This is a genomic window from Rhodobacter sp. Har01 (assembly GCF_020564565.1).
In the GTDB taxonomy this organism is placed as follows: Bacteria; Pseudomonadota; Alphaproteobacteria; order Rhodobacterales; family Rhodobacteraceae; genus Pseudogemmobacter.
This window is the reverse complement of record NZ_JAJCTD010000008.1, coordinates 1-54185: the sequence shown is the minus strand read 5'-3', so window position 1 is coordinate 54185 and position 54185 is coordinate 1. Positions and strand designations below refer to the sequence as shown.

Annotated in this window: 56 protein-coding genes and 1 pseudogene (1 of these 57 running past the window's edge); 26 read left to right on the top strand and 31 right to left on the bottom strand. The window is 68.3% G+C overall.

What is annotated here, in order from left to right; all coding sequences use genetic code 11:
- From LHP98_RS16930 to LHP98_RS16905, 6 genes are all read left to right on the top strand, one after another.
- Positions 1-1328, top strand: the 3' portion of a protein-coding gene (locus LHP98_RS16930) for a S41 family peptidase (RefSeq protein ID WP_227253740.1). It extends 25 nt beyond the left edge of the window; 1328 of the gene's 1353 nt are visible here — the last part of the coding sequence; the start codon falls outside the window, past its left edge; it ends in the stop codon at positions 1326-1328.
- Positions 1329-1338: 10 nt separating this feature from the next.
- A complete protein-coding gene (locus LHP98_RS16925; RefSeq protein WP_227253739.1) occupies positions 1339-1812 on the top strand; it encodes an RNA pyrophosphohydrolase in 474 nt (157 codons plus the stop codon).
- 78 nt (positions 1813-1890) lie between these two features.
- Positions 1891-2661: an SDR family NAD(P)-dependent oxidoreductase gene (locus tag LHP98_RS16920; RefSeq protein ID WP_227253738.1), complete on the top strand. Its 771-nt coding sequence runs from the start codon at positions 1891-1893 to the stop codon at positions 2659-2661.
- Positions 2658-3554: a 2-dehydro-3-deoxygalactonokinase gene (locus LHP98_RS16915; protein WP_227253737.1), complete on the top strand. Its 897-nt coding sequence runs from the start codon at positions 2658-2660 to the stop codon at positions 3552-3554. Before LHP98_RS16920 ends, LHP98_RS16915 begins: the two co-directional genes overlap by 4 nt.
- Positions 3551-4159: a 2-dehydro-3-deoxy-6-phosphogalactonate aldolase gene (locus LHP98_RS16910; RefSeq protein WP_227253736.1), complete on the top strand. Its 609-nt coding sequence runs from the start codon at positions 3551-3553 to the stop codon at positions 4157-4159. Before LHP98_RS16915 ends, LHP98_RS16910 begins: the two co-directional genes overlap by 4 nt.
- Entirely contained in the window at positions 4156-5013 is an 858-nt protein-coding gene (locus tag LHP98_RS16905) for an SMP-30/gluconolactonase/LRE family protein (protein ID WP_227253735.1), read from the top strand. The genes LHP98_RS16910 and LHP98_RS16905 overlap by 4 nt, the downstream gene beginning before the upstream one ends.
- A 3-nt stretch (positions 5014-5016) precedes the next feature.
- Here the strand turns inward: LHP98_RS16905 and LHP98_RS16900 are convergent, their stop codons facing one another.
- Positions 5017-6606, bottom strand: coding sequence for an alpha-amylase family glycosyl hydrolase (locus tag LHP98_RS16900; protein WP_227253734.1), 1590 nt, complete (start codon positions 6604-6606; stop codon positions 5017-5019).
- 189 nt (positions 6607-6795) lie between these two features.
- On the opposite strand from LHP98_RS16900, the gene LHP98_RS16895 reads away from it, so the two are divergent.
- A complete protein-coding gene (locus LHP98_RS16895) occupies positions 6796-8034 on the top strand; it encodes an MFS transporter (RefSeq protein ID WP_227253733.1) in 1239 nt (412 codons plus the stop codon).
- 4 nt (positions 8035-8038) lie between these two features.
- Here LHP98_RS16895 and LHP98_RS16890 read toward each other — a convergent pair whose 3' ends face one another.
- A complete protein-coding gene (locus LHP98_RS16890; RefSeq protein WP_227253732.1) occupies positions 8039-9097 on the bottom strand; it encodes a DUF4424 family protein in 1059 nt (352 codons plus the stop codon).
- 138 nt (positions 9098-9235) lie between these two features.
- Here LHP98_RS16890 and LHP98_RS16885 point away from each other — a divergent pair, with 138 nt between their 5' ends.
- From LHP98_RS16885 to LHP98_RS16870, 4 genes are all read left to right on the top strand, one after another.
- Positions 9236-10414, top strand: coding sequence for an MFS transporter (locus LHP98_RS16885; RefSeq protein ID WP_227253731.1), 1179 nt, complete (start codon positions 9236-9238; stop codon positions 10412-10414).
- Between the two features lie 89 nt (positions 10415-10503).
- Positions 10504-11526, top strand: a complete 1023-nt coding sequence (locus LHP98_RS16880; RefSeq protein WP_227253730.1) for an aspartate-semialdehyde dehydrogenase — start codon at positions 10504-10506, stop codon at positions 11524-11526.
- A gap of 119 nt (positions 11527-11645) precedes the next feature.
- Positions 11646-12470, top strand: coding sequence for an aldo/keto reductase (locus LHP98_RS16875; RefSeq protein ID WP_227253729.1), 825 nt, complete (start codon positions 11646-11648; stop codon positions 12468-12470).
- Positions 12471-12588: 118 nt separating this feature from the next.
- The gene (locus LHP98_RS16870; RefSeq protein WP_227253728.1) at positions 12589-14223 is read left to right on the top strand and encodes a DUF4139 domain-containing protein; all 1635 of its coding nucleotides are present in this window, start codon (positions 12589-12591) and stop codon (positions 14221-14223) included.
- On the opposite strand, the gene mnmD is transcribed toward LHP98_RS16870, so the two are convergent.
- Entirely contained in the window at positions 14180-14917 is a 738-nt protein-coding gene (gene mnmD, locus LHP98_RS16865; RefSeq protein ID WP_227253727.1) for a tRNA (5-methylaminomethyl-2-thiouridine)(34)-methyltransferase MnmD, read from the bottom strand. The genes LHP98_RS16870 and mnmD overlap by 44 nt on opposite strands.
- Before the next feature lie 43 nt (positions 14918-14960).
- Here mnmD and LHP98_RS16860 point away from each other — a divergent pair, with 43 nt between their 5' ends.
- Positions 14961-16001, top strand: a complete 1041-nt coding sequence (locus LHP98_RS16860) for an NAD(P)/FAD-dependent oxidoreductase (RefSeq protein ID WP_227253726.1) — start codon at positions 14961-14963, stop codon at positions 15999-16001.
- On the opposite strand, the gene LHP98_RS16855 is transcribed toward LHP98_RS16860, so the two are convergent.
- Positions 15998-17977: an FAD-dependent oxidoreductase gene (locus LHP98_RS16855; RefSeq protein ID WP_227253725.1), complete on the bottom strand. Its 1980-nt coding sequence runs from the start codon at positions 17975-17977 to the stop codon at positions 15998-16000. The two genes, LHP98_RS16860 and LHP98_RS16855, sit on opposite strands and share 4 nt — an antisense overlap.
- Positions 17978-18050: 73 nt before the next feature.
- A complete protein-coding gene (locus LHP98_RS16850; RefSeq protein ID WP_227253724.1) occupies positions 18051-19520 on the bottom strand; it encodes an aldehyde dehydrogenase family protein in 1470 nt (489 codons plus the stop codon).
- Positions 19521-19724: 204 nt separating this feature from the next.
- Here LHP98_RS16850 and LHP98_RS16845 point away from each other — a divergent pair, with 204 nt between their 5' ends.
- The gene (locus LHP98_RS16845) at positions 19725-19919 is read left to right on the top strand and encodes a hypothetical protein (RefSeq protein ID WP_227253723.1); all 195 of its coding nucleotides are present in this window, start codon (positions 19725-19727) and stop codon (positions 19917-19919) included.
- A gap of 184 nt (positions 19920-20103) precedes the next feature.
- Here LHP98_RS16845 and pnp read toward each other — a convergent pair whose 3' ends face one another.
- On the bottom strand, positions 20104-22245 hold the full coding sequence (gene pnp, locus LHP98_RS16840; protein WP_227253722.1) for a polyribonucleotide nucleotidyltransferase: 2142 nt from the start codon (positions 22243-22245) through the stop codon (positions 20104-20106).
- Between the two features lie 570 nt (positions 22246-22815).
- On the opposite strand from pnp, the gene LHP98_RS16835 reads away from it, so the two are divergent.
- The 4 genes from LHP98_RS16835 to LHP98_RS16820 are packed head-to-tail and all read left to right on the top strand — an operon-like array spanning position 22816 to position 25928.
- Positions 22816-23610 (top strand): UDP-2,3-diacylglucosamine diphosphatase, encoded by a 795-nt coding sequence (locus LHP98_RS16835; protein ID WP_227253721.1) that lies wholly within the window; start codon positions 22816-22818, stop codon positions 23608-23610.
- The gene (locus LHP98_RS16830) at positions 23607-24701 is read left to right on the top strand and encodes a ceramide glucosyltransferase (RefSeq protein ID WP_227253720.1); all 1095 of its coding nucleotides are present in this window, start codon (positions 23607-23609) and stop codon (positions 24699-24701) included. The genes LHP98_RS16835 and LHP98_RS16830 overlap by 4 nt, the downstream gene beginning before the upstream one ends.
- The gene (locus LHP98_RS16825; RefSeq protein ID WP_227253719.1) at positions 24688-25266 is read left to right on the top strand and encodes a DedA family protein; all 579 of its coding nucleotides are present in this window, start codon (positions 24688-24690) and stop codon (positions 25264-25266) included. Before LHP98_RS16830 ends, LHP98_RS16825 begins: the two co-directional genes overlap by 14 nt.
- Positions 25251-25928 (top strand): glycosyltransferase, encoded by a 678-nt coding sequence (locus LHP98_RS16820; protein WP_227253718.1) that lies wholly within the window; start codon positions 25251-25253, stop codon positions 25926-25928. The genes LHP98_RS16825 and LHP98_RS16820 overlap by 16 nt, the downstream gene beginning before the upstream one ends.
- A 5-nt stretch (positions 25929-25933) precedes the next feature.
- Here the strand turns inward: LHP98_RS16820 and LHP98_RS16815 are convergent, their stop codons facing one another.
- The 3 genes from LHP98_RS16815 to LHP98_RS16805 all read right to left on the bottom strand — a co-directional run bounded on the left by LHP98_RS16815 (position 25934) and on the right by LHP98_RS16805 (position 29065).
- Entirely contained in the window at positions 25934-27415 is a 1482-nt protein-coding gene (locus LHP98_RS16815) for a pyruvate kinase (RefSeq protein WP_227253717.1), read from the bottom strand.
- Positions 27416-27509: 94 nt separating this feature from the next.
- Entirely contained in the window at positions 27510-27710 is a 201-nt protein-coding gene (locus LHP98_RS16810) for a hypothetical protein (protein ID WP_227253716.1), read from the bottom strand.
- A 212-nt stretch (positions 27711-27922) separates the two neighbouring features.
- Complete coding sequence (locus LHP98_RS16805) at positions 27923-29065, bottom strand: alpha-D-ribose 1-methylphosphonate 5-triphosphate diphosphatase (RefSeq protein WP_227253715.1); 1143 nt, start codon at positions 29063-29065, stop codon at positions 27923-27925.
- A 95-nt stretch (positions 29066-29160) separates the two neighbouring features.
- On the opposite strand from LHP98_RS16805, the gene LHP98_RS16800 reads away from it, so the two are divergent.
- Positions 29161-29850 (top strand): DUF1045 domain-containing protein, encoded by a 690-nt coding sequence (locus LHP98_RS16800; protein ID WP_227253714.1) that lies wholly within the window; start codon positions 29161-29163, stop codon positions 29848-29850.
- Here LHP98_RS16800 and phnN read toward each other — a convergent pair.
- The 7 genes from phnN to phnG all read right to left on the bottom strand — a co-directional run bounded on the left by phnN (position 29832) and on the right by phnG (position 34925).
- Entirely contained in the window at positions 29832-30356 is a 525-nt protein-coding gene (phnN, locus tag LHP98_RS16795; RefSeq protein WP_227253713.1) for a phosphonate metabolism protein/1,5-bisphosphokinase (PRPP-forming) PhnN, read from the bottom strand. The two genes, LHP98_RS16800 and phnN, sit on opposite strands and share 19 nt — an antisense overlap.
- Positions 30353-31036, bottom strand: coding sequence for a phosphonate C-P lyase system protein PhnL (gene phnL, locus LHP98_RS16790; RefSeq protein WP_227253712.1), 684 nt, complete (start codon positions 31034-31036; stop codon positions 30353-30355). The genes phnN and phnL overlap by 4 nt, the downstream gene beginning before the upstream one ends.
- Before the next feature lie 4 nt (positions 31037-31040).
- Positions 31041-31823, bottom strand: coding sequence for a phosphonate C-P lyase system protein PhnK (gene phnK, locus LHP98_RS16785; protein ID WP_227253711.1), 783 nt, complete (start codon positions 31821-31823; stop codon positions 31041-31043).
- Positions 31823-32716: an alpha-D-ribose 1-methylphosphonate 5-phosphate C-P-lyase PhnJ gene (locus LHP98_RS16780; protein ID WP_227253710.1), complete on the bottom strand. Its 894-nt coding sequence runs from the start codon at positions 32714-32716 to the stop codon at positions 31823-31825. Before LHP98_RS16780 ends, phnK begins: the two co-directional genes overlap by 1 nt.
- Positions 32717-32830: 114 nt before the next feature.
- A complete protein-coding gene (locus LHP98_RS16775; RefSeq protein ID WP_227253709.1) occupies positions 32831-33916 on the bottom strand; it encodes a carbon-phosphorus lyase complex subunit PhnI in 1086 nt (361 codons plus the stop codon).
- Positions 33916-34485, bottom strand: coding sequence for a phosphonate C-P lyase system protein PhnH (gene phnH, locus LHP98_RS16770; protein ID WP_227253708.1), 570 nt, complete (start codon positions 34483-34485; stop codon positions 33916-33918). The genes LHP98_RS16775 and phnH overlap by 1 nt, the downstream gene beginning before the upstream one ends.
- On the bottom strand, positions 34482-34925 hold the full coding sequence (gene phnG / locus LHP98_RS16765; RefSeq protein ID WP_227253707.1) for a phosphonate C-P lyase system protein PhnG: 444 nt from the start codon (positions 34923-34925) through the stop codon (positions 34482-34484). Before phnG ends, phnH begins: the two co-directional genes overlap by 4 nt.
- Before the next feature lie 109 nt (positions 34926-35034).
- On the opposite strand from phnG, the gene phnF reads away from it, so the two are divergent.
- Positions 35035-35751, top strand: a complete 717-nt coding sequence (phnF, locus tag LHP98_RS16760) for a phosphonate metabolism transcriptional regulator PhnF (RefSeq protein ID WP_227253706.1) — start codon at positions 35035-35037, stop codon at positions 35749-35751.
- Here phnF and LHP98_RS16755 read toward each other — a convergent pair.
- The 12 genes from LHP98_RS16755 to dapB form a co-directional block, all read right to left on the bottom strand.
- Positions 35742-36383, bottom strand: a complete 642-nt coding sequence (locus LHP98_RS16755) for a chloramphenicol acetyltransferase (protein WP_227253784.1) — start codon at positions 36381-36383, stop codon at positions 35742-35744. The genes phnF and LHP98_RS16755 overlap by 10 nt on opposite strands.
- A gap of 39 nt (positions 36384-36422) precedes the next feature.
- Complete coding sequence (gene phnE / locus LHP98_RS16750) at positions 36423-37760, bottom strand: phosphonate ABC transporter, permease protein PhnE (RefSeq protein WP_227253705.1); 1338 nt, start codon at positions 37758-37760, stop codon at positions 36423-36425.
- The gene (phnE, locus tag LHP98_RS16745; protein WP_227253704.1) at positions 37757-38641 is read right to left on the bottom strand and encodes a phosphonate ABC transporter, permease protein PhnE; all 885 of its coding nucleotides are present in this window, start codon (positions 38639-38641) and stop codon (positions 37757-37759) included. The genes phnE (LHP98_RS16750) and phnE (LHP98_RS16745) overlap by 4 nt, the downstream gene beginning before the upstream one ends.
- Positions 38642-38704: 63 nt before the next feature.
- A complete protein-coding gene (phnD, locus tag LHP98_RS16740; protein ID WP_227253703.1) occupies positions 38705-39601 on the bottom strand; it encodes a phosphonate ABC transporter substrate-binding protein in 897 nt (298 codons plus the stop codon).
- 28 nt (positions 39602-39629) lie between these two features.
- Complete coding sequence (gene phnC / locus LHP98_RS16735) at positions 39630-40448, bottom strand: phosphonate ABC transporter ATP-binding protein (protein ID WP_227253702.1); 819 nt, start codon at positions 40446-40448, stop codon at positions 39630-39632.
- A gap of 104 nt (positions 40449-40552) precedes the next feature.
- Positions 40553-41458 (bottom strand): lysophospholipid acyltransferase family protein, encoded by a 906-nt coding sequence (locus tag LHP98_RS16730; protein WP_227253701.1) that lies wholly within the window; start codon positions 41456-41458, stop codon positions 40553-40555.
- A 25-nt stretch (positions 41459-41483) separates the two neighbouring features.
- Positions 41484-42731, bottom strand: coding sequence for an alpha-D-ribose 1-methylphosphonate 5-triphosphate diphosphatase (locus LHP98_RS16725; protein WP_227253700.1), 1248 nt, complete (start codon positions 42729-42731; stop codon positions 41484-41486).
- Positions 42728-43399, bottom strand: a complete 672-nt coding sequence (locus LHP98_RS16720; protein ID WP_227253699.1) for a class I SAM-dependent methyltransferase — start codon at positions 43397-43399, stop codon at positions 42728-42730. Before LHP98_RS16720 ends, LHP98_RS16725 begins: the two co-directional genes overlap by 4 nt.
- Positions 43396-44193 carry a phosphonate ABC transporter, permease protein PhnE gene (gene phnE / locus LHP98_RS16715; protein WP_227253698.1) on the bottom strand — a complete coding sequence of 266 codons (798 nt, stop codon included), beginning with the start codon at positions 44191-44193 and terminating at the stop codon, positions 43396-43398. Before phnE (LHP98_RS16715) ends, LHP98_RS16720 begins: the two co-directional genes overlap by 4 nt.
- Complete coding sequence (locus LHP98_RS16710; RefSeq protein WP_227253697.1) at positions 44190-44996, bottom strand: phosphonate ABC transporter ATP-binding protein; 807 nt, start codon at positions 44994-44996, stop codon at positions 44190-44192. Before LHP98_RS16710 ends, phnE (LHP98_RS16715) begins: the two co-directional genes overlap by 4 nt.
- Positions 44997-45003: 7 nt before the next feature.
- Positions 45004-45870 (bottom strand): PhnD/SsuA/transferrin family substrate-binding protein, encoded by an 867-nt coding sequence (locus LHP98_RS16705; protein WP_227253696.1) that lies wholly within the window; start codon positions 45868-45870, stop codon positions 45004-45006.
- Between the two features lie 165 nt (positions 45871-46035).
- Positions 46036-46845 (bottom strand): 4-hydroxy-tetrahydrodipicolinate reductase, encoded by an 810-nt coding sequence (dapB, locus tag LHP98_RS16700; RefSeq protein ID WP_227253695.1) that lies wholly within the window; start codon positions 46843-46845, stop codon positions 46036-46038.
- Between the two features lie 102 nt (positions 46846-46947).
- On the opposite strand from dapB, the gene rbfA reads away from it, so the two are divergent.
- The 4 genes from rbfA to LHP98_RS16680 all read left to right on the top strand — a co-directional run bounded on the left by rbfA (position 46948) and on the right by LHP98_RS16680 (position 50090).
- Entirely contained in the window at positions 46948-47364 is a 417-nt protein-coding gene (rbfA, locus tag LHP98_RS16695; RefSeq protein ID WP_227253694.1) for a 30S ribosome-binding factor RbfA, read from the top strand.
- Positions 47365-47367: 3 nt separating this feature from the next.
- On the top strand, positions 47368-48105 hold the full coding sequence (locus LHP98_RS16690) for a phosphodiester glycosidase family protein (RefSeq protein ID WP_227253693.1): 738 nt from the start codon (positions 47368-47370) through the stop codon (positions 48103-48105).
- A 3-nt stretch (positions 48106-48108) separates the two neighbouring features.
- Positions 48109-49011 carry a tRNA pseudouridine(55) synthase TruB gene (gene truB, locus LHP98_RS16685; protein WP_227253692.1) on the top strand — a complete coding sequence of 301 codons (903 nt, stop codon included), beginning with the start codon at positions 48109-48111 and terminating at the stop codon, positions 49009-49011.
- A gap of 155 nt (positions 49012-49166) precedes the next feature.
- Positions 49167-50090 carry an alpha/beta fold hydrolase gene (locus LHP98_RS16680; RefSeq protein WP_227253691.1) on the top strand — a complete coding sequence of 308 codons (924 nt, stop codon included), beginning with the start codon at positions 49167-49169 and terminating at the stop codon, positions 50088-50090.
- Here LHP98_RS16680 and LHP98_RS16675 read toward each other — a convergent pair.
- Positions 50072-51070 (bottom strand): calcium-binding protein, encoded by a 999-nt coding sequence (locus LHP98_RS16675; protein WP_227253690.1) that lies wholly within the window; start codon positions 51068-51070, stop codon positions 50072-50074. The genes LHP98_RS16680 and LHP98_RS16675 overlap by 19 nt on opposite strands.
- A gap of 312 nt (positions 51071-51382) precedes the next feature.
- On the opposite strand from LHP98_RS16675, the gene rpsO reads away from it, so the two are divergent.
- From rpsO to LHP98_RS16660, 3 genes are all read left to right on the top strand, one after another.
- Positions 51383-51652 carry a 30S ribosomal protein S15 gene (rpsO, locus tag LHP98_RS16670; RefSeq protein WP_227253689.1) on the top strand — a complete coding sequence of 90 codons (270 nt, stop codon included), beginning with the start codon at positions 51383-51385 and terminating at the stop codon, positions 51650-51652.
- A gap of 238 nt (positions 51653-51890) precedes the next feature.
- Positions 51891-52307 carry a CopG family transcriptional regulator gene (locus tag LHP98_RS16665; RefSeq protein WP_227253688.1) on the top strand — a complete coding sequence of 139 codons (417 nt, stop codon included), beginning with the start codon at positions 51891-51893 and terminating at the stop codon, positions 52305-52307.
- A 22-nt stretch (positions 52308-52329) separates the two neighbouring features.
- Positions 52330-53409 (top strand): alpha/beta hydrolase family esterase, encoded by a 1080-nt coding sequence (locus tag LHP98_RS16660; RefSeq protein ID WP_227253687.1) that lies wholly within the window; start codon positions 52330-52332, stop codon positions 53407-53409.
- 35 nt (positions 53410-53444) lie between these two features.
- On the opposite strand, the pseudogene LHP98_RS19715 reads toward LHP98_RS16660, so the two are convergent.
- A pseudogene (locus LHP98_RS19715) lies at positions 53445-53741 on the bottom strand (DUF892 family protein); the annotation flags it as partial.
- Positions 53742-54078: 337 nt separating this feature from the next.
- The coding region (locus tag LHP98_RS16650) for a transposase domain-containing protein (protein ID WP_227253783.1) at positions 54079-54185 on the bottom strand (107 nt) is incomplete at its 5' end.

Here is a 54185-nt window from a genome sequence, read left to right as displayed (position 1 = left end):
CAGGCGGGACGTTGGCCGGTGTTCTTCTGACCAGCCAGGTCGGTCCACTGATCGCCCAGGAAGCCAGCAAGGAAAGCTCGGTCTATGAACAGCTTGACCTGTTCGGCGACATCTTCGAACGCATCCGCGCCCAGTATGTCGAGCCGGTCGAGACCGAAAAACTGGTCGAAGCGGCGATCAACGGCATGCTCACCTCGCTGGACCCGCATTCAAGCTATCTGTCCGCGAAGGACTTCGAGGACATGCAGGTGCAGACCAAGGGCGAATTCGGTGGCCTGGGCATCGAGGTCACCCAGGAAGAGGGCTTCGTCAAGGTGATCTCGCCGATGGACGGCACCCCGGCAGCGAAGGCCGGCATCCAGGCCGGCGACTTCATCACCCATGTGAACAGCGAATCGATCCTGGGCCTGACGCTGGATCAGGCCGTCGACCTGATGCGCGGGCCGGTGGGAAGCGAGATCATCATCACCGTGGTGCGCGAAGGCGTGCCCGATCCGTTCGACGTGTCGATCCTGCGCGACACCATCAAGCTGACCGCCGTCAAGGGCCGCGTCGTCGGCAAAGCCGTGGTGCTGCGCATCACCACCTTCAACGACCAGACCACCCCCGGCGTGGTCGAAGCCCTGAAGAAAGGCATTGAAGAGCTGGGCGGGATCGACAACCTGGAAGGCGTGGTGATCGACCTGCGCAACAACCCCGGCGGGTTGCTGAACGAGGCGATCAGCGTTTCGGACGCCTTCCTGGAAACCGGCGAGATCGTCTCGACCCGCGGCCGCAACCCGCAGGACGGAGAGCGCTACAATGCCAAGCCGGGCGACCTGATCAGCGGCAAGCCGATCGTGGTGCTGATCAACGGCGGCTCTGCCTCGGCCTCGGAAATCGTCACCGGCGCCTTGCAGGACCACCACCGCGCCATCGTCGTGGGCACCAAGAGTTTCGGCAAGGGCTCGGTCCAGACGCTGATCCCGCTCAAGGCCGATGGCGCCATGCGGCTGACCACGGCGCGCTATTACACGCCCTCGGGCCGGTCGATCCAGGCCCTGGGAATTTCACCCGACATCGTGGTGCAGCAGCCCGCGCCGCCGCCTCCGGGCACCACCGAGACCGAAGCCGAAAAAGAGGAATCGGCCGCGATGAAAGAGCGGTCCGAGGCCGACCTGCGCGGCGCGATCAGCAATGACTCGATGACCGAGGACGAAAAGCGCGTCTACCAGGAAGAACAGGCCCGCGCCGAGGAATCGGCCAAGCTGCGCGACGAGGATTACCAGTTGGCCTATGCCGTCGACATCCTGAAGGGCCTGTCAACGATCACTCTGGTCGAACCCTGAGGGCCGACAGATGGCTGACGACCTGCCCTACCGCCCTTGCGTGGGCGTCATGCTGGTGAACCGCGACGGCCTGGTCTTTGCGGGCCAGCGCTTCGACAGCACCCTGCCCGCCTGGCAGATGCCGCAAGGCGGGATCGACGGGGACGAAAAGCCGAAGGAAGCCGCCTACCGCGAGTTGTGGGAGGAAACCGGCGTGACCCGCGACCTCGTGGAATTCGTTGCCAAGTCGCACGGCTGGGTGACCTACGACCTGCCGCCCGAGCTTTTGGGCAAGGTCTGGGGCGGCAAGTTTCGCGGCCAGCGGCAGAAGTGGTTCCTGTTCCGCTTTCTCGGCACCGACGACCAGATCCGCATCGACAGCGAGCACCCCGAATTCTCACGCTGGGCCTGGGTGGATGTGGACGAAATGATCGCCGGCATCGTGCCCTTCAAGCGCGCGGTCTATGAAGACGTGGTGAAAAGCTTCCGCGCCTATCTGGCCTGACCGCGCCCGCCGCCGCTTGACGCCCAGGCGGGCTTCGGCCAACCCTTCTGGCCTGCAGGCCGCCAGGAGGAAAGCCCCGTGCCCGACTACCCCGTGTTCCCCGACCTCAAGGGGCAGTCCGTCTTCATCACCGGCGGCGGGTCGGGCATTGGCGCGGCCCTGACCGAGGGGTTCCTGCGCCAGGGCGCCAAGGTCGCCTTCTGCCAGCGCAGCGATGCCACGGCGTTCTGCGATGCAATGGAGCAGGCCACCGGCGCGCGGCCGCTGTTCCTGCCTTGTGACATCACCGTGATGGACCAGCTTGAACTGACGCTGTCGACTGCCGCGCGGGTGCATGGGCCTGTCACCGTGCTGGTGAACAACGCCGCCAACGACCAGCGGCACGCCACCCTGACCACGGATGAGGCGTTCTGGGACTGGTCGATGGCGATCAACCTCAAGGCCTATTTCTTTGCCGCCAAGGCGGTGATCCCCGGCATGCAGGCGGCCGGCGGCGGCGCCATCGTGAACTTCACCTCGATCAGCTACATGATGGGGAACGCGGGCTATCCGGTCTATACGACCGCGAATTCCGGCATCAACGGCCTGACCCGCAGCCTGGCGCGCGAATTCGGCCCCGACCGCATCCGGGTGAACGCCCTGGCGCCGGGCTGGGTGCTGACCGACAAGCAAAAATCACTGTGGGTCACCCCTGAGGGCCTGGCCGCGCACATCGACCGACAATGCCTGAAGGACACCATCCAGCCCGAAGACATCGTCGGCGGTTGCCTGTTCCTGGCCTCGTCGGCCAGCCGGATGATGACAGGGCAGGCGCTGGTGATCGACGCCGGCGTGGTGGTCACCGGATGACGCCCGACTGGATCGCCGCCGACTGGGGCACGACCAACCTGCGGGTCTGGGCGATGGGGCCGGGCGGCGTGCTGGCGACGGCCGCGTCCGAAGACGGCATGGGCCGGCTGTCGCGCGACGATTTCGAACCGGCGCTGTTGCGGCTGATCGGGCCTTGGCTGGGCGCCGGGGTGACCCCGGTGCTGGCCTGCGGCATGGTCGGCGCGCGGCAGGGCTGGTTCGAGGCGCCCTATCGCGCCGTGCCCTGTGCGCCGCTGGAGCACTTGGGTCTGATTGCCGCCCCGGTGCGCGATGGGCGAATGACCGTTCACATTGCGCCGGGCCTATCGCAGGCCCGCCCCGCCGACGTGATGCGCGGCGAGGAAACCCAGATCGCGGGGGTGCTGGCGGGGACGCCCGATTTCGACGGCGTTCTGTGCCTGCCGGGAACCCATTCCAAATGGGCGCAGGTCAGTGCGGGTGAGGTGGTCAGCTTCCAGACCTATCTGACCGGAGAGCTGTTCAACTTGCTGTCGACCGCCTCCGTGTTGCGGCACGGGATGGGTTTGGGCTGGGACGACGCCGCCTTCGATGAGGCGGTGTCCGACACGCTGTCCCGGCCGCAGAGGATTGCCGCACAACTGTTCGGTATCCGGGCCGAAGGGCTGTTGCACGGGCTTTCCCCGGACGCCGCCCGGTCGCGCCTGTCCGGCCTGCTGATCGGCGCCGAGCTTGCCGCCGCGCGGCCCTACTGGCTGGGCCAGCAGGTGGCGCTGGTCGGCAATGACCGCCTGTCCGCCGCTTATGCCCGTGCGCTGGCGGCGCAGGGCGTGCCGGCCAAGACCCTGGACGCCACCGACTGCACGCTTGCCGGCCTCAGGACCTTGCGCCGCCAAATGGAGACCCGGACATGACCCAGCACCTGCCCTTGATTGCCATCCTGCGCGGGCTGACCCCGGCCGAGGCCCTGCCGGTGGCCGAGGCGCTGATCGGCGCCGGCATCACCCGGATCGAGGTCCCGCTGAACTCGCCGCACCCGATGACCTCGATCGCCGCCATGGCGGGTGCCTTTGGCAGCGGCGTGCAGATCGGCGCCGGCACCGTGCTGACGGTGCAGGACGTGCGCGAGGTGCGCGATGCCGGCGGGCGGCTGGTGGTGTCACCCAACACCGACCCCGAGGTGATCGCCGAGACGCGCCGCCTGGGCATGGACAGTTGGCCCGGGGTGATGACGCCTACCGAATGCTTTGCGGCCCTGAAGGCCGGCGCCAGCGGGTTGAAGCTGTTTCCCGGCTCTCTGATCGGCCCCGAGGGGCTGAAGGCGATCCGCGCGGTGCTTCCGAAGGGCACGCAGGTCTATGCCGTGGGCGGCGCCGGGCCGCAGAATTTCGCCCAGTGGATTGCCGCCGGGGCGAATGGTTTCGGCATCGGCACGGCGCTCTACACGCCGGGCCTGACGGCGGCCGAGGTTGGCGCGCAGGCCACCGCGATCGTTGCCGCCTGGAAGGCCGCGCAATGATCTGGGACGACCGCCCCTGCGATCTGGGCGAGGGCGCCTTCTGGCACCCGCTGCGACGCCAGTTCTACTGGTTCGACATCCTGCACGGCCGCCTGCTGACGCGCGATGCGGGCGGGCCGCAAGAATTCCGGTTCCCCGAAATGGTCTCGACCATGGGCTGGATCAATGCCGACGAGGCGCTTGTCGCAGCGGAATCCGGGTTGCTGCGGGTGAACCTGAACGATGGCTCATATAGACAGTTGGCACGGATCGAGGCCGGTCAGCCGGCGACCCGCTCAAACGACGGCCGGGCCGACCGGCAGGGCGGATTCTGGTGGGGCACCATGGGCACGCGGGGCGGAGATGACCCCGGGCTGGGGGCGATCTGGCGCTTTTACCGGGGCGAGGTGCGCCGCCTGTTCCCCGGGCTGACCATCCCGAACGCGATCTGCTTCACGCCCGACGGGACGACGGCGCAGTTCACCGACACGCTGAGCCACAAGGTCATGCGCGTCGCGCTGGATGTTGACGGCTGGCCGGTGGGCGAACCCCGTGTCTGGCTGGACCTGACGGCCGAGGGCCTGCTGCCCGATGGCTGCACGATCGACGCCGAGGGCTACTCTTGGCTGGCGCAATGGGGCGCGGGCCGGGTGGCCTGCTACGGCCCGGACGGCACCTTCCTGCGCGCCGTCGAAGTGGCCGCGCCGCATTCTTCATGCCCCGCCTTCGGGGGTGTGGGGATGGACACGCTGTTCATCACCTCCGCGCGCGAGGGCATGTCGGCCGAGGCGCTGGCCGCCTGCCCGGACGCCGGCCGCACCTTTGCCACCGCCGGGGTAGCGCGCGGTCTGCCGGAACCGCAGGTGATTGCCTGACCGTCAGGGCAGCGGCAGGAACACCGCCGCGTTCGGGCCCAGCGTCAGCACGCCCTTGGCCAGCGTCGCAGCCAGCACCGGCCCCGCCGGGGTGAGCGGCGCGTCGAAGGCAAGAGCCACCGCCTTGGGCGACAGGTTGAACAGGCACAGCACCGCGCCCGGACCCTGCCCACGCTGGAAGGCCAGAACCGGCTCGGGTGTGTCCAGGACCTGCGTCCGGCCGTGCCGCAGGGCCGGGGTGGCGCGGCGGAAGGCCAGCATGGCGCGGTAGAATTCCAGCACCGACCCGGCCCGCCCAGCCTGCCCGGCGACGTTGCGCGCCAGTTGCGGCGGCTTGACCGGCAGCCAGGGCGTGCCGGCGGTGAACCCGCCTTGCGGGCCATCCTCCCAGACCATCGGCGTGCGGGTGTTGTCGCGCCCCACCGGGGCGGGCCAGAAGGCGATACCCTGCGGATCGGTCAACTCTTCGAACGACAGTTCGGTATCGGTCTGGCCCAGTTCCTCGCCCTGCCACAGGCAGACCGAGCCTTCGAAGGACAACAGCAGCGCCGCCGCCTGTTTCGCCAGCGCCTCCGGGTCGGCCCCGAAGGCCGCCCAGCGGGACACATGGCGCGAGACGTCGTGATTGGAAAACGCCCACATCGGCCAACCCTTGGGCGCGCCCTTGAAGAACCCCTCGATCCGGTCGCGGAACACGGCGGCCGAGAACTTCTTCCCCAGCATCTCGAAGCTGTAACACTGGTGCAGGCGGCCGGGGGCGGAATAGTCGCCCATCATTTCAATGGCATGGTGGCTTTCGCCGACCTCGCCCACCGAGGCCGCGCCGTATTCGTCCAGCAGGCCGCGCAGGCGGACCAGCCAAGCCAGATTCTCGGGCCGGTTCTTGTCGTAGAGGTGGTATTGCATGCCGTAGGGACTGGTTTCGGGTTCGTCCTTCACCCGGTGATCAGCCGGGTTGTCGCGAAACTGCGGGTCATGGAAGAAATAGTTGACCGTGTCGAAGCGAAAGCCGTCGACGCCGCGGTCCAGCCAGAACCGCAGCACCGACAGCGCCCAGTCCTGCACCGCCGGATTGTGATAGTTGAAGTCCGGCTGGCTGGTCAGGAAGTTGTGCAGGTAGAACTGCCGGCGGCGGCCGTCCCAGGTAAAGGCGGGGCCACCAAAGACCGACAGCCAGTTGCAGGGCGGGGTGCCATCGGGGCGTGGGTCGGCCCAGACGTACCAGTCGGCGCGCGGTCCGGTCCGGCTGGCGCGGCTTTCGGCAAAGAACGGGTGCTGGTCTGACGAATGCGACAGCACCTGGTCGATGACGATCTTCAGCCCCAGCCCGTGCGCCCGGGCCACCAGGGCATCGAAATCCTTGAGCGTGCCGAAGACCGGATCGACGTCGGTGTAGTCGGAGACGTCATAGCCCATGTCGCGCATCGGGCTGCGAAAGAACGGCGACAGCCAGACCGCATCGACGCCCAGGTCGGCCAGATAGGGCAGGCGGGCGGTGATGCCCTTCAGGTCACCCACCCCGTCGCCGTTCGAATCCTGGAACGACCGGGGGTAGACCTGATAGGTCACCGCGCCCTTCCACCACATGTCCATGCTGCCCGCCCCTTGCACCGTTTCAACCTGCATACCGCGGCTTTGCAGTCTGTCCAGCGCACAGGGCGGATTTCGCGGAACTGAACCCGCCCTGCATCAAGGCGGAAAGTTGTGCGCATCACAAATCGGCATTTGACCTAGCGGCCCGCCGGGCGCACCTTCCGCGCCGCGCGAAAACCGGAGTCTCCGATGCAGGCCAAGGCCCCGCTGATCACCCCCGTGCTGATTGCCGGGTCGATCATCCTGATGATCGGCTTTGCCGTGCGCGCCAGCTTTGGCGTGTTCCAGATCCCCATCGCGGCAGAATTCGGCTGGGCGCGGTCGGAATTCAGCCTGGCCATCGCCATCCAGAACCTGGCCTGGGGCATTGGCCAGCCGCTGTTCGGGATGCTGGCCGAAAAGTTCGGCGACCGGAAGGCCATCGTCACGGGCGCGCTGATGTATGCCCTGGGCCTGGTGCTTTCGGCCTTTGCGGTGACGCCGGGGCAGCACCAGTGGCTGGAGATCCTGGTCGGTTTCGGCATCGCCGGCACCGGCTTTGGCGTGATCCTGGCCATCGTCGGCCGCGCCGCGGCGCCGGAACATCGCAGCATGGCGCTGGGGATCGGCACCGCCGCCGGCTCGGCCGGGCAGGTGATCGGCGCGCCGACGGCCGAGTTCCTGATGCAGTTCATGGCCTGGCAGACGGTGTTCCTGGTCTTTGCCGGCGTGATCCTGGCCACGCTGCTGGCACTGCCCTTCATCCGCTCGCCCCGGGTGGCAACCAGGGCCGAGCTTGAGGAATCGCTGGGTCAAGTTCTGGTCCGGGCCTTCCGCGACCCGTCCTATGTGCTGATCTTCCTGGGCTTCTTCAGTTGCGGCTATCAGCTCGCCTTCATCACCGCCCACTTCCCCGCCTTCGTGACCGAGCTGTGCGGGCCAATCGACCCCGGCGGGATGCTGTCGATGATCGGCATCAACTCGACCTCGGCGCTGGGGGCCCTGTCGATTGCCACCATCGGCCTTTTCAACATCGGCGGCACCATCACGGCGGGCTGGCTGGGCAAGCGGTACACCAAGAAATATCTGCTGGCCGGCATCTACACCGCCCGCACCATTGCCGCGGCGGCGTTCATCCTGCTGCCGATTACGCCGACCTCGGTGCTGGTCTTCTCGGCGGTGATGGGCGCCCTGTGGCTGGCCACGGTGCCGCTGACCAGCGGGCTGGTCGCGCATATCTACGGCATCCGCTACATGGGCACGCTGTATGGCTTCGTGTTCCTCAGCCACCAGATCGGCGGTTTCCTGGGCGTCTGGCTGGGCGGCAAGATGTATGACCTGAACGGCGATTACACCCTGGTCTGGTGGATCGGCGTGGGCGTCGGGGCCTTCTCGGCGCTGGTCCACCTGCCGGTGCGCGAACGGCCGATGCAGGCGCTGCCAGCCTGAGCGGCTATTCCCGTGCCATCGGCAGGGCGACCAGGATGTCCAAGTCCCGGTCGGGGGTGTAGTTGGTCTTCTCGATCATGAAGGTGGTCGGCCCGACCTTCTTCACGCCATCGGCACAAAGCGAGATCACGTTCTTCGGGTCGCCCTTGTCCAGCGTCAGGCGGAACTTGCCGATCGGCCCGGCCCAGCTGTTCGCCGTGCGCAGAACGTATTCGATATTGTAGGAGGTGCCATAGGCATTGGTCTGGCCGGTCTCGTCGGTATAGGCCAGCGCCTTCATCAGCGCCTTCGAGGTTCCGGCGTCGATGCAATAGCGGTCGACCAGGTAGGTCTGATAGTCCTCGGGCGGATCGGCCCAGTAGAACAGGCCCCCGGGCGGGCGGTTGACATAGTCGTGGTGGACCTTGACCTCGGCCCCGGCCGGGAAGGTCTGGGTCCAGTGGTAGCGGGTGACAATGGACCAGGTCGCATAGACATCCGGCGGGACGTTCTGCGCCGGGTCGCCGGCGTAATACTGCGCCAGGCCCGCCGCCTCGGCCGCCGCTTTCTGGTTGGGCGACAACGCCAGCAGCGCCGAGCGCACCTGTTCGGCATCCAGCGTCAGCGGCAGGCCCAGGCGCGCCACCTCGGCCGTCACGTCGCGGCCGGGGGTGTCGTACTGCTGGGCCGGGGGGCGGTTCTCGTCGTAGGGCGGTTCCAGCACGGCGATGCGGTCGATCTGCACCGCAACGGGCCGGCCGTCCACCGTGACCTTGAAATCCACCAGGTCTTCGGCCGACAGGTCCTGCGGCAGGTTCATCGAGGATTCGTAGGTGGCCCAGACCGAGACGGGCGACAGCGGAAAGATCACCTCTCCGGTGACATCGGCGCCACTGGTGTTCTTGAACAGGTAGTCGACCGACACCCTGTCGATGCCGATGAACAGGTCTTCTTCCAGCATCGCCACCGCTTCGGTCTGGTCGAAGGTCAGGCCGGTGGCCGAAAGGCCGCCCCAGCCGTCATTGGCTGCGGCAGGCAGGGCAACGGTCGAGGCAAGGATGGCAAGCGAAAGGCGCAGGCACATGGGAAACCTCCGGGGCCGAAATCGCGCTCATCTGACGCCCGCGCCTGCATTTCCGCAAGACGGGTATTGCCGCACCCACAGCCCCTTGCGGCTGCCCGCCGGCCTTGCGACAAACCCGCGTCGTTCCAGGAGACCCTCATGCGCCTTGGCATCGCCTGTCTAGTCGTCGGCTATGTGCTGTCGCAGTTCTACCGCGCCTTCCTGGCGGTGCTGGCGCCGGTGCTGGAATCCGACCTTGGTGCGAGCAAGGCCGACCTCGCCGCGGCCTCGGGCTACTGGTTTCTGGCCTTTGCCGCGATGCAACTGCCGGTCGGCAGCGCGCTTGACCGGATCGGGCCGCGGCTGACCACCGCCTTTTGCCTGATGATCGGCGCAGGCGGTGCCGCGGTGTTCGCCACCGCCGGATCGCCCCTGTCGATCAAGGTCGCGATGACGTTGATCGGCATGGGCTGTGCGCCGGTGCTGATGGCCAGCTACTACATCTTCGCCCGACAGTTCTCGCCCGCGGCCTTTGGCACGCTGGCCGGGATCACCATCGGTATCGGCAGCCTTGGCAACATCGCCGCCTCGGCGCCGCTGACCGCCGCGGCCGAGGCGTTCGGCTGGCGTGAAACCGTCTGGGCGCTGGCCATGATCACCGCGGTGATGGCTGTCGCGGTGGCGGTGCTGGTGCGCGATCCGGCGAAGGTGACGGCGCCCGAAGGGCCGAAGGGTTCGGTGCTGACCTTGCTCGCCATGCCGGCGATCTGGCCGATCCTGGCGATGATGCTGGTCTGCTATGCCCCGCCCGGTGGGCTGCGGGGCCTGTGGCTGGGACCGTATTTCACCGACGTCTGGGGCTATTCGCGGCCCGAGGTCGGCATGGCGGGCCTGTGGATGGGCATCGCCATGGTGATCGGCAGCTTTGCCATCGGCCCGATGGACCGTTGGCTGGGCACCCGCAAATGGGTGATCTTCGGCGGAAATGCAGCGATGCTGGGCTTTACCGCGGCGCTGTGGCTGGCCCCTGCGGCCTCGCCGGTCTACGCCACGCTGATGTTCGTCGGGCTGGGGTTCTTCGGGTCCACCTTCCCCATCGTCATCGCCCATGCCCGGGCGTTCTTTCCGGCGCATCTGGTGGGGCGCGGGGTGACACTGGTCAACCTGTTCGGCATCGCCTCGGTGGGCATCGCCCAGCAGGTGACGGGCGGCCTGTTCTCGGCCATTCCCGCCGCCCCTGACCCTTCGGCCCCCTATGCCGCCGTCTTCGCCTTTTTCGCCCTGACCACGGCTGTGGGACTTTTGCTCTACCTGTTCTCGAAAGACCGCACCGACTGAGCCGGGCCGCCGAATCCGCTTTCTCCGCGGCCCCTCATGCGCTAACAGCCGCCCGTCCCCGCCTTGGGGACGGTGAATGGAGAACCCCGATGGGCTACAAGGTCGTCGTCGCGGGTGCCACGGGCAACGTGGGCCGCGAAATGCTGAACATCCTCGCCGAGCGCGAGTTCCCGGTGGACGAGATCGCCGTTCTGGCGTCGCGCAAATCCTTGGGCACCGAAGTCAGCTTTGGCGACAAGACCTTGAAGACCAAGGACCTGGCCACCTTCGACTTCACCGGCTGGGACATTGCGCTGTTCGCGGTGGGGTCCGGCCCGACCAAGGAATTCGCCCCCAAGGCCGCTGCCGCCGGCTGCATCGTGATCGACAACTCGTCGCTCTACCGCTACGACCACGACGTGCCGCTGATCGTGCCGGAAGTGAACGCCGATGCGATCCACGGCTATGCCAAGCGCAACATCATCGCCAACCCCAATTGTTCCACCGCGCAGATGGTGGTGGCGCTGAAGCCGCTGCATGACCGGGCGCGCATCAAGCGCGTGGTGGTGGCGACCTACCAGTCGGTCAGCGGTGCCGGCAAGGAAGGCATGGATGAGCTGTGGGACCAGACCAAGGCGGTCTACAACCCGGTTCAGGACGTGCCGCCGAGAAAGTTCACCAAGCAGATCGCCTTCAACGTCATCCCGCACATCGACGTGTTCCTTGATTCCGGCGAGACCAAGGAAGAATGGAAGATGGTGGCCGAGACGAAGAAGATCCTCGACCCCAAGATCAAGGTTACCGCGACCTGCGTCCGCGTGCCGGTCTTCGTCGGCCATTCGGAAGCGATCAACATCGAGTTCGAGGAACCGCTCGACTGGCAAGAGGCGCAGGACATCCTGCGTGAAGCCCCCGGCATCATGCTGATCGACAAGCGCGAGAACGGTGGCTACATCACCCCCATCGAATGCGTGGGCGATTATGCCACCTATGTCAGCCGGGTGCGCCAGGACAGCACCGTCGAGAACGGCCTGTCGCTGTGGTGTGTCTCCGACAACCTGCGCAAGGGCGCGGCCCTGAACGCGGTTCAGATCGCCGAGGTTCTGGGCCAGCGGGTTCTGAAAAAGGGCTGATCTTTCAACATCTTCCGTTCTGCGCTGCCCGCCCCGGAAACGCGGCGGGCAGTTTTGCCTTGCGCCTCCGCGCGCGGGGGGGTTTTCTGCGCAGCGCGAAAGAACCGAAGGTAGACCCGATGACCGCCCGCCTGCGCCTGAATGACGGCCACAGCATCCCGCAGATCGGCCTGGGCCTGTGGCAGGTGCCCGCCGTGATCACGGCGCAGACGGTTGCCACCGGATTGCGGCTTGGCTATCGGCTGATCGACGGCGCCGCGGTCTATGGCAACGAGGAAGGCCAGGGCCAGGGCGTGCGCTGTTCCGAGGTGCCGCGCGACCAGATTTTCGTCACCACCAAGATCTGGAACGACGCCCAGGGCCACGACACCACCCTGCGTGCCGCCGAGGCCGGATTGGCCCGCCTGGGGCTGGATTACGTTGATCTGCTGCTGATTCACTGGCCCTGCCCGGCGCGCGGGCTTTACATCGACACCTGGCGCGCCCTGATCCGTCTGCGCGAAGATGGGCGCTGCCGCTCGATCGGGGTGTCGAACTTCAACGCCCCGCATCTGGAACGGCTGATCGGCGAGACCGGCGTGGTGCCGGTCCTGAACCAGATCGAGGTGAACCCGCGCTTGCAACAGGCCGAACTGCGCGCCCTGCATGACCAGTTGGGCATCGTCACCCAAAGCTGGACACCGCTGGGCCAGGGCAAGAGCTTTGACGCCCCGGCAATCGCCAAGGCCGCGCAACGCAGCGGCAAGACGCCCGCCCAGGTGATTCTGCGCTGGCACGTCCAGATCGGTGCCTCGGTCATTCCACGCTCGACGCGCGAAGCCGGGTTGGCCGAGAACCTGGACATCTTCGATTTCGCGCTGACGCCCGAAGAGATGGCGGACATCGCCACCCTCGACGAGGGCACCCGCTGCGGCCCCGATCCGGCCCGCTTCGAGATGCTGTAATCCCCTTGGACGCAGGCCCCCGCGGCATCCTTGGTTCCGGTATTCCGCCCTTGCCGCTGCGCCCGCCCTGGGCCTAACCTTCCGGTCAGCGCCCCTTCTTGCAGCAAAGGCCCCTGCCATGCGTGCCGTTTTCGCCGCCCTGCTTGCCACCACCGCCCTGCCGGCCTGGGCCGATACCATCCTGGCCACCAGCACGATCACCGCCGTCACCGTCTACCCAGATGGCGCCAGGATCACCCGCGAGGTCAGCTTCACCGCCCCCTCGGCCGGGCCGCATGATCTGCTGGTCACCGACCTGCCGGCATCAACCCAGCCGGGCCTGCTGCGCCTGCAGGGCGATCAGGGACTGGTGTTCGGTGCATTCTCGTTGCGCGCCGACCGCCTGCCGCCGCGCGAAGACCCGCTGACCCCCGAGCAAGAGGCCGCCAAGGCCGAGGTCGAGCGCCTTGAGGCCGCCGAGCGTGATGCCTTTGCGGCGGTCGAGGCGGTGCAGGCCCGGGTCGATGCCGCCAATGCGCGGGCGACCTTCCTTGCCTCGTTCACCGGCGCGTTGCCTGACACCGCCACGCCCGAAGGCCTGAAGGCGATGGCCGACATGATCGAGACCGAGACCCGCGCCGCGCGCGAGGCCGCGGCGCTGGCCCGCAAGAATCTTTGGCCCGCCCAGCAGGCGCTGACACGGGTGCAGGAAGACCTGGCCCAGGCCCAGGCCGCCCTTGACGCCCTGCCCGCCCGTGACGCCGACTACACCGCGCTGTCGGTGGCCGTCGAAGCCGCAGCGGCGGGCGAGTCCAGGCTGACCGTCACCCACTACATCGAAGGCGCCAGCTGGCGCCCGTTCTACGACCTGTATCTCGCCCGCGAAGGCGGCGCCCGGCTGACCATCGACCGCAGCGTGCTGGTCACCCAATACACCGGCGAAGACTGGTCCGGCGTCGACCTGACGCTGTCCACCTCGCGCCCCGCCGAGCAGGCCGCGCCCAGCACGCTGTGGCCCGAACCGCGCCGGATCGTGCCCGAGGGGCAAGACAGCGAAGGCTACGACAGCGCCAAGTCGGGCGGATACGAGGACGCCATGGCTGCCGCTCCGGTCGCCGAAGCGATGCCCGCGCCCGTGGTGGCCGCGGCCGGGATGGAGGGCGACACGGTGGTCTACCACTACCCCCGCGCCGTCGATGTCGCCTCGGGCGTGGAAGACCTGCGCCTGTCGCTGGACAAGATCGAAGCCGAGCCCAAGGTCATGGCCATTGCCGTGCCCCGCTGGGACCGCACCGCCTTTGTCCAGGCCGAATTCGTCAACACCTCGACCGAACCGCTGCTGCCGGGCGAGGTGCTCTTGTTCCGCGAGGGTGTGCTGGTCGGCGGCACCTCGCTGGGCGTGGTGGCCCCGGGCGCCGAGACCAGCATCGCCTTCGGCGCGCTGGAGGCGATCCAGGTCAGCCGCGACATGCCTCGGCGGGAGTCGGGCCAGTCCGGCTTTATCTCGACCTCGAACGAGGCCAGCGAGGTGGCGGTGCTCAAGGTCGAGAATCTGGGGGCCGAGGTCTGGCCGGTGCGGGTGATCGACCAGGTGCCCTATTCCGAACAGGAAGACCTGGAAATCACCTACACCGCCAAGCCCGCGGTCACCGAAAAGAACGTCGACGGCCAGCGCGGCATTCTGGCGTGGGACTTCGACCTGCCGGCGGGCGCCAAGCAGGAGATCAGCCTCAGCTACTCGATGCGCTGGCCTGAAGGGATGGTCCTGCAATAACAGGCGCTTGCCCCGGGGCGCCAACAAGGCGACCCTTGGTCATGTGGCGCTTGCCGGCAAAGCCCGGCGCGCGTTCCACCTGAAATCCGGTGGCTGCCAGCGCCCGCCGGACGTGACCCGCAGCGGTGTAGGTGGCAAAGCTGCCGCCCGGCGCGGTGTGGCGGGCAACCTCGGCCATCAGCGCCTCGCCCCACATCTGCGGGTTCTTCGCCGGCGAAAACCCGTCCAGGAACCAGGCGTCGGCCACGCCGTCCCATTGGCCAAGCGTTTCGCGCGCATCGCCCAGGATCAGGCGCAGGTCCACCCCGGGCAGGGCGATTTCCGTGGCCCCTTGCGCGCGGGCGGCCAGCAAGGGGGCGGCGATCGCGGCCGCCGCCGGGAAGGCCGCCAGCGCCCGGGCCATGTCGGCCGCGGCCATGGGAAACGCCTCGAAGCTGGTGAAGCGCAGGCACCCCGGCCGCCCGGTCCTTGCCCATTCCAACGCCAGCGTCAGCAGGTTCAGCCCGGTGCCGAAGCCCAGTTCGGCGATGTGGAATCCGTCGCACAGCCGCTGCGGCAGGTCGTTCCCGGCAAGGAAGACATGACGGCACTCCTCAAGCCCCCCGGCCAGCGAGAAATACGGGTCGTCGAAGGCCCGGGCGACGGGAATGCGCCCGTCCTTCCAGTCCAGTTCGGGTTGCGGTCCGGGGTCCATGGGCATAGTCCTCTGCCGCGTTCATTGCGGCAGGAGGTACAGGATGGCAAGCGTCGATGTGACGGTGCGCGGCGGCGGCATCTTCGGTCTCTCCATCGCCTGGGCCTGCGTCCGGCGTGGCGTGAAGGTGCGCCTGATCGAGACGGCGCGGATCGGCGGCGGCTGTTCCGGCGGGCTGGTGGGGGCGCTGGCCCCGCATGCGCCCGAAGCCTGGAGCCCCTTGAAACAGTTCCAGTTTGAAAGCCTGATCATGGCCGAAGGCTGGTGGGCGACGGTGGCCCAAGCCGGCGGGGTCGATCCCGGTTACCTGCGGTCCGGCCGGTTGCAGCCCCTGGCGGACGAGGCAGCGGTTGCGCTGGCGCAAGAGCGCATCCCTGCGGCGGCCGAGTTGTGGCAGGGCCTGGCCGAGTGGCGGGTGGTGCCGGCCACCGGCGCAAAGTGGGAGCCGGCCTCGCCCTCGGGCTGGCTGATCCACGACACGCTGACGGCCCGTCTGTCACCCCGCCAGTCCGCGGCGGCACTGGAGGCTGCATTGCGGGCCTCGGGGGCCGAGATCGTTCTGGGCGAGGCGCCAGAGGAGGGCGCGGTGGTCCATGCCACCGGCCTGGCGGGGCTGCAGGCGCTGTCGGCGGCCTTTGGGCGCAAGCTGGGGGCCGGGGTGAAGGGGCAGGCGCTGAAGCTGCGGTTCGACGCGCGCGACATGCCGCAGGTGTTTGCGGCCGGGGTGTTCGCCGTGCCGCATGCTGACGGGACGGTGGCGGTCGGGTCCACGGCCGAGAACGTCTGGACGGTGGACGGGCCGGATGGCCAGCTTGACGACGTGCTGGCGCGGGCGGTGGCGATGCTGCCGGTGCTGGCGGGGGCCGAGGTGCAGGAACGCTGGGCCGGGGTGCGGCCGCGGGCGAAAAGCCGCGGGCCGGTGCTGGGGGCCTGGCCAGGGCGGCCGGGGCATTTCGTGGCCAATGGCGGGTTCAAGATCGGCTTCGGGGTAGCGCCAAAGGTGGCCGAGGTGATGGCCGATCTGGTGCTGGAGGGCCGCGACGTGGTGCCAGATGCGATGCGGGTCGAAGCGCTGCTGGCCTAAACGCCCAGCGCGACCTTGCGGCCTTCGTGGAAGGCATAGGCGGCCAGCCGGGGGGCGGCGCAGTCGCCGATGCGGTGGGTGGCCTTGCCCGCAAAGGATTCCGGGAACGGATCGAAACTGCGGTTGGTGGTGGCCATCACCAGCGCGCTGGCCGGGATCAGGGTTTCCTCGCCCGTCAGCAGGCTGCGGACGGTGGCGCCGTTGCCGTGCCAGCGGGAAATCAGGCTTTCGGTGACGAAGTGCGCGCCCTTGGCCGCCAGCGCCCGGCGCGCGGCGCCGTCGGCCGCGGTACGGGAAATCTCTTTTCCGACAAAGGCTTCTGGCGTGACGATGGTGACGGCGTGGCCCTGTTCGGCCAGCCACCATGCGGTGCCGACGCCGCGCCAGTTGCTGCCTTCGTCATAAAGGATGACCTCATGCCCTGGCCGGGCCTCGCGGCGCAGAATGGCCTCGGGGCTGTGGACCTGGCCGTTCTCCAAACCCGGAAGGCGGGGCTCACCGGGCAACCAGCGCTGGAAACCGGCGTCGTCAGGCAAGGAGCCGGTGGCGAGAATCACGGTGTCGGCGGGGTGGGCGGCGATTTCGTCCTCGTCGAGAAAGGTGTTGAGGCGGAGCGTCACGCCCAGGTTTGTGAACTGTCGTTCATACCAGTCCATCAAATCCAGGATCTGCGCCCGGCGTGGCTGCAATCCCGCCAGCCGGAACTGCCCGCCGATCACCGGCAACGCCTCGACGATTTCGACAGCATGGCCGCGTTCTGCGGCGGCTCTTGCGGCCTCGAGCCCCGCCGGACCGGCGCCGACGACCAGCACCTTGCGGGGTGTCGCTGCCTTGGTGAAGCGGTCGCCGCCCCATTCGAACTCGCGGCCTGCCGAGGGGTTGATCAGGCAGGAAATCCAGTAGTCCCGGCTTCGGCGGCCCCAGCACATCTGGTTGCACGAGATGCAACCGCGGATGTCCTGCGGCCGGCCTTCCATCACCTTGCGCGCCAGATGCGGGTCGGCGATCTGGCCACGGACGATGGAAACAAGGTCGGCTTCGCCGGCGGAGAGGATCGTTTCGGCGTTGTCCGGGGTGCGAATGCCAGCCTCGGAGGTGATCCGGGCGTGCTTGACAATTCCCTTCAATTGCGTGGTCAGCGGCGTGGTCAGCTTTTCGGCATGGGTGAAGGGCGGGATGATCCGCTCGAAATCCAGGTAGCTGCCGGCGCCCACGGTGACATAGTCCATATGCCCGGTGGCATCGTGCAAGGCAATGATCTCGCAAAGGTTTTCGGCTGACAGGGTGACCTCGGGGAAGACCTCTGACCAGCTGATGGCCAGGCCGATGACGAAGTCTTCGCCGCAGGCCTTGCGGACCCTTTCGATCAGGGTGCGGGAAAAGCGGGTGCGGTTTTCAAGGCTGCCGCCCCAGGCGTCGTCGCGGGTGTTGGACCAGGGGGTCCAGAACTGGTCAAGCAGGGAATGATAGGCGGCCCAGACCTCGACTCCGTCAAAGCCGCAGGCCTTGGCACGGCGGGCGGCCTGCACGTGGGCGTCAAGTATCTCATGGATTTCATTGACGGTCATGCGGTGGCTGCCGTCGCTGTCGTGGTAGGAGGGGCCGCCCGAGGGGCTCCAATGCGGGGCATAGGACAGGTCGGAATCGCCATGCGCGCCGATGTGGTAGATCTGCTGGATGATGACGCTTCCGGCGGCCTTCACCTCATCGGTAATGCGTTGGAAATACGGGACGATTTCATCAGACTGGTGCAACAGGTTGCCGCGGGTCAGAACCCCGGTGCGATGCGCCGGGACCGGCTCGCAGACCACCATCGCGGCGCCGCCAAGGGCCCGTTCCAGAAGGTATTTCCCCTGCCGGGCGCCGGGAATGCCCTGGTCGGACATGTTGTTGGTATGCGCGCCGAAGACGATGCGGTTTCGCAGGGTATGGCCGCGCAGCGCAAGAGGCGAAGTCAGGTGGCGGTGTGCGGTCATGCGGGTCTCCGATCCGCCACAGGAAAGGCGGAATCGACAGGTGTGTCAAGTTTTCCCGAACGACCGCAACGCCCTATTCGGCCGCGTCGCCGACCGAGAAATCATAGCCCGAGATGCCCTTGGGTTCGAGGAATTCCTCAAGCCCCCAGATGCCGCCTTCGCGCGCCCGGCCCGACTGCTTGACCCCGCCGAAGAACGATCCGGCGCCGCGAGGGCGACCGTTCATCTCGACCATGCCCGAGCGCAACTGCCGGGCCAGTCGGTTCGACCGCACGGGGTCGCCAGACTGGACATAGTTCGTCAGGCCATAGGGGGTGTCGTTGGCGATGTGCACGGCTTCGGCTTCGGTCTCGAAGGGGATGATCGAGAGGACCGGGCCGAAGATTTCCTCGCGCTCGATGGTCATTCCGGGGCGGACGTCGGCAAAGATGGTGGGCTTGACGTAGAAGCCGCGGTTGAAGCCTTCGGGCAGGCCGGGGCCGCCGCAGACAAGGCGGGCGCCTTCGTCGATGCCCTTCTGGATGTAGCCCTGAATCTGGTCCCACTGGCGCTTGTTCACCACCGGGCCAAGGTGCGGGCCGGCTTCATGCGCGGGGCCGACCATGATGGAATTCGCCACCTCGGACGCCTTTGTGACCGTTTGTTCGTAAACACCACGCTCGACCAGCAGGCGCGAGGGCGCGTTGCAGGACTGGCCGGTGTTCTCCATCATCCGCCGGACGCTGCGCTCGACGGCCTTGTCGTCGGCATCGGCGAACAAGAGGTTGGCACCCTTGCCGCCCAGTTCCAGCGTGACACGCTTGAGGGTCTGCGCGGCGGCGATCGAGATCGCCCGGCCGGCGCGGGTGGAGCCGGTGAAGGAGATCATCTCGACATCGGGGTGGCTGGAAAGCTGCGAGCCGACGCCGGGGCCGTCGCCGTTGACCAGGTTGAAGACGCCCGCAGGGATGCCGGCATCATGGCAGAACTCGGCGAAGAGCATCGCGTTGAGGGGGGATTCCTCGGAGGGTTTCAGCACGCAGGTGCAGCCGGCCAGCATCGCCGGAATGGCCTTGAGGGCGATCTGGTTGACCGGCCAGTTCCACGGCGTGATCAGCCCGACCACGCCGATCGGTTCCAGCGCCACGGCCGGCTGCGGCTTGTCACGCGTAACCGAGGGGTCCAGCGGACGGACCCATTCCAGGGTCTCGAACGCCTTTAGGAAGTTGCGGGTGTGCCAGGGCAGGCAGGGTGCCTGGTCGGACAGGGCAAAGTCGATGGGCGCACCCATCTCCATGCTGATGGCTTCGGCGAATTCCTGCAGGCGGGCGTCATACTGGTCCAGGATGCGGGCCACCAGCCGGGCGCGTTCGGCCGGCGGGGTGGCGGCCCAAGGCCCAAAGGCAGCCTTTGCGGCGGCAACGGCGGCATCGGTGTCGGCCTGGTCGCCCAAGCTGATCACCGCGCAGGGTTCCTCTGTCGAGGGGTTGATGACCGGCCAGTCGCGCGCCTTGGCCGGGGCGACCCAAGCGCCGTTGATGTAGAACTCGCGTTTCGTGAGCATGGGACCCTCAAGGCTCTGGCGGAAATTTGATCAAACATGACGTGCCGGACCCCGCCCCGCAAGCGCAGTTCCGACGGATCGGCGTCGGGATTCGGCACATTCCGGCGAGGGAACCGGCAATCTGCCGGATGGAGGTAAGACCGGCACAGACCCCGGCGACAAGACCGGCCAAGCCGGGCGCCGACAAACGCCAAAGGGAAGCCCATGTCCGTCGGCATCGACGGCATCGCCTGCGATTTTCCTCCGGTCCGCACCTCGGTGTTCGGCGCGGCTGGCGGGCGCGCTTGCCAAACGAAACGCCAAGCTCTTTGGCGTTTCGGTCGATCGCGTCAGGATCACCGCACTTGGCAGCGCGACATTGCGCCTTGCGTCGGCGCGCCGGTGGATTGCCCGAAGTGACGACATCGGCCTGACCTTCGCCAAAGCCTGGGACAGGCGGCGCTTCGACCGGCGCATGGTGTGACACGGGGCCGGGCCGGTCTGAAATCGGCCAGCCCGTCCGCGGCGGCAGGCGGATGCGGAAATGGAACAGGCCCCGGAGAACGCTCCGGGGCCTGATCATTCACGAAAGCACGTCGGGCGATCAGCCCTCGGCGTTTTCTTCTTTCTTCTCGACCAGCTCTTCGCCGGTCTCCTGGTCAACCATCTTCATGCCCAGGCGGACCTTGCCGCGTTCGTCAAAGCCCAGCAGTTTCACCTTGACCTCCTGGCCTTCCTTCAGCGCCTCGTTCGGGTGCTGGAGGCGCTTGTTGGCGATCTGGCTAACATGCACCAAGCCATCACGCTTGCCGAAGAAGTTCACGAAGGCGCCGAAATCGACCAGCTTGACCACCTTGCCGGTGTAGATCTGGCCGATCTCCGGCTCGGCCACGATGGACCAGATCAGGTCATAGGCCTTCTTGATGGCCTTCTGGTCGTTCGAAGCGATCTTGATCATGCCATCGTCGTTGATGTCGACCTTGGCGCCCGACAGTTCCACGATCTCGCGGATGACCTTGCCGCCCGAGCCGATCACTTCGCGGATCTTGTCGGTGGGGATGGTCATCGTCTCGATCTTGGGGGCGTATTCGCTGAACGCCTGCGGGGCCGAGATGCGTTTGGCCATCTCGCCCAGGATGTGCAAACGGCCGTCTTTCGCCTGCGCCAGAGCCTGTTTCATGATCTCTGGGGTGATGCCCGCGATCTTGATGTCCATCTGCAGGCTGGTGATGCCGGACTCAGTCCCGGCGACCTTGAAGTCCATGTCGCCGAGGTGATCCTCGTCGCCCAGGATGTCGGTCAGCACGGCAAACTTGCCGTCATCTTCCAGGATCAGGCCCATCGCCACGCCGGCGACCGGAGCTTTCAGCGGAACGCCCGCATCCATCATCGCCAGCGAGCCGCCGCAGACGGTGGCCATCGAGGACGAGCCGTTCGATTCCGTGATCTCCGACACGATGCGGATCGTGTAGGGGAACTCGGTCGGCGGCGGCAGGACGGCCTGCAGCGCGCGCCAGGCCAGCTTGCCATGGCCGATCTCGCGGCGGCCGGGGCCGCCGACGCGGCCCACTTCGCCGACCGAATAGGGCGGGAAGTTGTAGTGCAGCAGGAAGTTGGACCGGGTGTTGCCGTTCAGGGCGTCGATGATCTGCTCATCCTCGCCGGTGCCCAGGGTGGTGACGCAGATCGCCTGCGTCTCGCCGCGGGTGAACAGCGCCGAGCCGTGGGTGCGCGGCAGGACGCCGGTTTCCACCGCGATCTGGCGCACGGTCCGGGTGTCGCGGCCGTCGATGCGGGTGCCGTTCTTGACCACGTCACCGCGGAGAATGGACGATTCCAGCTTCTTGATCGCGGCACCAAGGTTGGCGTCGGCCTTGTCTTCGTCCGACAGCGCCGCGACGATGGCTTCGGCCGCCGCGTCGATGGCATTCGTCCGCTCTTGCTTGTCACGCAGCGCGAAGGCGGCGCGCATCTGCTTTTCACCGGCCTTCTTCACCTTGGCATAAAGGCCCGAGATGTCGGGGGCGGAGAAGTCGAAGGGTTCCTTCGCGGCCTCTTCGGCAAAGTCGATGATCAGGTCGATCACCGGCTGCATCTGCTGGTGGCCGAAGACCACGGCGCCCAGCATCTCGTCCTCGGTCAACTCGTAGGCCTCGGACTCGACCATCATCACGGCGTCCTTGGTGCCGGCGACGACCAGGTCAAGCCGCTGCTCGGGGTTCAGCCGCAGTTGGGTCATGTCGTCCATCGCCGGGTTCAGGACATAGGCGCCCTTCGAGAAGCCCACCCGCGCGGCGCCGATCGGGCCCATGAAGGGCACGCCGGAGATGGTCAGTGCGGCCGAGGCGGCGATCATCGCCAGAACGTCGGGGTCGTTGACGAGGTCGCAGGACAGCACCGTCGCCATGACCAGCACTTCGTTCTTGAAGCCGTCCACGAACAGCGGCCGGATCGGCCGGTCGATCAGGCGCGAGGTCAGCGTTTCCTTTTCCGAAGGCCGCGCCTCGCGCTTGAAGAAGCCGCCCGGGATCTTGCCCGCGGCATAGTATTTTTCCTGATAGTGCACGGTCAGGGGAAAGAAGTCCTGCCCCGGCTTCGCCGTCTTGGCGAAGGTCACGTTGGCCATCACCTGGGTTTCGCCCAGGGTGGCGATCACCGACCCATCGGCCTGCCGCCCAATTTTTCCCGTTTCCAGGGTGAGCGTTTCATGGCCCCACTGGATGGATTTCTTCGTCACGTTGAACATATATCGTTTCCTCTGGGCTGACCCGGCCCTCCGGGCGCCCCGTCTATGGCGGCCCCATTGCCGCCGTCATCCCCCGATCCTCATGCATGTGCCCCGGGGGCGGGCCGCACGTCGCAGATGGGCGCGGGGCATACAGGAAACAAGGGCCTTTGGAAAGCATGGAGTTGGCAGGGCCGGCGGAGCGGCCCCGGTGCCCGGCAGTCCGAGTGGCGGTCAGGCTGACTGCTGCCCGATGCAGACCGCCGTCAATTGCCCGATTGCAACAATCTTTACAGATTGGCCCGATTTGAAACACGGCTGTCATACGCGGGTCATGCACTTCGGTTTGGGCTTTCTGCAGAGCAGCAAAGGTGGGGAACCACGATGAGGCAGCCCTTCGAACCGACAGCGGAACTGCGCGGATCCACATCGAAAGCGGCATCGATCGGCGACAGGGCCCGAACGGTCGAGGCGACCGCTTCGGCCAGACGCCCCCGCGGCGTCGGATCCCGGCACTGGTGGACAGCTTTCAGCCGCACCGCACAGCGCCGACAGGCGGACGGTCACCCGCAGCCCGACACCGGGCCGCCGGTGCAGCCCGGAGCGGCGCGGCGGCGCCGGTTGCGCAGCCTGTTCGTCTCGGACCTGCATCTGGGCAGCGGCGGGGCACGGGCGAGCGAGTTCCTGGAATTCCTGTGCCAGACCGATTGCGCAACGATCTATCTGGTCGGCGACATCTTCGACATCTGGCATGTCGGGCGGGTGGTCTGGTCGCCGGCCCATGACGCGATCCTGGCAGACCTGGCCGCCAGGGCCGCAAAGGGCACGCGGGTGGTCTACCTGCCCGGCAACCACGATGCCGCGATGCGCAACTTCGTCGGGCTTGGCGACCGGTTGCTTCAGGGCGCCTTCGAGTTGCACGACAGCATGACCCATGTGGCGGCGGACGGCCGGCGTTACCTGGTGCTGCACGGCGACCAGTGCGACTCACGCTTTCTGAAGTGGCACCTGCTGACGCGGCTTGGCAGCCGGATCGAGGCCGCGCTGCGCCGGCTGGACCGGGCGCTCTTGCGTGCGACCGGCAGCCCGGCCGAACAGGGCCTGCTTGACCTGCTGCGGCAAGGCGTGAACGCGCTGGTGCTGATTGGCAACGGCTTTGAGCAGCGCCTGGTGCGGCTGGCACGCGACAGCGGGCATGACGGGGTGATCTGCGGCCACTACCACCGCGCCGCGCTGCGCGACCACGGCAGAACCGCCTATGCCAATTGCGGCGACTGGGTGGACAGCCTCACCGCCCTGGGCGAGACCGAAGACGGCAGCTTGCAGCTTCTGGAATGGGCAGCCGAGGCGCAAGTCAGGGCGCAAGCGCAGGAGTGCGCGGCATGACGCTGATCGCCGCTTCGGCCTTGGCCGTCCTGTCCGGCCTGCACCTGACCACGGCGGCTCTGGCCGCCTCGCGCAGAGGTCCGCGCCAGCCAAGAGCGCCGCAAAGGCCGCTTGCGATCACACTGCTTCGGCCGGTCTGCGGCGTCGATGCCTTCGACCTGGAAACGCTGGAAAGCTCATTCCGGCTGAACGATCCGGGGTGCGAGATCATCTTCTGCGCCGCGCACGAGGATGACCCGGCCTGCGCGGCGGTGCGGGCGATGATCGCGCGCCATCCCGATCGGAAGGCGCGGTTTCTGGTCGGAGAGGACCGGATCACCGCCAACCCCAAGCTGAACAACCTGATCAAGGGCTGGGCGGCGGCGACAGGCAGCCATGTGGCGATGGCGGATGCCAACCTGCTGCTGCCGCCCGACTATCTTGACCACCTGTGGGACGCCTGGACGCCGGATTGCGGCCTGGTCACCAGCCCGCCGGCGGGCATCCGGCCGGGCAATCTGTGGGGCGCGCTGGAATGCGCCTTTCTGAACGGCTTTCAGGCGCGCTGGCAACTGGCCGCCGACAGTGCTGGCCTGGGCTTTGCCCAGGGCAAGACGTTGTTCGTCGAGAAGGCCTGGCTGGATGCGGCAGGGGGCCTTGCGGCGCTGGGGCGCGATCTGGCCGAGGACGTGGCCTTTACCAAGATCGTGCGGGCCGGCGGCCGCAAGGTGCGTCTGACGCGGCAGATCTTCGCCCAACCAGTGGGGCGGCGCAGCCTGCGCGCGGTCTGGGACAGGCAGTTGCGCTGGTCGCGGGTGCGGCGTGACGGTTTCCCGGCGCTGTTCGCGGCCGAAATCCTGCTGGGCGCCCTGCCGCCCGCGCTGCTGCTGCTGAGCCTTGCCCCCGCGGTCTGGCTCTTGCCGCTGCTGGCGCTGTGGTACGGGGCGGAACTGGCGCTGTCGCGCGCCGCGGGCTGGCCCGCCGGGCCGCGAGATCTTGCCGCGATGGGGCTGCGCGACCTGCTGCTGCCGGCGCTGTGGCTGGCCACCTGGGCGCGGCGCGGCTTTGACTGGCGCGGCACCGCGATGGAGGTCGTGCGTGATCCCGCCTGAGGCCTGGATCGGCAGCCTCGGCGAACATGGCCTGTGGATTGTTGCCCTGGCCTCGGCGATCGAGGGGCCCATCGTTTCGGTGCTGGCGGCGGTCCTGGCCAGCAAGGGGGCGTTCGATCTGGTGCCCCTGGCCCTGGTGCTGCTGGCAGGCGATCTGCTGGGCGATCTGGGCCATTACCTGCTGGGCCGCCGCGGTCTTGGCCGGGTGCCGCTGCCCTGGCGGCACCGCCTGGGCCTGGGGCCGGACCGGACCGAGGCCCTGGCGCGCCATTTCGACCGGCACGGCGGGCGCACGCTGGTGGTGGCCAAGCTGACCCATTCGGTCGGCGCGGCGGTGCTGGTGGCGGCAGGCCTGGCCCGGATGCCGGTGCTGCCCTTCCTGGCCTTCAACCTGCTGGCCGCACTGCCCAAGACCGCCGCGCTGATGGCACTGGGCTGGTTCGCCGGCGACGCCTATGCGCAGATCGACCTCTGGCTCAGCCGGGGCGCATTTGTGCTGTTGCTGGTCCTGGTCGGCCTGGGGCTGATCTGGATGCGTCGGAGACCGCAATGCCCGCAAGACTGAGCTGCATCCTCCCGGCCTTCAACGAGGCCCCGCGCATCGGCGCGGTTCTTCGCAACGTCCGGGGCCACCCGCTGATCGACGAAGTGATCGTGGTCGATGACGGCTCGACCGATGGCACCGCCGCAGTGGTGGCGGGCTTTGCCGGGGTGCGGCTGATCGCGCTGCCGCAGAATGGCGGAAAAAGTGCCGCCATCGCCGCCGGAGTGCAGGCCGCGCGGCACGATCTGCTGCTGTTTCTGGACAGCGACCTGCTGGGCCTGACCCCGGCCCAGCTGACCGGCCTGATCCGGCCGGTGCTGACCGGGCAGGCCGAGGTGTCGATCAGCCTGCGCCGCAACGCGCCGCTGCCGTGGCGGCTGATCGGCCTTGACTACATCTCGGGTGAGCGGGTGGTGCCCCGCCGCCTGCTGCCCGGCCCCGCAGCGATGGCGGCACTGCCGCGCTTTGGCCTTGAGGTGGCGATGAACGCGGTCTGGATCGCGGCTCGCGCCCGCATCGCCGTGGTGCGCTGGCCCGGCGTCGACAGCCCGTACAAGCACGCCAAGCGCGGGCGGCTGGCCGGGATTGTGGCAGACCTGCGCATGCTGCGCGACATCTTCGCCACCGTGCCCCTGCCGCGCGTCGCGGTGCAGGTCTGGCACATGCGCCGGCTCAGCCTGTAGGACGCCTACCAGCTGCGCAGGGGCCGCAGCCGGTGCGTCTTCTTGCTGATGTGGCCGCTCATCCGGTCCAGCAGCCGATCCAGCAGTTCGATGCCTTCGAACAGGAATGGTCCCTTGTTCAGCATCACGCATTCGGCCCGCGCCGCCATGGCCGCGTCGGTCATCTCGCCGCGTGACGACACGCCGGTCTTCAGGAAGCTCTCCAGCACCTGCGTGGCCCAGATCACCGGCACCTGCGCGGCCTCGCAGAGCCAGAGGATTTCCTCTTGCATCTCGGCCAGCCGGGCAAAACCGATCTCGACCGCCAGGTCGCCGCGCGCGATCATCACCGCGGTCGGCTGGCGCCCCGCGGCGCGCACCAGGATGTCGGGCAGGTTGCGCACCGCGCGCTGAGTCTCGATCTTCAGCACCAGGCCGATGCGCTGCCAGTCATCCGGGCGCTCAGCCGCCAGGGCCTGCTGCAACTGCGCCACGTCCTCGGCATCCTGCACGAAGGAATACTCGATGCCGTCCGCGTGCCGGGCGACAAAGCGCAGCAGCTTGCGGTCCTCGCCGGTCAGGGCGGGCAGGCGGACCTCGGTGTCGGGGAAGTTCACCCCCTTCTCGGGTTTCAGCTTGTAGCCTTTGGCCTCGGGGCCGGCGGTCACCTGCACCACCACGCCCCAGTCCTCGACCTCGCGCACCACGGTTTCCAGCTTGCCGTCATCGACGTAGACCCGGTGGCCCGGCTCGACGGCGGCCAGCGCCTCGGCCAGGGTGCATTCGATGGCGGGCATCTTCTGCGGCGCCCGGTCCAGCCGGCCGGGCCGGGTGATGGCCAGGTCGTTGCCGGAAAACACCCGCTCAAGCCCCTTCCTGTCGCGGCTGTCGCCGGTGCGAATCTTCGGGCCGGGCAGGTCCATCATCACCTTCATCCGCCGCCCGGTGTCCTTTGCGGCCCGGTCCAGCTGGTCGATCATGCGCGCCCAGACGGTTTCATCGTCATGCGCGCAGTTGATGCGCACTGCCTCGACCCCCAGCCCGGCGAGGCGTTTCAGGAACCGCGGCTCGTCGGCGGCCTGGGTCGGCAAGGTGACCATAAGACGGACCGCGCTGTGATCCGACAGGCCGCCAAGCAGGGCATCGGCTCGGGCGGCAATCCGCGCCTCGCCGGCAAAGAAATCGGCGTCGGATGCCGGGTCGGTGTCTGGGGCGCCGCCGCCGGTTGCCGCGGCAAGCAGGCGAGAGACCGCCATCAACGTCGGCATGACGCGGCTTTCAGCCCGCCCCAGCGACGACAATCCTGTCGCCATCATGCGGCGCTGCAACGTGCGCAGGTCATGGTGCCGCAGCGCAAGGTATTGGGCCAGGTTCTCGGCACTGGGCTGAAAGGCGCGATCTTCGATCCAGCCGCGCCAGCGCCCCGCAGTCTCTGCCGCGTCGGTTTCGATCGACCTGCGAAGGTCGGCAATCTCATGCGCCAGCGACGCAAGCCTGGGATCTGACATCTGTTCACCTCTGCCCCGCCGCTATCGCGGGAAGATGACAGTCAGATGACTTGTCGCCTTGGGAAGAAGCGGCCTGCCGCGCCGCGGACTCGCGTCAGACCGGGAACCCGATCTTCTCCAGCACCTGCGTCGCCCTGGCGCGCTGAAGTTCGGTGCCGTGCAGCAGGTCGCGGTTCAGCGTTCCGACCACATGCGACAGCTTGCGCTGGCGGATATAGTCGGCGACCAGGCCCGAGGTCGACTCATTCGGGCATTGCGCAAGATCGTGGATCAGGCGGTCTGCGTTCCCTTGCATGGTGATCATCCTTGTCCTGGCCGGCCCCACCCCCTGCGGCGCCGATTCGAGGCTGACCAAGCCTTGCCGGTTGCGCCGGTCCATCCAAGCCCCATTTGCCGGATATCCACAGGCTTCGCAGCGCTTCGCGCCAAGCGCGAGTTCTATGCGTCCGTGTTTGTGAACAGTTGTTCTATCATGGCGCCGCCTTGCCACGGCTGCACGGTGCTGAGTCAGCCGACGCGACGGCCCTGCACCCAGACGCCGCGCACGGCCCCCGCATTGCCCACCCGGGTGACGCGGATCACGTCAGCCCGCGCGCCCAGGCTCAGGTGGCCGCGGTCGGCAAGGCCGGCGGCATCGGCCGGGGCGGCGGTGACGGTGGCAATGCCGCGCGCGGGATCGCCCCAGATATCACCCAGCATCAAGGCGGCAGACAACAGCGACGAGGGCACATAGTCGGACGACACGATGTCCAGAAGGTCGGCCTCGGCCAGGTCCTGCGCCGCAACGTTGCCGGAATGGCTGCCGCCCCGGATCAGGTTCGGCGCGCCCATCATCACCTTAATGCCGTGGTCATGGCAGGCGCGGGCGGCCTGAACCGTGGTCGGGAATTCCGCGAAATGCGCGCCGTGGGCGGCGGATTGCGCCACATGGGCCGGCTCGGTGTCATCATGGCTGGCCAGCACCGCGCCATAGCGGCGCGCGGCGGCCACGGCGGCGGCCTCATGCACAGCGCCGTTCTTCGCCTTCAGCGCCTTTTGCGCGGCGACGTGGTCCTCGAACTCGGCCGGGCTGAAGCCGTGCTTGCCGCAGACATAGTTGCGCAGTTGCGTCACATCGCGGAACTGCCGCTCGCCGGGGGTGTGGTCCATCAGGCTGACGATGCCGATGCGGTCCTGCGCGCCGAACTTCTCAAGCTCGTCGATCAGGGTTTCCGAGCAGACCTCGGCCCGCAGGTGCAGGAAATGGCTGATCCGCAGCGCGCCCGCTGCCCGCAGGCCCAGGATTTCATCCGCCAGCGAGCGCGCGTATTCGCCATAGTTCGCCTTGGCGTTCGAGGTAACCGATCCCACCCGCAGCGCGTCGAAGACGGTGGTGATGCCCACGCTGGCCAGTTCGGCATCATGCGCGATGATGGCGGCGGCGTGGGGCCAGTCGACCTTGGGGCGCGGCTCGATGTGGCGTTCCAGGTTGTCGGTGTGCAACTCGATCAGGCCGGGCATCACCAGATCGCCACCGCAGTCCAGTGCGCCGGGCGGCACGGCGCCGCCCGGGTCGATGGCGGTGATGCGGCCGTCGGTCATTTTCAGGCTGCCGGTCAGCACCTCGTCGGGCAGCACAAGGCGGGCGTTGGCAAGGATCGTCTCGGTCATCGGGCGCAGTCCTGTCTTGCGGCCCGTGCGGGCCTGGGGCCAAGTGACACGGGGCCGTCACATGCGTGTGACACCGGCCCGCTAGATCGCCCGGCATGGATCAGATGAAGCGCTTTGCCGTCTACTACGCGCCCCGCCCCGGCGGCCTTGCCGATCGCGCGGCGGAATGGCTGGGCTGGGATGCCGCCACCGGCACCCCGGTCGCGCAGCCGCAGCTTGCGGGCCTGCCCGTGCCCGCCACCGGGCTGACCCGCGACCCCGCCCGCTACGGCTTTCACGGCACCTTGCGGGCGCCGTTCCGGCTGGCGGAGCGGGTGACGGCCGAAACCGTGGCCGAAACCGTCGCTGCCCTGGCCGCGCGCCATTCTCCCGTGGTCTGCGACGGGCTGCGGCTGGAATGCCTGGACGGGTTCCTGGCCCTGACGCCCGAGGGTTGCGAGGCAGCACTGCTGGCTCTCGCCGCCGCCGTGGTCGAAGGCACCAACAGCCTGCGCGCCCCCCCGACCGAGGCCGAGATCATCCGCCGTCGCCCCGAACGCCTGACCAGCCGCCAGCATGACCTCTTGCACCTCTGGGGCTATCCTTATGTCATGGAGGAATTCCGCTTCCACCTGACGCTGACCGACCGCCTGCCGCCTGATCAGTCCGGACCGGTGGCGCAGGTGCTGGCGGCGCATTTCGCCCCCGTGCTGCCAAAGCCGTTCCTGATTCAGGACCTGTGCCTGTTCGGCGAGGATGAGGCGGGACGCTTTCATCTGTTGGCCCGTTACGCGCTGACCGGCTGAAGCGCCGCCAGCAGGCGGGCGATGCCGACCTCGAGTGAACTATCGTTCACAATCGTCGTGGCGCTGATCCCCTTGGGCAGCGCAAACGACGCCCGGGCCAGCCGGTCGCGAACATCCTGCGGCCGTTCGCGGCCCCGCGCGGCCAGACGGTCGGCAAGAACCGCATCCGGGGCGGTGATCAGGATCACCCGCAGCGCCGGAAACACCTGTGCCGCCAGCGGCAGCGCGGCCCTGCTGCCGTTGAAGACAACGTCGCCGGGGCTGATCACCTGATCCAGCGGAATGCCATAGCGCAGGCCATGCGCTTGCCAGTGCAGCGCGAAATCACCCCGCGCCAGACGCATTGCGAACTCATGTTCGGAAATTCCCTCGAAGTCCTCGCCTCCGGCCTCGGAGGGCCGGGTGATCACCCGCCGCACCAGCCGCAGGTCCGGCCGTGCGGCCAGTGCGCCGGCGATCAGCGTGTCTTTTCCCGCACCTGAAGGGCCGACCACCGCGAAGATCATGCCGCGGCCCGGGGGGTGAAGCCGGTCACGTCGACCAGCCGGTCGCAGACCCGCGCGCGGGCGGCTTCGTCATGGAAGATGCCCAGGATCGCGGCACCGCGGGCCTTGGCCTCCTCGATCAGGGTCAGCACGACCTCTCGGTTCGCGGCGTCCAGGCTGGCGGTGGGTTCGTCCAGCAGCAGCGCGGGGTAGCCGTGGGCAAATCCGCGGGCGATGTTCACCCGCTGCTGTTCACCGCCCGAAAACGTGGTGGGCGACAGCGACCACAGCCGCTGCGGGATGTTCAGCCGCGCCAGCAGCGCCGCGGCGCGGTCCTTTGCGGCCGCAGGGGCCACGCCCAGCGCCAGCAGCGGCTCGGCCACCACGTCCAGCGTGGGCACGCGCGGCACCACGCGCAGGAACTGGCTGACATAGCCCAGCGTCTGCCGCCGCAGTGCGATGATCTGGCGCGGCGCCGCCTGCGCCACGTCCACCCCCCCCACCAGGATGCTGCCCCCGGCGGCAAGATAGTTGCCGTAGACAATGCGCATCAGGGTGGATTTCCCGGCTCCGGACTGCCCGGTCAGCCCGACGCACTCGCCGGGGGAAACGGTCAGCGAGGCCTCTGTCATCACCGGGATCACCGCGCCGCCCTGGTTGTGCAGGATAAAGGATTTGGACAGGTTTTCGATGCGGATCATGGGGTTAAACCTGCAATACCGAGGAGACGAGAAGCTGCGTATAGGCGTGCTGCGGGTCGTCCAGCACCTGATCGGTCAGGCCCTGTTCGACCACCCGGCCATCCTTCATCACCATCAGCCGGTGCGCCAGAAGGCGCACCACGGCCAGATCATGGGTCACGATGATGACCGACAGCCCCAGGTCGCGCACGAGGCCGCGCAGCAGGTCCAAGAGACGGGCCTGCACGCTGACATCCAGCCCGCCGGTGGGTTCGTCCATGAACACCAGCCGCGGGCCGGTCACCAGGTTGCGGGCGATCTGCAACCGCTGCTGCATGCCCCCCGAGAACGCGCTTGGCCGGTCGTCGATGCGGTCGGCGGCAATCTCCACCCGGCCCAGCCAGTCGGTCGCCTTGGCACGGATGTCGCCGTAGTGCCGCGCGCCCACCGCCATCAGCCGCTCGCCCACGTTGCCGCCGGCGCTGACGCCCATCCGCAGCCCGTCGCGCGGGTTCTGGTGGACATAGGCCCAGTCGGTGCGGCCCAGCCGCCGCCGTTCGGTTTCCGCCATGCCCAGCACATCGCGCCCGTCATAGCTGACGCGGCCCAGGTCGGGCCGCAAGTGCCCGGCCAGGCAGGACAGCAGGGTAGACTTGCCCGATCCGCTTTCGCCGACGATCCCCAACACCTCGCCCGGGTAAAGGTCGAAGGTCACCTCCGCGCAGCCGATCCGCGGGCCGTAGCGCTTGGTCAGGCCGGTGACGGACAGCAGCGCCTGATCTTCGTAGGATTTTTCCAGCGCGGCCATCACAGCCCCTCCTGCGGCGACAGCCGCCCGCGATGCCCGGCCGCCTGCCGCCCGGTGCAGAAATCGGTGTCGGAACAGACGAACATCCGGCCCCCGCGATCATCGGTGATCACCTCGTCCAGATAGCTGTGCGCCGCCCCGCACAGGTCGCAGTCGTGCGGCGCCTTCGAGGCCTGGAACGGGTGGTCGTCGAAATCCAGACTGACCGCCTTGGTCCAGGGCGGCAGGGCATAGATGCGCTGCTCGCGCCCCGCGCCGAACAGCTGGATCGCGGGATTGTCGCCCAGCTTCGGATTGTCGAACTTGGGGATCGGCGAGGGGTCCATCACATAGCGCCCTTCGACCTTGACCGGGTAGGCATAGCTGGTGGCGATCTGCCCATGCCGGGCGATGTCCTCATACAGCTTGACGTGCATCAACCCGTATTCCTCAAGCTCGTGCATCTTGCGGGTCTCGGTCTCGCGCGGCTCCAGAAAGCGCAGCGGTTCGGGGATCGGCACCTGGTAGACCAGGATCTGCCCCTTGCGCAGCGGGGTTTCCGGGATGCGGTGACGGGTCTGGATCAGCGTGGCCTCTGCGGTGTGCTCGGTGGTTTCCACCCCCGCGGTGCGCGAGAAGAACTTGCGGATCGACACCGCGTTGGTGGTGTCGTCGGCGCCCTGGTCGATGACCTTGAGCCGGTCCTCCGGCACCAGACAGGCCGCGGTGACCTGCACGCCCCCGGTGCCCCAGCCATAGGGCATGGGCATCTCACGGCTGGCGAAGGGCACCTGATAGCCGGGAACCGCCAGCGCCTTGAGCAGCGCCCGGCGGATCATCCGCTTGGTTTGCTCGTCGAGATATGCGAAATTGTACGCATCGGCGCCGGAGACGCCGGAACCGGGCTCAGACATGCGACCTGCCCCTCGAAAGGAGATGCATCATGGACTTCGTGACCATTTTCGTCATTGCCGCCTCTGCCGCCGTCCTTGCCGGCATCGTGATGTGGCCAACCTGACCGGCACGGGTCATTCCGCGGCCTCCTGCAGCGTCGCGGCCTCGGTCCGCAGGCGCCGGACGAGTTCCAGTTCCGACTGGAAATCCACATAGTGGGGCAGCTTGATGTGCTCCAGGAACCCGGTCGCCTGGATGTTGTCGCAGTGGTACAGGACGAATTCCTCGTCTTGCGCCGGCGCTCCGCTGTCGTCCTCGCCCAGTTCCCTCCAGCGCAGGGCCCGGTCCACCAGGCTCATCGAGATCGCCTTGCGCTCTGACTGCCCGAACACCAGCCCGTAGCCGCGGGTGAACTGCGGCGGCTCGGTCTTGCTGCCCTTGAACTGGTTGACCGTCTCGCATTCGGTCAGCTCGACCTCGGCGATCTCGACGGCAAAGCCCAGTTCGGGGATTTCCACCTCGACCCCCACCCGGCCGATGCGCAGTTCGCCCACGAAGGCATGGGTGCGGCCATAGCCGCGCTGGGTGGAATAGGCCATCGACAGGACAAACCCCTCATCCCCCCGGGTGATCGCCTGCAGCCGCAAGGCGCGGGACGCGGGCAGTTCCAGCGGGTCGCGGGTCATGTCGGGCGGGGTTGCGTCGGACGGCGGGGCATCCTCGATCAGCCCGTCGCGGTTCAGGAACCCGGTCACATGCGGCACCGGGCCGGGGGCGGCCGGGGCGATCGCTGCGGGCGGCACCTCGGCGCCTTCGGCGGCCAGGGCGAAATCCAGCAGGCGGTGGGTATAGTCGAAGGTCGGGCCCAGCACCTGCCCGCCGGGCAGATCCTTGAAGGTGGCGCTGATCCGGCGATCCACCGCCATGGCGGCGGTATCGACGGGGTTTGCGGCTGCCAGACGCGGCAGCGTGGTGCGATAGGCGCGGATCAGGAACACCGCCTCGATCAGGTCGCCGCGCGCCTGCTTGATTGCCAGCGCCGCCAGGTCGGGGTCGTACAGTGACCCCTCGGCCATCACCCGGTTCACCGCCAGCCGCAACTGCTGCCGGATCTGCGCCACCGAAAGCTCGGGCACTGCCGGATCGCCGCGGCGTTCCTCGGCCAGCCAGGCATGTGCGTTGTCGATGGCACGCTCGCCCCCCTTGACGGCCACATACATCAGATCGCCTCCACGCGGGTTGACCTTGGCAAGGCGGCAAGCCGGTCGCCGCAGGTGAAGATCGTGTCAAAGCCCAAGGGGAACAGCGCCCGGTTGGCCCGGAAAGTGCGGGTTTCGGGCAGGCTCAGCCAGGTCGCCGTCTCGATCCCGGGGCCGGTCAGGGCAGGGCCGTGGTTGGCCAGCCGGTCCACCTCGACGATCAGCGTGGCCGAGCGGTCGGGGTAATCGGGCTGGCCGATGCGAAAGCGGCTGACAGGCTGAAGGTCCGCCCACAGGCCCAGGGCGAAGTCCGCGTCATCGGCCGCAACCAATGGCGCGCCGATGTGAAAGGCGATCCAGTCGCGCACCGCCGGCGTGTCGGCCTCGCCCGCCAGATGCAGGGGCGTGGTGCCGTCGCACAGCGTCAGCAGCGTCACCCCGGCGGCCACCGACACCGGCAGTGGCGGGCGGGCGCCGGTCACGCGGTGAATCGTGCCGGGCCGGGCCATGGCCTCAAGCACCTCGCGGAAGGCCCGGGCAGACTGCACCGGGGCCTCGGTGAAGCCACCGGCAAGCGCGTCGGCGATCATGCGTCCTCTCCCCGGACCAGCGTGAAGAAATCGACCTTGGTCGCCGCGGCCTTGCCGGCGCGCATGTCGCTTGCGGCCCGAGCCTCGGCGGCCAGCGGGTCCAGCACCCGTGCCCGCAGGTCGGCCGCGCCCGCGGTCTGCATCAGCGCGTCGGCCACCGCGGCCCGGCGGGCATGGCCCTTGTCGCGGCCCTGCACCCAGGCATGGCCGACCGTGCCGCATGCCAACCGGACCGAGCAGCGGGTGACCGTCATTTCGCCCAGGTTGAACGGCTCTCCGGTGCCGCCGACCCGCCCGCGCACCATCACGGCGCCGGTCTCGGGGCTGCGCAGCGTGTCGTGGGCGGGCAGGTCGGGCAGCAGCGCGGCAAGCCGCGCTGCGGGGGCCTTGGCCAGGCAGGCCATCCACTCTTTGCGGGCCGTCGGCAGGGCGTCTGTCATCGCGTCCTCGACATCTTGTCGGTTAACCTATACAACTAGACAAATTATACCCGGGCCGGACACCGGCACCAACAAGAGAGTTGTGAAGTTTTCATGACAGAAGAACGCCTTGCCCCGTGACGCGCTATGGGTCTCGATCGCTGGGGCCTTGCGCGAAGAGATTGCCCAGGGCCTGTATCGCCCGGGTGACAAGCTGCCGACCGAGGCCGGACTGTCCGCCCGCTTCGGGGTGAACCGCCATACCGTGCGGCATGCGCTGGCAGCGCTGGCCAAGGCCGGATCGGTGCATCCCCGCCGCGGCTCGGGTGTCTATGTGACCGCGCGGCCCACCGAATATGCGCTGGGCCGGCGGGTGCGGTTTCACCAGAACGTGGCCGCCTCGGGCCGCGCGCCTTCGCGCCGGATCACCCGTCTTGAGACGCGGCCCTGTGGCGGAGAGGAGGCCGAGGCGCTGCAGCTTGCGGCAGGGGCCATGGTGCATGTGGTCGAAGGCATTTCGCTGGCCGACGGGCAACCTCTTGCGACCTTCCGCTCGGTGTTCCCGGCGGCGCGGTTTCCCGGCTTGCTGGCGGCGATGGAGGGGCAAAGCTCGGTGACGGCAGCCTTGGCGGCTTGCGGGTTGACCGACTACACCCGCGCGGACACGCGGCTGACGGCCAGGCTGGCCGACCCGGTGCTGGCGCTGGCGCTGCAAGTGCAGCCGGCGGCACCGGTGCTGCGGTCGGTGGCGGTGAATGTGGATGGCGCGGGGGTGCCGGTGGAATACGGCACCACCTGGTTTGCGGGCGACCGGGTTACGCTGACGGTGAACCCCGATCAGGCCTGATGCTTTTCCAGAAAAGCCTCGGCACTGAGGCTGCGGAAATCGTCCAGCGTGGCGCGCAGCCGGTCATGCGGCCAATCCCACCAGGCCAGCGCCATCATCCGTTCGGCCGTTCCGGGCGCAAAGCGGGGGCGCAGCGGCTGGGCGGGGATGCCCGCGACGATCATGTAGGGCGCCACGTCCTTGGTCACCACCGCGCCCGAGGCGACGACGGCCCCGGCGCCGATGGTCACTTCGGGCTTCACGATCACGCCATGGCCCAGCCAGGTGTCCGGCCCGATCACGGTGCGGCGGCTGGCGCGGTGGGCCATGAAACCGGCATCGTCCGGCACGTCGTCCCAGTAGTGGGCAGACCGGTACAGGAAATGGTGCAGGCTGGCGTTGGCCATCGGGTGGTCGGTCGGGCCGATCCGGGTCATCGCGGCGATGTTGGCGAACTTGCCGACGGTGGTGTTGGCGATGTCCGCCAGGCGGTCACAATAGGCATAGGCCTGGAAGGCAGAGTTCAGGACGCGGCTGCCCTCACCGACCTCGGTCCAGGCCTCGAAGGTGGAGGCCACGACCTGGGCGGTGGGGTGGATCACCGGGCCATGGGGCGACAGGCGTGTCCCATGATGGGACACCCCCTCGGGCATAATCTTTTCAGCCACTTGCGTTTCCGAATTCATGATCTGTTAACTTTTGCCCCCCTCCGAACCCTTGATCAGCCGGCGCCGCAGCCAGCCCGACAGGCTGTCCATCGCCATCACCATCAGCACGATCAGCACCATGTAATAGGCGACCTCTTCCCAGTCTTTCTGGGTCTGGATCGCCTGGGTCAGCAGCAGGCCGATGCCGCCGCCGACGATGGCGCCGATCACCGTGGCGCTGCGGGTGTTCGATTCCAGGTAGTACAGCACCTGGCTGAGGAACACCGGCGTCACTTGCGGAAACACCCCGAACCGCGCCCGTTGCAGGGCGTTGGCGCCGGTCGAGCGCACCCCTTCGACCTGCCGCTCGTCGATGTTCTCCAGCGCCTCGGAAAACATCTTGCCGAAGGTGCCGCTGTCGGTCAGCGCAATGGCGATGGCGCCGGTCATCGGGCCGGGCCCGAAGGCGCGGCTTAGAACGATGGTCCAGATCAGCCCGTCCACCCCGCGGATGAAGTCGAACACCCGCCGCACGGCGAACCGCAGCGGCCCCAGCGGCATGAAGTTGCGCGCCGCAAGAAAGGCCAGCGGCAGGGCCACCAGCGCGGCGGCAAAGGTGCCGAGGAAGGCCATCAGCACGGTTTCGAACAGCGCCCAGACCACATCGGAATGCCGCCACATCTTGTTGTGCCAGACGTCCGAGATCATGAACCCGATGTTCGTGCGGTCGGGGTCCACCCTCTTGCCCCACAGGGCCAGGCCGGCCAGTTCCAGCGGCCCCTTGCCGTGGAACGGGCTATCGAGGGTGAAGAAGAACAGCTCCCACCCCGGTTCGTATTTGAAGGTTTCCACCTTGGACCGGGAATAGCTGAAGCGCCCGGCGTCGGTGGTGACCGAGACCTTGTTCTCGGCCACCGAGATCCAGTCGGGCAGGGGCTGCGGCGCGGTCAGCACTGGCTTGCCGCCTTCGGGGCGAATGTCGAGGATGCCGTAGCCGGGCACGACGTAGCGCGCGCCGGCCTCGTCATAGGTGACGATGTGGCCGGCCCCGAGGTCGATGGTGGTGACGGCGCCGTTCACCTGCACCCAGTCGGGGGCGGCGCCGGGGGCGTAGGTGCCCTTCGCCTCGCCCTCGATGGCGACGGTCAGGGCGCCGGTGCGGTTGTCGCGTGTGACGTGGGTCTTGTGCGACCAGAAGTCGGACAGCAGGATCGCCGCGTTGTCGAACCGGGCGCGGGCGGCAAGGCCGGCGATGTCGAAGCTGATGGCGGCATAGATCAGGTAGGCGAGGATCGCGGCGGGCAGGGCGAAGGCCAGCCGGCGCCGGGCGGCGAAGCGGCGGGTGACGGTGTCGGCCAGTCCGGGCGCAAGGGCGGCGGTCATGCTTGCGACCCTTTCACCAGGCGGTTGCGGAAGTGGTCCGAGGTGCGGTCGATCACCACGATGGACAGGAACAGCAGCAGGAAGATCGCCACCACCTCGTCATAGCGGCCCTGGCCCCATTGCATCGCGATCTTGAGGTCGTGGCCGATCCCGCCCGAGCCGACGAAGCCCAGGATGGCGCTGGCGCGGACGTTGATTTCAAAGCGCAAAAGGGCATAGGACAGCCAGTTCGGCGCGACCTGCGGGATCACGCCCAGCCACATCCGCTGGCCCCAGCTGGCGCCGACCGAGGCCAGACCCTCGACGGGGCGCAGGTCGGCGTTCTCGGCCACTTCCGAGAAGAGCTTGCCCAAGGCGCCGCCGGTGTGCAGCGCGATGGCGATGACGGCGGGGACCGGGCCGCCGCCAAGGACGAAGATCAGCACCAGGGCGATGACGATTTCCGGGATGGCGCGGAGCGCGTCCATGCTGCGGCGGAAGAATGGGATGGCGCGGGGCCAGCGGGCCAGCCCGCGGGTGGCCAGCAGCGCCAGCGCCATGGCCGCAAGGGCGCCCAAGAGGGTGGCGACGGCGGCGATGTTCAGCGTCTCGACCAGCGCGGGGACGTGGGCCGCGATCAGGCCGGGAATGTTGGCGCGGGTGGCCCAGGCCTCGGACAACACTTCGGACGGGAAGGCGGTCAGCATCGGCAGCCCGTCCCAGAAGCCGCCGGCGTTGCGGTCGTTGGCCAGGATGAAGCCCGAGGCCATCAGCGCCACGAACAGCGCCAGGAGGATGCCGCCATACATCCGCTTGCGGCGGACCATGTCGAGATAGGCCGCGCGGCCATCTGTCAGGTCGGGGCGGCGGCCCGGTTCGGGCCCGAAGGCGATATCGACCATGGGGTGTCCTGCAAGGAAAAGGCCGGACCCCAGAGGGATCCGGCCGGGCAGCGGAAGCGGGGCTTACAGGCCTTCCTGCAGCTTGCGGGCGTCGATGATGCCCTGATAGTCCTCATGCTTCACCGGCACGAAGTCCTTGGCCTCGCCGGCGGCGACGCCATAGGCGCATTCCTTGTCGGTTTCCCACAGGTCGGCGGTCAGCTGGGTGACCTTGTCCTTGACGTCCTGCGGCAGGGCGCGGCGGATGACCATCGGGCCTTCGGGGATCAGGGTCGAGCGCCAGATTTCGACCAGGTTCGACATGTCCACGAGGCCCGCATCGGCGGCCTTGCGGAAGGCGCCCGAATTGTAGCCGTCTTCCCAGTTGCCCAGACCATCGGCCCAGCTGACACCGGCGGCGAAGTCGCCGTTGGCGACGCCGACGATGGTCTGCTCATGCCCGCCCGACATCTTCACGTCCGAGAAATACTCTTCCAGCTTGCCATACTTGGCCGTCAGTTCGGCGGCGGGCACCAGGTAACCGCTGGTCGAGTTCGGGTCGGCGAAGGCGAAGGTCTTGCCCTTGGCATCGTCGATCGAGGTGATGCCGCTGTCGGCCCTGGCGAAGCCGATGGAGTAATAGCCGGTCGAGCCGTCGACGTTCTGCTTGGTCAGCATCACGTCCACCGCTTCGGGGTCGGTCAGGTAGACCTTGGCGTAGGCGCTGGCGCCCAGCCAGGCATAGTCGAGCGTGCCGCCCAGAAGGCCCTGGATCACGCCGTCATAGTCGGCCGGGGTGAACAGCTTGACGGGGACGCCAAGGGTTTCCTCCATCTTCACCCGCAGGCATTCGGTCGAGGCGAGGCGGTCCTGGGCGTTCTCGCCGCCAAGGATGCCGATGTTGAAACCGGTGATCTCTTGCGCCTGGGCGGCAGAGGCCAGGATCACGGTCAGGGCGGTTGCAGTCAGCAGCTTTTGCATGGGTTCTCCGTGGGTTGGTCGTTCAGGGTCAGGACAGCATCGCGTCCGCGTACGAGCGGTCGGCCGAGGCATCGGCGGGGATGGCGGTCGAGGTGGCGTCTTCGTTGAAGGTCTCGTCGGCGCCGTAGATGTCGCGGGCGACGCCGGTGGACAGCTGGTCGGGCGCGCCGTCGAACACGATGCGGCCGTCGCGCATGCCGATCACCCGGTCGCAATAGCGCCGCGCGGTGTCCAGCGTGTGCAGGTTGGCGATGACCATGCGGCCGTCCTCGACGTTGATCCGCCGCAGGGTGTCCATCACCACCTGGGCGTTCATCGGGTCCAGGGAGGCGATGGGTTCGTCGGCCAGGATGATCCTGGGGTCCTGCATCAGCGCCCGGGCGATGGCGACGCGCTGCTGCTGGCCGCCCGACAGCGCCTCGGCCCGCTTCGGTGCCTGTTCCGCGATGCCGAGGCGATCAAGGATGTCGAGCGCGCGCAGGATGTCGGCGCGGGGCCAGAGGTTGAACATGGTCTGCAGGGTGCTGCGGCGGTTGAGGATGCCGTGCAGCACGTTCGAGGCCACGTCCATCCGCGGCACCAGGTTGAACTGCTGGAAGATCATCGCGCATTGCGATTGCCAGGCGCGAGCCTGCGTGCCCTTGAGCGCCAGGATGTTGCGGCCTTCGACCAGGACCTCGCCCGAGGTGGCGTCGGTCAGCCGGTTCAGCATCCGCAGGAGGGTGGACTTGCCCGCGCCGGAACGGCCGATGATGCCCACGAAGGCTGGGCGGTCGACGGCAAAGCTGACGTTGTCCACGGCGGCCTTTTGGCCGAACAGGCGCGTCAGGCCTTTGACTTCCAGCATCGGCACACCCCCAGGCGGTCACTGCCGGCGGTCGTATCCACACGATGTGACAGCCGCCCTTCAATCGCGTGAAACTTGCATGACGGCAGTCCCGGTCCGGCGCGTCACCAGCGGATGTGCGACGGCCAGGCGAAGGCTTCGTCAGGATCGGCAAGGGCGGGCATGGCAAGCGCCATGGTGCTGTGGCGCAGGGTCTTGGCCACGGCGTCGCGATCCAGGCGGCGCAGGTCCGCGGCGGCGAGGGGGGCCCCGATGTTCAGCGTGACCGGTCGGCCGATGCGACGCCGGGTCTCGTGGAAGATCAGCGCCACCCGCAGCGGATAGGAGGCATGGCTGGCCAGTTGGAACAGGCGCGAGTTCTGGCCGGAGAAATGCAGCGGCAGCGTGGTCACGCCGGGAATGGTCGCCAACCGGCCGACGAAGGGATGCCAGGGCGAATCCACCGCCCGGCCGCGCCAGGGCCGGTTCGCGGTCGCCACCCCGCCGCCTGGAAAGATGGCCACCACCTTGCCCGCCGCAAGCAACTCGGCCGCCTTGCGCCGCGTCTCGCCGGTCAGCCGGCGCGCCTCGGGCGTGCCGGAAAAATCGACCGGCAACAGGTGCGGGTCCACTTCGGGCACCCGGCACAGCAGGCTGTTGGTCAGGATGCGGACGTTGCCGCGCAGGCGCATGCCCAGATCGCCGATGGCCAGCCCGTCGACGATGCCGAAGGGATGGTTGGCCACCAGCAGAAGCCCGCCTTCGTTCGGGACCGCGGCCAGGTTCGCCCGGCCTTCGATCTGCGTCTTGACCCCCAGCAGCCGCTGCGCCGCCGCGAAGACGGATTCGCCGGGCTGCCGGCCATAGGCCACCCAGTCGAGATACAGCCGCTGCAGCCGCGGCCGCCCGGACAGGGTCTCGACCATCTGGATCAGGCCGCGGCGCAGCGGCGACTGGCCGGGGTGCGCATAGGTGAAGGTCACCGGCGGCGGCATCGGGTCGATGTCGAAGGTCAGCGCGTCGGACATCATGGGCGTTGCTCCTGAGGCAGGGCGGTCAGTGGACGGGTTCGGGCTGGCGGACGGACGGCAGGCAGGAATAGCCGCCGCGACGCGACACCCAGGTGCGCAGGGGCGCGGGGGCGTGGCCCTCGGGCCAGTCGAGCAGCAAGAGGTCGGCGCGCAGGCCGGGCGCGATGCGGCCGCGGTCGTTGAGGCCCATCGCGGCGGCGGGGTTGGCGGCGACCAGCCGCCACAGCGCCGGCAGCGGCGCCACGCCGTCGGCGTGCAGGCGGACCACGGCGCCCAGCATGGCGGGGTAATAGTAGTCGGAGGCGAGGATGTCGCAGAGGCCGCGCGCTATCATCTCGGCCGCGCCGGGGCTGCCGAGGTGGCTGCCGCCGCGCATGGCGTTGGGGGCGCCCAGGACGATGGCATCGCCGGCCTCGCGGGCCGCAAGGAACACCCGTTCGTGCATGGGGAATTCGGCCACGGTTGCGCCGAGGCCGCGATAGTAGCTGCGGGTCGTCGGCTGGCTGTCGTCATGGCTGAGCATCGGCACGGCATGGGCGCGGGCCAGCGCGGCGATGCGGTCGATGTGGCCGGGCACCTCGGGGCGCCGCGCCCAGACATCGGCGATCAGGGCGACGAATTCGGCGGTGGTCATGTGGGCGCGTTTCGCCCGGTCGGCCATCTTGTGCAGGAAGCCGGGGGCGGTCAGTTCGGTGACCGGGTAGTCGGGGGCATGGTCGAAGGGGCGGTCGTGCAGGGCGACCTCGGGGTGCAGCAGCGCCGCGGTGGTGTGGTCGTTGAACGCCAGCGAGGGCCGGTCCAAACCGGAATCGGTGCCGCGGAGGACATGCTCGATCAGCGGCTCTGCCTCGGGGCAGAAGGTTTCCCAGCGCAGCTGGACGCGGTTGTCGGCGGTCAGCCGATGCCGCAGGGCGTGCAGCGCCCGGACGACCTGCCAGCCGGTTTCCACGCTGCGCAGGCCCGGCTCCCACGACAGGGTCAGGGCGTGGTAGGCGGTGGCGATGCCGTTCGCGGCCAGTTGCCGATCGGTTTCCAGCAGTGCCGCCTCGGTCGGCACGGTGACGCCGGGGCGCGGCATGAGCTGGCGTTCGAAGGCATCGCCGTGAACATCGACGAAGGCGGGGGCCAGCAGGCGGCCGCGGGCGGGGATCACGCTGGCGCCGTCTCGGGCGACGTCCAGGCCGGTGATGCGGCCGTCCTCGATGCGGACCGAGGCGGTCTCGATCCGGTCATCCAGCACCAGGCTGGCGCCTTCGATCAGCTCGGCGCTCATGCCAGACGCTCGGCCAGGAAATGCCAGTGCCAGGAGCCGGGCTTGTCATGCGGGCGGTCGTAAAGGGTGAACGGCTCGAACCCGTGCAGGAGGGCAACCAGATCGGCCGCATTGCAGAAGTGATGCGGGTGGACCTTGTCGCCGGGGCCTTCGAAAACCCAGGTGTGGCGGCTGATCTCATGCCCGGGGGCCTTGGCGCGCTCGACCGCCAGGCGGCGGTTCGACAGCATGGTGGCCATGAAGGTGCCGCCGGGGCGCAACACGCGGTGAACCTCGGCCAGGGTGCGGCGGACCACGCTTTCGTCACCGTGGTAGATGACGTTCCAGGCGAGGACATGGTCGAAGCTGGCGGAGTCGAAGGGCAGGTCGGTCATCGCGGCCAGGCGGATGTCCAGCGCGGCGCCCTGGGCAACGGCGGAGGCCTTGACGGCGGCGACAGAGGCTTCGGCGGCGTCCAGCGCGGTGACCTGGTGGCCCATCGCCGCAAAGGCCAGCGCGTGGCGGCCGATACCGGCGCCCAGGTCCAGGATGCGGCTGCCGGGCGGCAGGGTGCCGGCGTGGTCCGTCACCCAGGGTTCGGCCTTTGCCCAGGGGCTGCCGGCATCGGCCTGCTGCCACTCGGCGTTCCAATACTGGTGGGCGGTGTCGGTGGGTTGCGCGGTCGTCATATGAGTTTCCTTCGGATCCAGCCCGAGCCCTGCTCGACGGCGATGACGAGGGCGAGCATCATCAGGATGATGGCAAGCGCCTCGTCGTAGTTGAAAAGGTCGAACGCGACCTTGAGGTCGACCCCGATGCCGCCGGCGCCGACAAGCCCCAGCGCGGCCGAGCCGCGCACCGATTTTTCCAGCGCGAACAGCGAGGTGGCGGTGAACGAGGGCAGGCTGGCCGGGATTACCGCCGAAACGATCAGGCCCAGGCGCGAGGCGCCGATGGCGCGCAGGGCGTCCTGCGGGCCGGGGTCGGTTTCCTCCATCGCCTCGGCGAAGAAGCGGCCGGCAAAGCCGATCTTGTCAACCATGATCGCCAGCACCCCGGCGGCAGGGCCAAGACCGACGACGATGATGAAGACAATCGCCCAGACCAGATCGGGCACGGTGCGAAACAGCGCGATCAGGGCGCGGGCGGCGGTGCGGATCAGCGGGTGCGGCGACAGCCGGTCGGTCGCCAGGATGGCGAAGGGCAGCGCGAAGACCAGCCCCAGGGCACAACCGGCAACGGCCATCTGCAGGGTTTCCAGCAGCTTCCAGCCGATCGGGACGATGCGGCTGAAATCCGGCGGGAACATCTGCATGACCAGGCCCGAGGGCGCGAACAGCCGGGCGACGCCGCGGCCGATCTTGTCCAGCGAGGGCGCGGTGGCGGCCAGCGAGGAGACGACCAGCGCCAGCACCAGCACCAGCCCGGTGTATTCCGCCAGGCTGCGGCGGCGGAACCGGGTCGGGGCGACGGCCGCCGTCATGCGGCGACCCCGTGGTCGAAGAACCGGCGCAGGCCCGGTTCATTGGCCTGCGCGGTGGGCAGGTCCAGCGCGATGCGGCCCTGGGCCAGGCCCAGGATGCGGTCGGAGAAGGCAAGCGTGTGTTCCAGCCGGTGCGAGATCACCAAGAGCGACAGCCCGTCCTGCCGGACCAGACCCAGAAGCAGCGCCATCACCTCTTGGCCGGTCTGCGGATCAAGGCTGGCGTCGGGTTCGTCGGCCAGGATGAACTCGGGGCGCTGCATCAGCATCCGCGCGATGGCGACGCGCTGCTGTTGCCCGCCGGAAAGCCCGTCAACCCGCGCCATGGCGCGGTCGGCCAGGCCGACACGGTCAAGGCAGGCCATCGCCTCGGCCCGAACCTCGGCCGGGGCCAGCGCCTGGAACCAGCTGCGCGGGCCGGACAGCCGCGCCTGCACGCCGTGGGTCACGTTCGACAGCGCCGACAGCCGCGGCACCAGGTTGTGCCGCTGCCAGACCATGCCCACCCGCGCCCGGAACCGGCGCAGGTCGCGTGGCGGCAGCGCCCGCACGTCGCAGCCCAGCATCTGAATCCGGCCGGCATCGGGTTCGCCACCCAGCCGGATCAGGCATTTGAGCAGCGTCGACTTGCCCGACCCGTTGGCCCCGATCAGCGCGGTGGCCTGACCGGCGGGAACGACGAAGCTCAGCCCGTCCAGCACCTTGCTCCCGGAGAAGGCGCGGGACAGGCCGTCAACGGCAAGCACGGGGCCCGCCGCAACGGACCCCGCCAAGACCTGCGCCGGATGCGCGGGCGCGTTCATCGGCCGGTCACTGGCCGACGAATTCGGTGAACTCGGTGATACCGACGTTGACATACATCTGGCGCACGACGTCGTAATCGGCATCGGTCACGGCAGCTCCGAAGGCACCGCCGATATACTTGGCGTTCTCTTCCGTCGAGGTCAGCGCCGCCAGCAGCTCGTCGCCCTTATCCGCAAAGGTCTTGCGGACGGTTTCCACCACCTCGGGCGCCACCTTGGGCGAGACGAGCAGCACATCGTTCGGCAGCGTGATGCCCTTGGCGATGGTGCGGAACTTCTGGTCGGGGAATTTTTCGGTGATGCTGTCGATGTGGGTGCGGTTCAGGCCGATGGCGGCGATCTCGCCGTTGATCAGCGCCTCGACAGCGACGTTGCGGTTCAGGAACACCGGCTCGTAGTCGGTGGCATAGGTCAGGCCGGCCTCGGACAGCAGCGTCACCGGGCCAAGGTGCTGCGAGGTCGAGCCGATCTCGCCGAACGAGACCTTTCCGCCCTTGAGGTCGGCCGGCGTTTGCGCCGGGCTGGCATCCAGCACGACGAGGGTGGAATAGTAGTCGGGGCGGACCCAGGTCACCACCGGCTGCGCGTCAAGCCGGGCGTTGAACACCACGTATTCCGCCGGGCCGGTCAGCACGAAGTCGATCTGGTCGGCGGCCATCGCCTCGACCGCCACGGTGCGCCCCGAGACCGGGAAGAATTCGACCGTCAGGCCCGAGGCGGCTTCGAAGGCGTCCTTGAACGGCCCCATCTCGCGCTGCAGCGCCTCAAGCCCGTCGATGTCGGTCACGGCAAAACGGATGGTCTCCTGCGCGGCGGCCTGCACGGCGACGAACAGGCCTGCGGTCAGGATGCCCGTGGCGAAAAGGGTTCTCATGGCGTTCTCCGGGATGAATGGACAGCGCCCGCCTATCATCGGAGCATGACCGCCAGACGACGCGCCCATCACAGGAATGCGACAGACCCGCCCGCCAGGCGGGACGGGCATGCGGCGTCAGGATCAACCCGCGATGCCGGTCTTCAACCGGGGCCGACCCGAAGGTCAGAGCCCCAGCACGTTCATCATGTCATATTCGCCCGGCTTCTGCCCCTGCCCCCAGAGCACCGCCCGCAAGGCCCCGCGGGCAAAGATCGCCCGGTCGGTCGCCACATGGCGCAGCACCACCCGCTCGCCGTCGGCGGCAAAGATCACGTCGTGCTCGCCCACGATGTCGCCGCCGCGCACCGCCGCAAAGCCGATGGCCCCGCGGACCCGCGCCCCGGTGATTCCGTCGCGCCCCGAGACGATGGAATTCTCCAGGCTGACCCCGCGCCCCTCGGCCGCCGCGCGGCCCAGCATCAGCGCCGTGCCGGATGGCGCATCCACCTTGGCCCGGTGATGCGCCTCGACGATTTCCACGTCCCAATCCTCGTCCAGCGCGGCGGCGATCTTCTGCGTCATCCGCACCAGGAGGTTGACGCCAAGGGACATGTTCCCCGCCCGCACGATCACCGCATGCCGCGCCGCCGCGGCGATCCTTTCCAGATGCGCGGCCTCAAGCCCGGTGGTGCCGATCACATGGCAAACCCGCGCCTGCGCCGCCAGCCCGGCGAACTCCACCGTCGCGGCCGGAGTGGTGAAGTCCACCACCCCCTGCGCCCGGGCAAAGGCCTCGACCGGGTCATCGGTGACCGTCACCCCCAGCGCCGGCCCGCCCATCGCCTCGCCAATGTCGCGGCCCACCCAAGGGTGCCCCTCGCGTTCCACCCCCGCCACCAGCCGCGCCCGCCCGCTGTCGGCAATCGTCTTTACCAGCATCCGGCCCATCCGGCCGGATACCCCCGTCACCACGATTCCCGGCACGTCCGCCATTGGCCAACCCTCCACGCTTCCCTTCGCGCTTTAGCGCCCATCGCGCGCCCGCGAAAGCCCGGCCCGTTGCGGTGCCCGCCGATTCCGCATAGACCGCTGCCCATGTCCTCCAAACGCTCCTCCTCGGGCCAAGGCCCCTCGCAGCGTCAGCTGCGCGTCGGCGAGTTGATCCGCCGCACCCTTTCCGACGTGCTGAACCGGGCCGAGATCCACGATCCCGAACTGAACGCCATGTCGATCACGGTGGGCGAGGTGTCGTTGTCCACCGACCTCAAGGTTGCCACGGTCTATGTCATGCCGCTGATGGGCAGCGTGCCGGTCGAGGACGCCATCAAGGCGCTGTCGCGCAACAAGGGCGAGTTGCGCCACCGCGTCAGCGCCGAGCTGACGCTTAAATACGCCCCCGACCTGCGCTTCCGCCCGGATGAAACCTTCGACCGCCTGGACGAGACCCGCCGCCTGTTCTCCGACCCGACCGTCCAGCGCGACCTTGCCGCGCCGGATGAGGATCAGGTCTAGGCCATGCGCCGCCTGCTGGCCCTTCTGGCCCTGCTGCTGCCGCAGACGGCCCTTCCGGCGGCGGCCACCGCCTGCCGGGACGAGGTGTTCGAGGCCACCTCCTTCACCCTGTGCGAGGTGACCCGGGCCGATGACCTGCGGCTGTTCCTGAACGGCGCCGATGGCCCCTACGGCAGCTTTGCCGCCGTCAACGACGCGCTGGCCGCCGATGGCGCCACCTTGGGCTTTGCGATGAACGCCGGCATGTATCACCGCGACCTGTCGCCGGTGGGCCTGTTCGTGCAGGCCGGGCGCGAACTCGCGGGACTTGTCACCCGCGACGGCCCCGGCAACTTCGGCCTTCTGCCGAACGGCGTGTTCTGCTGGGGCGAGGGCGGCTTCCGCGTCGTCGAAAGCCGCACCTTCAAGACCCGGCGCCCCGCCTGCACCTGGGCCACCCAATCCGGCCCGATGCTGGTGATCGGCGGCGCGCTGCACCCCAAGCTGCTGCCCGACAGCGATTCGCTTTACATCCGCAACGGCGTGGGGGTCAGCCCCGATGGCAGCCGCGCCGTCTTTGCCATCTCGAACGACGCGGTGAACTTCCACCGCTTTGCGCGGCTGTTCCGTGATCACCTTGGCCTGCCCGACGCGCTGTATTTCGACGGCAGCATCTCGCGCCTCTACGCGCCGAACCTTGGCCGCAGCGACCTTGGCTTCCCGATGGGCCCCATCGTCGGCGCCGTCGTCCCGAAAGGCTAGGCCATGGCCCGCACCCGGAAAGGCCGCCCCGTCTCGGGCTGGGTCATCGTCGACAAGCCCGCCGGCATCGGCTCGACCGAGGTCGTCGCCCGCGTCCGCCGGGCCTTCGGCGCGCAAAAGGCCGGTCACGCCGGCACCCTTGACCCCGCCGCCACCGGCGTTCTTGCCGTGGCCCTGGGCGAGGCGACCAAGACCGTGCCGCTGATCACCGACGCCAGCAAGGCCTACCGCTTCCGCATCACCTTCGGCGCGGCCACCTCGACCGACGATGCCGAAGGCGAAACCCTGGCCACCAGCCCGAACCGCCCCACCGACGCGCAGATCGAAGCCGCCCTCGCCGCCTTCCGCGGCGACATCCTGCAAGTCCCGCCGCAGGTCTCGGCCGTCAAGGTCGACGGCGAGCGCGCCTATGACCTGGCCCGCGAAGGCATCGCCATGGACCTCGCCGCCCGCCCGCTGTTCGTCGAGCGCCTGAGCCTCCTCGCCCGCCCCGACCCCGACCATGCCGATCTGGAGATGGTCTGCGGCAAGGGCGGCTATGTCCGCAGCATCGCCCGCGACCTTGGCCGCGCCCTGGGCTGCCTCGCCCATGTCCAATGGCTCCGCCGCGACTGGACCGGCCCCTTCCGCGCCAGTGACGCCTGCACCCTGCAAGACCTCGACCGCCTTTCCGGCATGCCTGAAATCGACAGCCTCCTCCACCCGCTTGAACAGGCCCTCACCGGCCTGCCCGAACTGCAGGCCACCCCCGAAGGCGCCACCCGCCTGTCGCACGGCAACCCCGGTCAGGTTCTGGGCCACTTGCCCTACGGCTCCGAGGCCTGGGCCAGCCTCGACGGCCTTGCCCTCGCCGTCGGCCGCTACATGGGCGGCGAGTTGCACCCCAGCCGCGTCTTCAATCGCTAAGCCCCCCTTCCTCCCCAACTTCATCTTGGCGAAAATACCCCGCGGGGGCCCGGGGGCGCGAAGCCCCCGGCGGCCGCCGTCAGCACTCTTGCGCACCCCCGGCCGGCCGCTGCACCATCCCGGCCTGACCGCTGCCGCGCAAGGAACCCATGCCGATGTCCGAAATCCCCGGTTTCACCCGCCGCCGCATCGCGCTGCCCGACATCACCCTGTCGCTGCAAGAGGCGGGGTCAGGCCCGGCGCTGATCCTGCTGCACGGCTACCCGCAGAACGGGATGTGCTGGTGGCGCGTCGCCCCCGCCCTGTCGCAGCATTTCCGCGTGCTCATCCCCGACCTGCGCGGCTATGGCCAGTCCGACGCGCCGCCCGACGACGCCACCCACGCCACCTATTCCAAACGCCAGATGGCCGCGGACATCGTCGCCCTGATGGATGCCCTGCACCTGCCCCAGGCGATGATCCTTGGCCATGACCGCGGTGCCCGCGTCGCCTATCGGCTGGCCTTCGACCACCCCGACCGGGTGTCGCGCCTGGGCATCATCGAGATCGCCCCCACCGCCGAATACTGGGCACATTGGGGCGCCGAACTGGCCCTTGCCGCCTATCACTGGACCTTCCTTGCCCAGCCCGCCCCCCTGCCCGAACGGATGATCGACGCTGACCCGGTGGCCTATATCGACTGGACCCTTGCCTCCTGGACCCAGCACAAGTCGCTTGCCGTCTTCCCCGCCGATTCCCTGCGCAGCTATCGCGAGCAGGCCCGCGACCCCGCCCGCATCGCCGCCATGTGCGCCGACTACCGCGCCGGGGCCACCACCGACCGCGCGCATGACGAAGCCGACCGCGCCGCCCAGCGCCGCATCACGGCGCCCTTGCACTTTCTCTGGGGCCGGCACGGCTTTCCCGCCCGCACCGGCGACCCCGCGGGCATCTGGCGCCGCTGGGCCGAGACCGTGACCGACGCATCGGTGGACAGCGGCCATTTCGTCATGGAAGAGGCGCCCGAAGCCGTGCTGGGCGCCTTTCTGCCGTTCTTTCGCGCTGCCACCCCGCCTGGGGATCAGGCCGCCAGCAGTTGAATGTCCGCCGGAGTCACCGTGCCGTTCACCGTGGCCACCGAGGTGCCGTCCAGCAGGATGTTCACCGCGTCCGACCCCTCGACGGCCTCGACCGTCACCTGCGGATCGGCATGCACGGCGGCATCATAGACCAGCACGATCTGGTCTTCTGCTGCGTCATAGTCGGTGATCGTTGCGTGCCCACCCTCGCCCAGCCACTGGCTGAGGGTGAATTCGTCCGCCCCCGCGCCGCCGCTGGCATAGTCGCCCGCGCCCAGGGTCAGCACATCGTCACCGGCGCCGCCGTTCAGGAAGTCGATCTCTTCATCGTCGCCTTCCGGGAACAGGCCCGAAAGCATGTCGTCGCCGGCGTTGCCGTCCAGCGTGTCCGACCCTGCGGCGCCGGCCAGCACATCGTTGCCGTCGCCTCCGGCCAGCCAGTCATCGCCCGCGCCGCCGTCCAGGCTATCGTCGCCGCCGCCACCCAGCAGCGTGTCGCCGCCATCGCCGCCGTCCAGCACATCCGCGCCTTCGTGCCCGGCCAGCATGTCAGCGCCGGCCTCGCCCCACAGGCTGTCTGCGCCGTCCTGACCCTCGATCAGGTCGGCCCCATTGCCGCCCAGGGCCAGATCGTCGCCCGCCCCGGCCCAGATCCGGTCATCGCCATCGCCGCCATCCAGGCGGTCGTCGCCGCCCTGCGCGTCGATCTGGTCATTGCCCGCGCCGCCGGCCAGAAGATCGTCAGCCTCGCCGCCCGAGATCCTGTTGTCGGCCGCATCGCCATGAACGGTGACCGGATCATCCTGCGCGTCCGGGGAGTCGTCGCTTTCGGCGCCGTCTTCGTCCTGCAACAGGTCCTGGTCGCCTTCCTCGTGCGGCGTCTCATCCGCGGCGTCGTCGCCGGCATCATCCTCGGCGTCCTCGCCCGAGGTCAGCCCCATGACGCTTTCCGCCAGAACCCCGGCCAGGACAGCACCCATCATTCCCAGCATCAGCAGCATCGCTTGTCACCCCACATCTGTCAGAAGCCGCCCCCACGGCGGCGTTAACCATGTTCCCCTCCAACCTTCTGACAGGATTAGGAATTCATCCGCCGTGATAGCACGAATCAAGCCGTCCTCGCAGCCGTTCGACGCTGCAAGCTTTCGCCAAATCGTTCCGATCTTCTGGCGGGCCGCGGGCCGAGAATCCGGCTTTTCTTTCGGTCCGTTTCCCCCTATACGCACGCATCCGCCTGCCAAGGCGGTGTTCAAGGGCCCTGCTGGACGACATCCCGGCTGTGGCCGTCACGCCAAACCGCAAGGAGCATTGCGATGTCGATCACGGTTGAAGAGAAAGCGCGGCTGATCAAGGAATACGGCACCAAGGAAGGCGACACCGGTTCGCCCGAGGTTCAGGTTGCCATCCTGTCGTCGCGCATCGCCACGCTGACCGAGCACTTCAAGACCCACAAGAAGGACAACCACTCGCGTCGTGGCCTTCTGATGCAGGTCGCCCAGCGCCGCAAGCTGCTGGACTATCTCAAGAAGAAAGACGAAGCGCGCTACACGACGCTGATCCAGCGCCTCGGCCTGCGCCGCTAAGCCCTTTCACAGGTTTCCCGCAAACGCCCGTGCCGAAAGGTGCGGGCGTTTTGCCTTGCGGCCGGTCCCGGGCCGGCAAGCGCCGGCGGGGCCCGGCGCGCGGCAGTCACCGGTTCGAAGACCAAAGGATTGGCGTCAGCGCCCCGGCCTGCAAGGGACCGGCAGAAGGACGGCGCCGACTTCAGTCTTGAACTCTGCATGTTCCATCCATATACCATCCATATGGATGGAGAGAACCATGCCGAACGGCAAGCCGCCGCGCGAGACGCAGCCCGAAAGCGAGAAGATCACGATCAATCTTGGCTTCGTCGATCTCGGGCGGGTCGATCTGCTGGTGCAAGAGGGCTTTTACGCCAACCGGAGCGATTTCATCCGCTCTGCCATCCGCCGGCAGCTTGACGCGCAGGACGAGACGGTCAGAGCCAGTCTCCAGCGCCAGACGCTGGAACTGGGGCTGCGCGACTATGGCCGGGCCGACCTTGAGGCGCTGCGCGACGCCGGCAAGGTTCTGCATGTGAAGGTGGTGGGTCTGGCGCGGATCGCGCCCGACGTCTCGGCCGAGCTGGCGCGTGCCACGATCGGCTCGATCACCGTTCTGGGCGCGTTGCAGGCCACCCCCGAAGTCAAGCGGGCCTTGGCCGGACGTATCCGGTAGAACATCAGGAAGGACTGAGCCGATGACAGATTTCGACCCCCGCGCCTGGCGCACCGCGATGGGCCGCTTGCCATCCGCAGCGCCGTCCTTTGCGGCCGATCTGGTCCAGCGCACGCTGGCACAGCACGGCCTTGCGTCAGGGGCAACGGCAGAGGCCACGACCAGCTCTCCGTTGCAGGACATGATGGCACGCCTGCGTCCGGCAGCGGCGGACGTCCGGGCCGCGGTGCCCGACATCCCCAGCGGCGCCCGCTGGCAGGACGAGCAGTTCAACTGCGAAGCGGGCAGCCGTCGCTATTGCACCTATGTGCCCACTCTGGCCCGCCGGCGGGCCACCGGCATGATCGTCATGCTGCACGGCTGCACCCAGACCCCCGAGGACTTTGCGGCAGGCACCGGGATGAACGCGCTTGCCGAGGCCCATGGGTTCATCGTGGTCTACCCCCACCAGTCGCGCGGCGAGAACGCGCAGACCTGCTGGAACTGGTTCCGGCGCGGCGACCAGCACCGCGACCAGGGTGAGCCGTCGATTCTGGCCGGCCTTGCGCGCAACGTTGCGGCCGCGCAGGGCGTGCCGGGCGACAGGATCTTTGTCGCCGGACTGTCTGCCGGGGCCGCAATGTCGGTGATCCTGGGCGAGACCTATCCGGACCTGTTCTCTGGGGTGGGCGCCCATTCGGGCTTGCCAGGCGGCGCGGCCACGGACCTGCCGTCCGCCTTCGCCGCGATGGCGGGGAATGGCCCGGACCGGGCGACCAGACCCGGTGCCGTGCCGGTGCGGACCATCGTTCTGCATGGCAGCGCCGACACCACGGTCCACCCGTCGAACGGCCGCAGGATCGCCGAGCGCGCGGTTGCGCTTGGACCCCGGCAGGTGGTGCAGGTCGATGATCGCGGCACAGTGGCGGGGCGCGCCTTTGTTCGGCAGGCAAGCCTGGACAGCGACGGGACCGCGCTTGTCGAGCATTGGGACATCGAGGGATTGGGCCATGCCTGGTCGGGCGGGTCGCCGCGCGGGTCCTTCACGGACGCCAGGGGGCCGAATGCCAGCGAAGCCATGATCCGGTTCTTCTTCGCAAGGGACGGGCTGCCCGGGCTGTGATGGTCGTCCTTCCGCCGGATGGTGAAGGTCCGCAGCCTCTGCCGCAGCACGAGCGACGTCGCGCCGCGGCAGGTCGATCTGTGCTTTGTGCCGGAAGCCACCACGCCGACGGCATGCCCGGCCAGCTTGATGCGGACCCTGCATTTCTCGCCCTCGGCCTCTTGCCAGACGGCCTTGATCACGCGCCTGAGGATGTCGACCTGTTCGCGGGTATCGTCAATATGTCGGGGAATGGCGGTCTTGAGGTCCTGTCCGGAGTTCCCGTTCCGGATTCCCTGTGGCTGGGAAGACGGAGATCGGGGTCTCTGTTGCGCACATCGGCTGACGGCCACCCTGTTGATTTCCACCCGGAACTGAGCCGGGTCGGCGCGTAATTTCCACTGAGAATTGAGCCATGTGAACCTTCCCCAGAAGCGAAGAGCGGCGGGGGCAACGGAGTGATCCAAAAGGGACTGAGGCTCCGGGCGGCAAGCGCACGAAGCTGCAGGTCGGCCATGTCAAGCTGGCGCACAGACTAACCTCAAAGTGCGGACGTTTCAGGGGAGCAGGTCACCGTGAACCTGCTGCGCTTCATGTTCGTCTCCTTCGCTGGAGAACAGACTAACTTCAAAGTGCGGACGTTTCAGGGGAGCAGGTCAGCGGAATTCGTGTAAGCGTCCGGCCAGACTGCTATCGGTTCCAGCGCCACGGGAGCAGATCGTTGACCTTTGTGATTTTGTAGTCCGGAATGCGTGCGAGGGTGTCGGCGAGCCAGGCGTGGGGATCGACGGTGTTGA

What these genes read in the sequence shown, in the direction of transcription:
- LHP98_RS16925 (WP_227253739.1), top strand. Translation starts at nt 1,339, where the DNA reads ATGGCTGACGACCTGCCCTACCGCCCTTGCGTGGGCGTCATGCTGGTG.
- LHP98_RS16915 (WP_227253737.1), top strand. Translation starts at nt 2,658, where the DNA reads ATGACGCCCGACTGGATCGCCGCCGACTGGGGCACGACCAACCTGCGG.
- LHP98_RS16910 (WP_227253736.1), top strand. Translation starts at nt 3,551, where the DNA reads ATGACCCAGCACCTGCCCTTGATTGCCATCCTGCGCGGGCTGACCCCG.
- LHP98_RS16905 (WP_227253735.1), top strand. Translation starts at nt 4,156, where the DNA reads ATGATCTGGGACGACCGCCCCTGCGATCTGGGCGAGGGCGCCTTCTGG.
- LHP98_RS16900 (WP_227253734.1), bottom strand. Translation starts at nt 6,606, where the DNA reads ATGGACATGTGGTGGAAGGGCGCGGTGACCTATCAGGTCTACCCCCGG.
- LHP98_RS16895 (WP_227253733.1), top strand. Translation starts at nt 6,796, where the DNA reads ATGCAGGCCAAGGCCCCGCTGATCACCCCCGTGCTGATTGCCGGGTCG.
- LHP98_RS16890 (WP_227253732.1), bottom strand. Translation starts at nt 9,097, where the DNA reads ATGTGCCTGCGCCTTTCGCTTGCCATCCTTGCCTCGACCGTTGCCCTG.
- LHP98_RS16885 (WP_227253731.1), top strand. Translation starts at nt 9,236, where the DNA reads ATGCGCCTTGGCATCGCCTGTCTAGTCGTCGGCTATGTGCTGTCGCAG.
- LHP98_RS16880 (WP_227253730.1), top strand. Translation starts at nt 10,504, where the DNA reads ATGGGCTACAAGGTCGTCGTCGCGGGTGCCACGGGCAACGTGGGCCGC.
- LHP98_RS16875 (WP_227253729.1), top strand. Translation starts at nt 11,646, where the DNA reads ATGACCGCCCGCCTGCGCCTGAATGACGGCCACAGCATCCCGCAGATC.
- LHP98_RS16870 (WP_227253728.1), top strand. Translation starts at nt 12,589, where the DNA reads ATGCGTGCCGTTTTCGCCGCCCTGCTTGCCACCACCGCCCTGCCGGCC.
- mnmD (WP_227253727.1), bottom strand. Translation starts at nt 14,917, where the DNA reads ATGGACCCCGGACCGCAACCCGAACTGGACTGGAAGGACGGGCGCATT.
- LHP98_RS16860 (WP_227253726.1), top strand. Translation starts at nt 14,961, where the DNA reads ATGGCAAGCGTCGATGTGACGGTGCGCGGCGGCGGCATCTTCGGTCTC.
- LHP98_RS16855 (WP_227253725.1), bottom strand. Translation starts at nt 17,977, where the DNA reads ATGACCGCACACCGCCACCTGACTTCGCCTCTTGCGCTGCGCGGCCAT.
- LHP98_RS16850 (WP_227253724.1), bottom strand. Translation starts at nt 19,520, where the DNA reads ATGCTCACGAAACGCGAGTTCTACATCAACGGCGCTTGGGTCGCCCCG.
- LHP98_RS16845 (WP_227253723.1), top strand. Translation starts at nt 19,725, where the DNA reads ATGTCCGTCGGCATCGACGGCATCGCCTGCGATTTTCCTCCGGTCCGC.
- pnp (WP_227253722.1), bottom strand. Translation starts at nt 22,245, where the DNA reads ATGTTCAACGTGACGAAGAAATCCATCCAGTGGGGCCATGAAACGCTC.
- LHP98_RS16830 (WP_227253720.1), top strand. Translation starts at nt 23,607, where the DNA reads ATGACGCTGATCGCCGCTTCGGCCTTGGCCGTCCTGTCCGGCCTGCAC.
- LHP98_RS16820 (WP_227253718.1), top strand. Translation starts at nt 25,251, where the DNA reads ATGCCCGCAAGACTGAGCTGCATCCTCCCGGCCTTCAACGAGGCCCCG.
- LHP98_RS16815 (WP_227253717.1), bottom strand. Translation starts at nt 27,415, where the DNA reads ATGTCAGATCCCAGGCTTGCGTCGCTGGCGCATGAGATTGCCGACCTT.
- LHP98_RS16810 (WP_227253716.1), bottom strand. Translation starts at nt 27,710, where the DNA reads ATGCAAGGGAACGCAGACCGCCTGATCCACGATCTTGCGCAATGCCCG.
- LHP98_RS16805 (WP_227253715.1), bottom strand. Translation starts at nt 29,065, where the DNA reads ATGACCGAGACGATCCTTGCCAACGCCCGCCTTGTGCTGCCCGACGAG.
- LHP98_RS16800 (WP_227253714.1), top strand. Translation starts at nt 29,161, where the DNA reads ATGGATCAGATGAAGCGCTTTGCCGTCTACTACGCGCCCCGCCCCGGC.
- phnN (WP_227253713.1), bottom strand. Translation starts at nt 30,356, where the DNA reads ATGATCTTCGCGGTGGTCGGCCCTTCAGGTGCGGGAAAAGACACGCTG.
- phnL (WP_227253712.1), bottom strand. Translation starts at nt 31,036, where the DNA reads ATGATCCGCATCGAAAACCTGTCCAAATCCTTTATCCTGCACAACCAG.
- phnK (WP_227253711.1), bottom strand. Translation starts at nt 31,823, where the DNA reads ATGGCCGCGCTGGAAAAATCCTACGAAGATCAGGCGCTGCTGTCCGTC.
- LHP98_RS16780 (WP_227253710.1), bottom strand. Translation starts at nt 32,716, where the DNA reads ATGTCTGAGCCCGGTTCCGGCGTCTCCGGCGCCGATGCGTACAATTTC.
- LHP98_RS16775 (WP_227253709.1), bottom strand. Translation starts at nt 33,916, where the DNA reads ATGTATGTGGCCGTCAAGGGGGGCGAGCGTGCCATCGACAACGCACAT.
- phnH (WP_227253708.1), bottom strand. Translation starts at nt 34,485, where the DNA reads ATGATCGCCGACGCGCTTGCCGGTGGCTTCACCGAGGCCCCGGTGCAG.
- phnG (WP_227253707.1), bottom strand. Translation starts at nt 34,925, where the DNA reads ATGACAGACGCCCTGCCGACGGCCCGCAAAGAGTGGATGGCCTGCCTG.
- LHP98_RS16755 (WP_227253784.1), bottom strand. Translation starts at nt 36,383, where the DNA reads ATGCCCGAGGGGGTGTCCCATCATGGGACACGCCTGTCGCCCCATGGC.
- phnE (WP_227253705.1), bottom strand. Translation starts at nt 37,760, where the DNA reads ATGACCGCCGCCCTTGCGCCCGGACTGGCCGACACCGTCACCCGCCGC.
- phnE (WP_227253704.1), bottom strand. Translation starts at nt 38,641, where the DNA reads ATGGTCGATATCGCCTTCGGGCCCGAACCGGGCCGCCGCCCCGACCTG.
- phnD (WP_227253703.1), bottom strand. Translation starts at nt 39,601, where the DNA reads ATGCAAAAGCTGCTGACTGCAACCGCCCTGACCGTGATCCTGGCCTCT.
- phnC (WP_227253702.1), bottom strand. Translation starts at nt 40,448, where the DNA reads ATGCTGGAAGTCAAAGGCCTGACGCGCCTGTTCGGCCAAAAGGCCGCC.
- LHP98_RS16730 (WP_227253701.1), bottom strand. Translation starts at nt 41,458, where the DNA reads ATGATGTCCGACGCGCTGACCTTCGACATCGACCCGATGCCGCCGCCG.
- LHP98_RS16725 (WP_227253700.1), bottom strand. Translation starts at nt 42,731, where the DNA reads ATGAGCGCCGAGCTGATCGAAGGCGCCAGCCTGGTGCTGGATGACCGG.
- LHP98_RS16720 (WP_227253699.1), bottom strand. Translation starts at nt 43,399, where the DNA reads ATGACGACCGCGCAACCCACCGACACCGCCCACCAGTATTGGAACGCC.
- phnE (WP_227253698.1), bottom strand. Translation starts at nt 44,193, where the DNA reads ATGACGGCGGCCGTCGCCCCGACCCGGTTCCGCCGCCGCAGCCTGGCG.
- LHP98_RS16710 (WP_227253697.1), bottom strand. Translation starts at nt 44,996, where the DNA reads ATGAACGCGCCCGCGCATCCGGCGCAGGTCTTGGCGGGGTCCGTTGCG.
- LHP98_RS16705 (WP_227253696.1), bottom strand. Translation starts at nt 45,870, where the DNA reads ATGAGAACCCTTTTCGCCACGGGCATCCTGACCGCAGGCCTGTTCGTC.
- dapB (WP_227253695.1), bottom strand. Translation starts at nt 46,845, where the DNA reads ATGGCGGACGTGCCGGGAATCGTGGTGACGGGGGTATCCGGCCGGATG.
- rbfA (WP_227253694.1), top strand. Translation starts at nt 46,948, where the DNA reads ATGTCCTCCAAACGCTCCTCCTCGGGCCAAGGCCCCTCGCAGCGTCAG.
- LHP98_RS16690 (WP_227253693.1), top strand. Translation starts at nt 47,368, where the DNA reads ATGCGCCGCCTGCTGGCCCTTCTGGCCCTGCTGCTGCCGCAGACGGCC.
- truB (WP_227253692.1), top strand. Translation starts at nt 48,109, where the DNA reads ATGGCCCGCACCCGGAAAGGCCGCCCCGTCTCGGGCTGGGTCATCGTC.
- LHP98_RS16680 (WP_227253691.1), top strand. Translation starts at nt 49,167, where the DNA reads ATGTCCGAAATCCCCGGTTTCACCCGCCGCCGCATCGCGCTGCCCGAC.
- LHP98_RS16675 (WP_227253690.1), bottom strand. Translation starts at nt 51,070, where the DNA reads ATGCTGCTGATGCTGGGAATGATGGGTGCTGTCCTGGCCGGGGTTCTG.
- rpsO (WP_227253689.1), top strand. Translation starts at nt 51,383, where the DNA reads ATGTCGATCACGGTTGAAGAGAAAGCGCGGCTGATCAAGGAATACGGC.
- LHP98_RS16665 (WP_227253688.1), top strand. Translation starts at nt 51,891, where the DNA reads ATGCCGAACGGCAAGCCGCCGCGCGAGACGCAGCCCGAAAGCGAGAAG.
- LHP98_RS16660 (WP_227253687.1), top strand. Translation starts at nt 52,330, where the DNA reads ATGACAGATTTCGACCCCCGCGCCTGGCGCACCGCGATGGGCCGCTTG.